Source organism: Paenibacillus sp. FSL R7-0198 (assembly GCF_038000415.1).
Taxonomy (GTDB): Bacteria; Bacillota; Bacilli; order Paenibacillales; family Paenibacillaceae; genus Paenibacillus.
This window is the reverse complement of the sequence record NZ_JBBOCB010000001.1, coordinates 5,882,490-5,940,160: the sequence shown is the minus strand read 5'-3', so window position 1 is coordinate 5,940,160 and position 57,671 is coordinate 5,882,490. Positions and strand designations below refer to the sequence as shown.

Sequence of the window (57,671 nt, the reverse complement as noted above, 5' to 3'; positions counted from 1 at the left end):
GAGCTGAACGTACCACCATTGGATTTAGAATCTACATTTTTCATTTGTTCAGGGTATCCGTAAGTACCATGCTCACTGATATCCAGACCCATTGTTTCTTCTTCTTCAGTAACACGGATGCCCATGATTGCTTTCATTCCGCCCAGAATAATGAAGGACATTACCAGTACGAAGGCAAAAGCACCTGCCAGACCGAGAAGCTGTACGCCCAATTGGTGGAATCCACCGCCATAGAACAGACCCGCTTGACCTACACCAGCATTCTCGGCAAGTTCAGGAGTAGCGAACAAGCCCGTGGAGATCGCACCCCACATACCCGCAATACCATGCACGGAGAAAGCGTAGATTGGATCGTCAATTCCTTTACGATCGAAGTACTGTGCTGTGAAGAATGTGATGATACCCGCCAGAGCACCGATAACCAGCGCTGCCCAAGGTTCAACGAATGCACATGCTCCTGTAATTGCAACGAGTGCCGCAAGCACACCGTTTAACATGCTAGGAATATCAGACTTACCAAGTACTGCCCATGAGATCAACAGCGCAGCAACACCACCGGCTGCAGCAGCTACGTTAGTAGTTAATGCAACATAACCGAAGAATCCATCCCCCATGGCAGATAATGTACTACCTGGGTTGAATCCGAACCAACCGATCCAGAGGATAATAACCCCGAGTACGGAATACACTTGGTTATGACCTGGAATGATGTTAGGTTTGCCGTCTTTGTTATATTTACCAATACGTGGTTTCAACAAGATGGTCGCTACCAATGCTGCAGTCGCACCAGTCAAGTGAACAACCGTCGATCCTGCAAAGTCTTGCATACCCAGCTCAGCCAACCAGCCGCCGCCCCATACCCAGTGAGCAACAACCGGATACATGATAATGGTATAAAGAGTACCGAAAACAATATATACGCTCATCTTTGCACGTTCAGCCATACCACCGCAGGCAATGGCCAGAGATACCGCCGCAAAGGCGAGGTGGAATACGAATTTAATAGTCAGTGGAACATCGGAGAAAGCCAGTGATTCGAAGGAAGCAGCCATCTTGTCACCACTCAGGAAGAATCCTGTTGTTCCAAAGAAGCTGTTACCATTACCGAAACCAAGACCGAAACCCAAAGCCCAGAAGGCAATTACTGAAATCCCCAATGTCAGGATGGTCTTACCCGCAATGTGTCCTGCATTCTTCATTCGTGTTGAACCCGCTTCAAGTAAAGCAAATCCCCCTTGCATCAAGAACACCAGTACAACAGCCAGAAACGTAAAGGCTGAGTTCAAACCACTTTGAAGTTCAATGTTAGTCGGACCCTCCGCAGCCGCAAATGCGCTGACCGGAAAAGCGAACAAAGTAAGCATTACTAACATGGAAACCAACCATTTCTTTCTCATATACCCCACTCCCTCTTATGTTAAGTTTCTTCACATAACGTGAAACTCTTAATGTCATTATAAGCAGAAGAGAGGAAAGTTGACAAGAGTAATTTCATCAAAACTGAAAATTATTTCTGGGAATAAAGTCATACGTCTTTTTCTTGCACTTAAGTACATAATCACATTCTATGAGTACATAGATATAGAAATGCAGTATGCTGATTGCCAAAGCATAACGTTTGACTGTACGGTTAAAGATCATGTATCATACTTATTAGTAAGAAAAATTGGGCGTAGTCTAGAAATTCACAAGTGGAAACTACAATTCCCTACATTTGAACTTGCAAGCGAGGTGAATATCATTGGGGATATGAAACTTTTTCGGATTGGCGAACTTGCCAAGACCGCTGGTGTTAGTGAACGGACGATTGATTATTACACAAAGCTTGGACTAATCGCTCCCGAAGAACGTACACAAAAAAATTATCGTCTCTATAGTAATGAAACTTTAACGAGGCTTGAACGTATTGTACAGATGAAACAAGAGAAGTATAGTCTCGACGAGATTAAGCAATCTCTTGAGAAGTGGCGTCTGGTTAGTACAGAAGAACAAGTTGCCAGCAAACTGACAACATTGGAGCTTCATGTACAACAACTTGAGCGAGAGGTTAACGAACTCAAACCGCTACTTGGAGAGATGAAACCTGTACAAGCACGTAAAATGATGGCAGGACTCCTCACCAAAAGTGCCGGTACAATGGAGGCACTAAAAATCTTGCTTGAGAACACCATGATGTAGCTTATTTTTAGAAAGCGGAGGAATGAATATGAGTTTTAATAACGGTATGTTCGTATTGATCATTATCGCCTTTTTGCTCTCTTTATGGGCGCAATTTCGCGTTAAAGGTACGTTTAGACGTTGGTCGGAGGTACCGAACCAGAACGGAATGACTGGTTACGATGCCGCTCGCCAGATGCTTGATGCTAACGGCCTGCACGATGTTCCAATTGAACCTGTACGCGGCACGCTCTCTGATCACTATGATCCGATCAATCGGGTTGTACGTTTATCAGAACCAGTATATTACGAAAACTCAATCTCAGCTGTTTCGGTAGCGTGTCACGAAGTTGGCCACGCCATTCAGCATAAAGAAAGTTACCCGATGCTGGCACTGCGTCACCGGATCTTCCCAATTGTGAACTTTGCATCCGGATTAGCTCCATTCCTGTTGATTGCAGGATTTCTCTTCAATGCCATGAACCTTGTAGGTATCGGTATCATCTTCTTCTCCGTAACTGTAGCATTCCAACTCATCACTTTACCGGTTGAGTTCAATGCAAGTAATCGTGCCAGAGAGATTATGGTATCCGAAGGGTACATCCGTAATGAAGAAGAAAAAGGTGTTGCAAAAGTTCTGAATGCCGCAGCCTTGACTTACGTTGCTGCAGCGTTGATTTCACTGCTTGAGTTGATTCGTTACATCGGAATCTTCAACAGCCGCGATTAATTGGATACTTAATACAACAAAAACAAAAAACAATACCCCACCGTTAATCGGATGGGGTATTGTTTTGTTGTAAACCGAAATAATCAAGCAAGAATGAACGAAAGGACTGAGCAACCAGCGGCAGTTTATCATGCGCACGATGAATTAACCCGATAGTTCGCGTTACTTTTGGATGGGAGATAGCCACATGTGCCGGTTGCAACGGATTCGTCTGGAATAACGCCATCTCAGGCAGCAGACTGACCCCCATGCCCGCAGCGACCAATCCGCGGATGGTGTCGGTCTCTTCCCCTTCAAAAGCGATCTTAGGTGTAAAACCAGCTTCCAGACAGGCATGCCACACAATAGGACGAAGAGAATAACCTTTGCTAAATAATACAAATTTATCATCCTTGAGCTGTTCAAGTGCAATTGTCTCTTCACCAGCTAACGGGTGATTAGGAGGAAGGATGGCATGTAATTCTTCCGTGAGTACAATATCACCATCTACTTGATCATGCTTCTCTGGAAAAGGAGAAATAAATGCCAAGTCTACCTCTCCGGATAACACATCACGAATCAGTGTAGGGAACATCCCCTGCTTGAATCTGAATTTCACGTTGGGGTAGCGCTGACGGAAAGCAGCCACCACGGAAGGAATGAGATGAATCCCCAGGCTATGTGGAAATCCAATTCGAATCTCTCCATGCTCCGGGTCCAGAAACTCATGAACCTCCCCAACTGCCTTGTCCAAATCTTTTAATATGCCTTCAATTCGTTTGCAAAAAAGCTGCCCCACTGCAGTCAACTGCAGATTTCGCCCCTTTTGCATAAAAAGATCCACGCCCAGTTCTTCTTCCAGCTGATGAATCTGACGACTCACCGCCGACTGTGCCACATGCAACTCTTCAGCAGCCTGTGTTACATGTTCCTTCTGTGCCACTTTCAAAAAGTAATGCAACTGTCTTAATTCCACTCGCCTGATCGCTCCAATCTGTTATACCCTACTTATCCTTGATTGCATTCCATCTTGAGAACGTTCTGACTACCGCTTTAAGCTGCGAGGTTTCCACAATCTGATCAACAGTCCGTATATAAAGAATCCACCCAACAATCCGCCGAGGTGTGCCATCCAATTGATGCCTGACATGGCGAAGGAGAATATGATTCCGAACAAAAGCAATGTGTACATCGTTTTGCGCGAAGCCTCGTCCATCATCGTTCGCTGGAACAGTGCTACATACAGGAATGCACCATATACGGCATAGATCGCTCCTGAAGCCCCTACCGAGATGGTAATACTCCCAACCGAGTTGTACCACGCAACAGCAAGAATATTACCCAATACACCGCCACCCAGGTACAATACACCATACCTTACCGACCCGAGCAACCGCTCCATCGGTGGTGCAAATACGATTAACGCAAAACTGTTAAACAATAAATGACTGAAGCCCGCATGCAGGAACATGGATGTAATGTAACGCCACCATTCATGTGCGAACAGTTCATGATTCGTGAGTGCCCCAAATTTCAGCAGCACCATATTGTTCGTTGATCCACCGTTCACCGTTAACACAATAAACATGACTACATTGGCAATTAAAAAAAGCGACGTCAAAGGGAAATACTTCAAATAACCTTTCCAGTTCTCATAGCGAATAAATATCATAAATTTCTTCTTTCACTCCACCCTGTTCAGATCGGACTTACATCTCTGATCCATCGTAATGGTACATGTCCGAATTGGACAATGCCTTTCATAAAAGATTATAATGGATTTTGGCACGGATCACCAATTTATAAGGAGGAACATTATTATGACACAAGAACGTACAGGCGCAGCCACATTTAAAGGCAACCCTATTACATTGATCGGACCCGAACTGAAAGTGGGCGATCAAGCACCTGATTTTACCCTGAGCAAAAACCTGGTTGAGGATGCTTCCCTGAAGGACTTCGCAGGCAAAATCAAATTAATCAGCGTTGTTCCTTCCCTGGATACTGGCGTATGCGATGCGCAAACTCGTCGTTTCAACGTGGAAGCTGGAGAACTCGGAGACAACGTTGTTGTCTTGACAGTAAGCGTTGACCTTCCGTTCGCTCAAGCACGTTGGTGTGGAGCAGCTGGTGTTGACCGCGTAGTTACATTGTCAGACTACAAAACACGTTCTTTCGGTGAAGACTACGGCGTTCTGATCAAAGAATTCCAACTCGACATGCGCTCCATTTTTGTTTTGGATGCCGAAGACCGGATTACATATGTGGAGTATTTGCCTGAAATGACAGACTCCCCTAACTTCGAACAAGCGATCGCTGCTGTAAAAGCTTTGCTGTAGAGGGTTACCATACGTTCAGAACAAAAGCGAGGAAGGTTAACCTTCACTCGCTTTTTGTTATTTATCATCTATTTCAATCATTTGCTTTATACTTGCTTAGCTTCTTATCCAGTACAGAGAATAAGTTCATAATCGTGCGATAATTGGAACCCAAGTCTCCAAGTGAACCACGTGAAGCTGAATACATATCCACCGCACTACGAACAGGACTTACCGAGATAATGGAAACTGTAATATCCATCGTCCGTCCAAAGGTAGTCCGCTTCTCCAGAATAACTTCTCCAACAGAAGGCACTTCATGCAGCACTTTATAACCCGGAATCTTTTTGAGTGTCGAAGAGACCTCTTCCCAGGCTCTGTCTTTGGATAAGTTATAATACCGTGTTTTTAATTTGGGATCCTTGGCTCGATCGCTGGTCCCCTCCATGCTGCGGATGATACCGACGAGCGTTCTCTTTAAGGTCAAGACCCTTCCTCCTTTGAATGTAACCGTTCCATTTATGTATCTTAGTGTAACATTGTTCAAGTAGTAACAAAAGGGCAAGCATCATATTTATCGTAAAACCAATCAAAAACATTCATTACAACTTAAAAACACCCTGAAATTCCTTCTGAAGAGGAAAAGTCAGGGTGCTGTACATAAGATTTAGGAACCCGCCTATGCCGTCCGGCTACATTGTCTTATGAACCTGCTTGGCAGGTGGGTGACCGCAAAAATGCTTTTTGAAGTCCCCATGTCGTATAGACAGGGCTTTTCAGCAACATTCTGTGTTGATCTCCCGAAGACATCATCATTGGTTCAAAACAACGAATAACCGAAACGTACATCGCAGGATGTACAATTATTATATCCCTAACTGTGTAAAAAGTAAATGGCGATCCATCATGTTTTATTTTTGCAATGTAATGTTTTTGTCGTCTGATGGCTCAGATGTTTCACCATTCTCTGCTGATTGTTCAGCCAGCGCAGCAGCTTCCTCTTCTTCCTTCTTGAGTTGCATCTTCTCCATCTGCTCCTGCATCTTGTTGAAGGTTGCGTAGAAGTTAAAGAAAGCGAACCAAGCAATGATGCTGATAATGAAGAAAACGAACAAGACCGGATAACGGAAACCGATGTAGAACAGCAATCCACTTCCCAGCAATGTGGAAAATACACGGAATGGTCTGATCAGCGTAAGCAATACCGCGTTTTTGATAATGAGTCCGATGGACATATGATAGTGTACAACCATCGAGAAAAAGTTAAAGAGTGATACAAATAACAAGAGAAGCAGTACTAGCATAATGATTCCCACGAGCTGCATGTTGCGGAACTGCGTCATGTAAACTGTATAATCCAGATACATAATCGCGAACAGCAGTGTGTAAAAAATGCCCCCAATTAAACTTTGCTTGTAGTTTTCCTTGTAACCTACAAAGAAAGTACGGAAGATCGGTACATCCGTATCGCCCATATTCCATTTACGAACAACCGTAAACAGCGCCGAAGTCGCCGGGAACAGTGTAAGCGGTGCCACAATAGCTATAGCCCAGTTCATTTGCAATGATTCGTTTGCGAGGTTCTGCTGCATCACGAGCAGTTTCATAATCAAGAAAAACAAGAACGGAGACGAACAAATAGCCCACAACAGATTGGTTGCGGCCAGTCTCGTAATCCACTCTGTAAGCCGGTAGATCCCACCCATAGCTCCTTTAAATTCCAAACATTTCTCCTCCTCTGCAGCCTTGCGTATTACCTGAAGTCTAATATTAATATACCTTATTATAGATAGGAAAAGCCAGTACTTCCCGAAAAGAGATCGTCATTGTCCTTAGCTAACGCTTCTGGCAGTGAAAAAAATGATGCAGTAATTTTGAAAATAAAAAAATGGAGCAGTTGCCCGCTCCATTTTTCAGATCATACGTTTATATTACTCGAAAGAAGAATCTTTCGCTGGACGACGTCCTTCGTTACTGCTTGGACGCGGTTTGCGGTCACGGTTGTAACCACCTTCTCTGCTTCCACCGCCAGTGCTGCTGCCGCTGTTACGATCACGGTTGTAACCGCCACGTCCGCCGCCACTGCTGTTGCGATCGCGGTTGTAACCACCACCACTGCCGCCGCTACCACTTGTGCGGTTACCGCTGTAACCTGATGGTTTACGTCCGCCAGAGCGAACATCCGGTTTACGACGTTTTGCACGAATTGGATCTTCAGGAGTCAGATCAACTTGAGCATCTTTCTTATCACCTGTCAGGAGCTTCAGTGCAGCCGACAACAGTTGAACAGAATCATATTGCTCAAGCATTTGAATCGCAATACCTTTGTATTCGTTCAGTTCGCCTGATTGTACGATTTCCAGCAAGCGCTCTGCTGTCAAACGTTGTTTACCTTCAACCGCTTCTGCCATTGTTGGCAGTGGTTTACGTGGAATACGGTGACGTGTTACACGCTCGATGAAGTGCAAGTGATCAATCTCACGTGGTGTAACGAAGGACCAAGCAGCACCCTCTTTACCCGCACGACCTGTACGACCGATACGGTGAACATAGCTCTCCGGATCTTGCGGAAGGTCAAAGTTAACAACGTGAGTTACGCCAGATACGTCGAGACCACGTGCAGCCACGTCTGTTGCAACGAGAACGTCAATGCTGCCGTCACGGAACTTACGCATTACCGCATCACGTTGATTCTGGGACAGGTCACCATGAAGACCGTCTGCAGAATATCCACGTTTTTGCAAAGCTTCAGCCAATTCGTCAACACGACGTTTTGTACGTCCGAATACGATCGCCAGTTCAGGAGATTCCATATCCAACAAACGGCTCAATGCTTCGAATTTTTGACGCTCAGGTACTTCGATATAGGATTGGTCAATCAATGGTGCACTAACATGTTTCGGAATCACAGAAATGTGTTCAGGATTGTTCAAGAATTGTTGTGCCAATTTTTGAATGTTAGGAGGCATTGTTGCTGAGAACAGCATGGTTTGGCGCTCGTCTGGAACTTGTTTCAGGATGGATTGGATATCCTCCATGAAACCCATGTCGAGCATTTCATCTGCTTCATCCAGTACAACAGTTTGTACATCATCTAGTTTGATTGTTTTGCGGTTGATGTGGTCAAGGAGACGTCCAGGTGTACCAATGATGATCTGTGGTTTTCTTTTCAGTGCACGGATTTGACGCACGATATCTTGTCCGCCGTAGATTGGCAGGGAGCGAAGACCTTTGAAGCGAGTGAGTTTTTCAATTTCTTCAGCAACTTGAATGGCAAGTTCACGTGTAGGTGCCATAATAAGGGCGCGGATTTTCTCATCACTTTTTGTGATTTTGCTGATCAACGGAATACCGAATGCAGCTGTTTTACCCGTACCTGTTTGAGCTTGACCAATCAAATCTCTGCCTTCGAGTGCCAAAGGAATCGCTTTGGATTGGATCGGTGTTGCTTCTTCAAACCCGAGCTCAGTGATGGCTTGCAGCACCAGTGGTTCAAGATTGAAATCTGTAAAGTTTAAATTTGTCAAAATTATTCATGCTCCTTTTATATGGTGGACATGGTGGACAATCCACTTTGTTGTCTGTATTCTTAAGTAGCGTTAATATTTATAGGGTATCCCAACGGGACGGATTATTTTCACTAACGAATATAATTCCATGAATGGGTCCCCAACATAAGACTAAAACTACATACATGTGTTTGAAACATTTCAAAATTTTATTGCTCCATTTAGGAAAAGTTTCCTACTCAAGAATATCCACAAATTATTATATCACAAAACAATTCAAGATTACCAGCAATCTGGTTTTAAATATAAATGAGGTGATTAAATTGCCCAAAATAATTTGGCACTCTTTAGTGATCATTTTGGGTGCTGCAGCTATTGCCTGCGGCTTCAACTGGTTTTTGGTCCCCCATCAGCTTTTAAGCGGCGGGGTGTCCGGTATTTCAATGCTTCTGGGTTATTTTACAACGTTGAATCTTAGTATAATGTATTTTGTTCTTAACATTCCCCTGCTCATTGCAGGTTGGTTTATTCTTGGACGACGCTTCATTACATTAAGTATTCTTTCGGTAGCAGCCACTTCTTGGTTCATTGCGCTTCTGCCTGTTTTTGCTGTGGCTACAGACCCTTTACTTAGTTCTGTATTTGGCGGTGTGCTTATTGGAATGGGTACTGGTGTTTCCTTCCGAGTTGGCGGCTCCACAGGAGGACTCGACATTGTTGGGTCCATTTTCACGCGTAAACGAGACTTTCCGATTGGTACAGTGATGGCCGGCATGAACGGTTCGATCATTATGCTTGCAGGATACCTGAGTGACAATTGGAATACAGCCTTGGCCTCCATGGTATCCATCTATATCACAGGCAAAGTGCTTGATCTGATCCATATCAGTCACGTCAAAGTAACACTGTACATCATTACAAACGAAACCGAAGCCATGTTAAAAAAATTACTTGTTCGGCCTCGTGGAGTTACCAAAATTAAGACTCAGGGAGCATACACGGATATTGAAAAGGACATGCTCATGACCGTAACTACCCGCTACGAGTTGGTTGAAATTAAACGTATTATCAAGGATACAGATCCAAACGCTTTTGTTAACATTGTGGAAACGGTTGGTGTTATGGGTTCATTTCGCAGAAGTTGAGACACCTGTACGGTTAACAATTCACAACATTGTGGTATAATAACGGTGTACGGCTCCTAAATATGTTGTATAGCAGGTTCAACCCTTCAATTTCACAGGCCATATGCTTTCCCGAATCGCGCCGAATGACTTACCATTTTGGAATTCGAGTAGGAAAGGGTGATTATTGTGGATATGGAAACGGTAAAACTGTTTGAGATTGTCAACAGATGGTGCCCGGAAATGCTCCCTTTCTTGAAACCGAATGAACTCGACTCACTGATTGTCCTCCGGGATGGGCTGGGCATCCTGGAACAGGGAGACGCAATGGAAATCATTCAGTACAGTATTTGTGAGCATCAAAATGAGATTTACATTCAATAATTTTTTTCAGATTGATCACGCCGCTTCTTGCAGGGGATTTCCTCAGCAGGAAGCGGTTTTCATTTTTTCCATGTGTTTCATTACTTGATTAATATGGTTAAAAGCCCAGAGGCTTTAATGTATAATTCATACATGGAATGCACACATAAGGGAGTGGAAATGAATGAACATGTTTTGGGCTTTACTGGCTATGGCCTTTGGAAGCTTTGGTGGTGCCCCCGCAGTGGCAGACCAGGGAAACCCTCAATTCCAATCGTTAACCAACAGTTTTAACACCGCAATTATTCAATCTCAAAAAGATCAGGTTGTTATCGATGCCGATAACCCACCTGCCAAAATTGATCCTCAACCTGATGCACCTGTGGTCAAAGGTATTTATGTAACGGCCTACAGCGCAGGCGGCGCACGTATGAAAGAATTGCTGGAACTGACAGACAGCACAGAACTGAATGCCATGGTCATTGATATCAAAGACGATCTCGGATACATAACTTACCCCACAGAAAACAAAGCGCTTCAGAAAATGGGTAAATCCCAACCTTTTATTCGGGATATCGATGCCTTGATGAAACGATTGCAAAAACATGAGGTCTACCCGATTGCACGTGTCGTTGTATTCAAAGATACGATTCTTGCCAAGAAAAATCCGGAGCTCTCCTTCCGTAACAAGGATGGATCTGTCTGGGCTAATGGCAAAGGCGACAGCTTTGTGAATCCGTACAGCAAGGAAGTATGGGACTATAACATTGAGATTGCCAAGGAAGCTGCCAAGCTTGGATTTAAAGAGATTCAATTTGACTATGTTCGTTTCCCGGAAGGTTTCGAAACTCGAGCCGATGTACTGAAATATACCAAATCCGACAAGTCACGAGTGGATGTTGTGGCTGAATTCGTGCAATATGCACGCAAGGAGTTGGCCCCGCTAGGGGTCCGTGTCTCAGTTGATATTTTCGGTTATGCCGCTTCTGTACCTGCGGCTGAAGGCATTGGACAAGATTTTGTTAAAATATCCGAAAACGTGGACGTGATCTCACCGATGGTATACCCTAGTCACTATTCAACTGGCTGGTATGGGGTCAAGGACCCTGACAAAGATCCTTACACAACCATCAAGGGCTCAATGGAAGATACACACAAGAAACTAGACCCTACCAAAGAACTCAAACCCGTCATTCGTCCGTGGATTCAGGACTTCACAGCAAGCTGGCTGGGCAGTGGGCATTATATCAAGTATGGCAAGAAACAAGTGGAAGACCAGATTAGAGCGATGAAGGACATGGATGTGCATGAATATCTGCTCTGGAATGCGTCCAACCGTTATACATCAGGTGTACAATATAAGTAATCCGCACTCTTTCATACTTTTCATTTCATCCAACCTCGTTCTGCTTGAAGCGGAGCGGGGTTTTTTGGTGTTCATTTTTCTCTGTACACCCCTACTCTGCTTCTGTCCCTATTCAAATTGAACAAAATCCTCTACAATAAATAGCTGTCCATATATGACACTTGGATGACATCTCTTTAGAATAGCGAGGCACTGCCAGTGAACATGAACACAACTAGTTTTTCCCAAAAAGTGAAGCAATTCCTGATTATATTTTTGCCCATCTTCACCACTCAAATCGCCCTCTCTGCCATGTCGTTCTTCGACACCAATATGTCAGGCAAGTTTTCTCCGGCCGACCTTGCAGGAGTTGCAATTGGTACAAGTCTATGGATGCCAGTTCAAACTGGACTAAGCGGGATTCTAATTGGCATAACGCCTGTTGTTTCCCATCTGCTGGGTTCCAAACGTAATGATCAGATCGGGTATAACGTCATACAGGCGTTGTATCTCGGGATTGCTGTCAGTCTCGTCGTGATCGGAGCCGGGGCGTTGTTACTTGGCCCTATACTGAACGGAATGCCTCTGGAACCCCGAGTTGCCCAAGTTGCCTTCTATTTTTTGTGCGCACTTGCTTTTGGCATTATCCCGCTCTTCGGATATACGGTGCTGCGCAGCTTCATGGATGCGCTGGGCCAGACAAGGACTACGATGTTCATTACGTTGGTTTCCCTGCCCGTTAACATCTTTCTAAATTATCTGCTGATATTCGGCCGCTGGGGCTTTCCACAATTGGGCGGTGTTGGTGCTGGTGTTGCTACAGCATGTACATACTGGCTGATCTTTCTTATTAGTCTCTGTTTTGTCCATCGGGTCGAACCTTTCGCTCAGTATGGCATTTTCCGTCAATGGACCCGTGTATCATTGTCCAAATGGAAAGAGTTACTTAAGATTGGAGTGCCCATCGGATTTGCGACTTTTTTCGAAACGTCCATCTTCGCTGCTGTGACTTTAATGATGAGCCGTTTCGATACCACAACAATTGCTGCCCACCAGGCGGCGCTGAATTTCGCTTCTACGCTCTACATGTTGCCTGTGAGCATATGTATGGCTCTTACGATCCTTGTGGGCTATGAGGCAGGTGCGGGACGTCTGAGAGATGCCAAACAATACAGTCTGCTTGGAATTGGTGGAGCCATCGGCCTCTCACTGCTGACAGCGATCGTGTTGATTGTGTTCGGCGAACAGATTGCAGGCGTGTATTCAAACGATCGAGAGGTCATTGCACTTACGCAGCATTTCCTCATCTACGCCATTTTCTTTCAGATCTCGGATGCGATTGCTACACCGACCCAAGGAGCATTGCGTGGCTACAAAGATGTTAATCCTGCACTGATCATCACGTTCGTAGCGTATTGGATCATTGGCTTGCCTGTAGGTTATCTAACTGCTACGTATACTTCACTCGGTGCCTTCGGATACTGGATCGGCCTCATTGCCGGCCTTGCTGTGGGAGCAACAGCGCTTCTCTGGAGACTCTTCCTGGTACAAAAACAAGCCGTACTCCGCAAGGCGTAGTATTAATATACTCACTCTGTGAAACAACAAAAAGAGCACAATCCACGTTAATGCGGGATTGTGCTCTTTGTTTTTGAATCGAATTATTGGGACAAACGTTGTGCGAGCTGGTACGTTTCCATATCGAAATCTTTTTTTGTGTTAACCACTTTATCAATATCTGTCAGGGTAAGTTCACCCTTAATAATGCCACAACCTTTGTCTGTCTCGCCTGCGATCAGACTACGAACAGCGAAGTCGCCAAGACGACTTGCCAGGTTACGGTCGAAAGGTGTTGGCGTACCCCCACGCTGAATGTGACCCAGAACGGTTACACGTGGCTCATACGTTGGGCAACGTTCCATCAGTTCTTTTGCTACATCCTCACCTTTGCCTACGCCTTCTGCAACGATGATAATACTGTGACGTTTGCCATGTGCAAAGTTAGCTTTCATCCGATCTGCTACTTCGTCCATGTCAAATGGAACTTCTGGGACAAGAATCGTTTCAGCACCGGAAGCAAGTCCGGCATGCAGAGCGATATCTCCACAGTGGCGACCCATAACTTCAACAATGGAAGAACGTTCGTGTGAAGACATCGTATCACGTAATTTGTTTACTGCATCAACTACTATGCTTACAGCTGTATCAAATCCGATGGTATAGTCGGTGAAAGAAACATCGTTATCAATCGTTCCTGGCAGACCCATGGTGTTAATGCCCAGCTTGCTCAGTTTATTCGCTCCGTTGTAGGAACCATCCCCACCGATAACAACCAGACCGTCAATGCCACGCGCACGCAGAATGTCCGCACCTTTTTGCTGACCTTCAGCGGTATAGAACTCCTTGCAACGTGCCGATTGAAGAACCGTTCCCCCACGTTGGATGATATCCCCTACACTCCGCAAATCCATTGGGAAAATGTCATTATTCAAAAGACCCTGGTATCCACGTTGAACTCCAAATACTTCGAGACCGTGAAACAGTCCGCTGCGAACAACCGCACGAACAGCCGCGTTCATCCCCTGTGAATCACCACCGCTCGTTAATACTGCGATTTTCTTTACTGCTGTCATGATGTTTCTTCCTCCTCTAGTTTCACTTCAGGCTCCGCAATATCACACCTGACTTACATATTTTTCCGTATCCAGCGACTGAAAATGAAGAAAAATATTCTTGTGATCGGACTATTTTTCAGCAGACGTTTGGATACAACGCGAACTTCCTGTTGTTCGCTGACTTTGGGATCAGACAGGTAAATGGCAATCAGTCCTTCGATGATCATCCGGTGAAAGGAGCTTCCCGGAATCTTCTGCACATCGCTGCGTGCCATCTCCACAATAAAAGCAATTCGGTCCAGCATTGTCTCTACATTCTCATAATAGTTGCAGAAGTTGAGATCTCCCCCGATGCGGTCCTCATCCTGATCAATTAAATAATCGAGCATAATGTGCAATGCGCATACATGTGGGAAATAGGCCGTGTGGATCGAGGCCGCTTGCTCTTCAGTCAACTGATCGTCACTCGCAGCCAGAAACAGCATGAAAACGCCCAGTGTAGAGCCAGTTGCAGCAGCAAATTCGTTCCAACGAAACTGAGGTGTGCGATGCCGATGCTCCGACCACCATTCGAGCAGTGCCGTTTCTCTCAGTTCCGGCTTGATATGCTTATATACCTGCAGGTCCGTGTATAGGCCTGCCAGATCCTGAATTTGGGGCTTGGCGGACGTATAGCCCGGTAACTGACGGGTCAGTTCCTGACATGTGGTCACCAGATTCCGCAGATATCCACCGTCATCCTGCTCCTCACGGAGGGCATAATAATTGACGGGAATTGCTTCGGGATCTACCGCATCAAGCATGGATTGATGGAGAAGACGAAAGTCATCCGGGTCCATCGACGTGCTGCGGTCGCACAGATTGTCCAAATAATCACTAATAGTTTGATATGAAACGATCAGCGGAATCAGAATGTGTCTGTTGGGCAAATCAGCTAATGCGTAGACGGTTCCGCCTTCACAGTGAAACTGTTTATCCTTCAGACTGGCAAGTGCCTGTGTACGCAATTCCTCATTCGGAATCGCCTCAGCTTGAGCACGCCATCCATTCAGTGCCTCCCGTGTTTCCGGAATGGTGTATTTGTACACCCCTCTCATCAATGCCAGCGGTCCACGCGGATATTGATGACGTTTTCGATTTGATTGGCTCAAAATAAATGTGCCTCCACTTGGTTGAATACGTATTAGAGCGATTTTTAACCATTCCTATTATAATATGATCCCCTTAATTGTACAAATGATCTGCCGCATATTCCGCATAAAAAATCGCATCGGCGTTCAATGCTTTGTGATATACTAGGCATATTTCATCCATCAAAGGAGTCGTTGACATGTCGTCAAGTGAATCACTTTCGTGGAGACGGTTATTTTCTTTTTTTGTGCCACTTGGCATTTCCGCCTCTCTCGTCACCATTTCTCACGTCATCATAAACAGCACATTAGCACGTTCCGCTCATCCCGAGACGGTTATTGCCAGCTATGCCATCGCCGGTAGCTTGTTAACCCTCACGGAACGCCCCTCCACCCTGCTGCGGCAAACCTGTTCCGCACTGGTTCGCGATCGCCTATCCTTTCAGGCCCTCACGTTTGTGACCAAAATATTTCTTGCCTGTGTGCTTCTCATTGGGTTTCTCATCGTATACTCTCCCGTTGGTACCGGGGTGTTCAAATACTTGTTTGGTGTAAGTCCGGATCTGCTGAACAAAGTCATCGACGTATATGAAATTCTCATGTATGTGAGTATCTTTTCAGTGATCCGCAACATCTATCAGGGGATCATCATTACGAATAACCGCACCAAGTGGTTAACAATCGGCATGGTATTCCGTTTAGCCGGCATGTACGGCCTATCCCTCTACTTCATATATACAGACAGCATTGACAGTGGACGTGTAGGCGCTATCATTTTTGCTGCTGGCATGATGATTGAAGCGCTGGTCAGCTTTCTGGAGGGAAACAGCATCAAACGCAAGATGCCAGCCAAGCTTGAGGATCATCCCGTCGAGAGCAAGGGAGACGTATTTCGCTTTTATAAGCCGCTGCTGTTATCCAGCTTTGTAGCACTGTTCATAGGACCGGTTATTAACATCGTACTTGGCAAAACGACCGGGATCGCACTGGCCATTTCTTCCTTTGCCATAGCAAGCAGTCTGATGCAGTTAATGCTAAGCTTCTTTACATACATCCATCAGATCGTGCTGAATTTCTACCTTGTGGACGCCAAACTGGTACGGAAATTCGCACTTGTGACCGGATTTATTCCGTTTGCGATGATGGTGTCGATTGCCTATACCCCCTTGGGACCATGGGTACTCGAAAATGTCATGAGCGTTCAGGGCGAACTGTTGGAACAAAGTCTGTGGACACTGCGTGCGTTCGTCTTATTTCCGCTGATCTTCCCTTTTCTGGATTTCAGCAATGGCCTTATTCTGCTTCGCGGTCAGACAAAAACGATGTTTCGTTCGCAAACGGCGAATGCAATCTGCACGGTAATTGTGCTGCTTATACTGGTTAGTATTTTCCCTGCGTGGAACGGTATGATTGGCGCTGTAGCCCAATCCCTTGGCCTGCTCGCCGAACTTATCATTGTCTGGCTTGTCATCCGGCGCACACAGAAAGAACCTACGATGTCCGTGCCGAAAGCCCGTAAATCAACATCCCTGAAGGGGTAATAAAATCATTGAATTGTTATCAGGATTGGAGTCTCCCATCATGAAATTAAGTCACAACGCCCGCCCGGATCAGAACTGGCTGCGGGCTCTCATGTTCACCATCTTTGGTTCCACCGTTCTGGTGGTATCCTACTTCCAGCTTTACTTCAGTCATCTGGGCTTCAGTCGGGCTGAGATTGGTTATCTCTACGGGATCGGCCCACTCATCTCCGTGTTCTCCAATATGTTCTGGAGTATGGCCAGCGACCGCTACCAAACGGTACGCAAAGTGATGATCATTCTGCTTGGAGGCCAATTGATCACAGGAGTCATGCTCGCCAATGCGACAACTTTCGGTCAGGTATTTGTACTCGTAACCCTGTTTTACTTTTTCTATTATCCGGTCTATCCACTCTCCGATACGATGGCTATTACAACCGCCAGCAAGTACGGCCGAAATTTCACTTCCATTCGAGTCTTCGGATCGATCGGTTATGCCTTCTTTGCATTAAGTATCGGGTATTTCCTTGGATCTTTTGGTCCAGCATGGACGATTTGGGTCTGTGTTGGTCTTGCTGCCACTACACTATTGATCAGTTTTCAATTGAAGGATCAACCTTCGGGAAGCAGTAGCAAAATGGATCTATCGGGGTTATGGGCTATTTTGAAACGCAGAGATGTGCTCACCTTTTTTGGCTGTGTGTTTTTGCTTGCCATGGGACATCGCATGAACGAAGCATTTCTTACCATCACGCTAAAAGATCTGGGTGCCAGCGAGGGGCTGATCGGCTGGTCTTTGCTGATCTCTTCCGTAAGTGAAATCCCCATATTTCTACTGCTCAGCAAGTATGGAAACCGTTATAAAGAGCTGCCGCTCATTGCTTTTGCTGCACTGATGTATACGGTTCGTTTGCTTCTCATGTCCATATCCGATACACCTGCAGCTGTCGTTGCGATTCAGACGATGCACAGTGTTACCTTTGGTATTTTCTACGTTACGGCGGTCCGCTATATCATTCGCCTAGTTCCAGACGGTTACAGAGCTACGGGTATGGCTTTGTTCACCATTGTCTGGTCCAGTGCTTCGGGACTTCTTAGTGGAACGTTGGGCGGGCTGCTGCTGGAACATGCAGGCAGACAAACCTTCTATCTCACCGCTATGGCTTTCTCCCTGGCTGCACTGATCGGTTTCGGATTGAAGTTATGGTCCAGCATGACCAATCGTGTCTCCTGAACACACAGGGAACATACATCGTATTCAACCGTTATTTACACTGAGAAATCTTAGAATCAAAAAAAGCACAGCCTCCCTTGGGGGACTGTGCTTAGGTTCTTAATATTCAGCTATAAATTTATCATATATAAGAAGTCCGTTGACCGGAAAAATTCTTACAGTTTGTTTACGTTAGCTGCTTGAGGACCACGGTTTCCATCAGTGATTTCGAATTCTACCGCTTGACCTTCTTCCAATGTTTTGAAGCCATCTCCTTGGATTGCGGAGAAATGTACGAATACGTCCTCGCCGCCTTCAACTGAAATAAAGCCATAGCCTTTTTCTGCGTTAAACCATTTAACTGTACCTTTCAAATGAAAAACCTCCTAAAAATATCGCCATCTATGGCGAATACCCTTATTATACTGTATGGGCTTCCATTTTGCAATTTATCTTTCCATAAATGTCGAAAAAATTTGCTTTGAATCGTAGGGTACGGTATCATTTTACCAAAACCGTTAGTTTGGAGACTACCTATGATAAAAAAACATGAAATATACAAAACAGACAAGTGGAATATGATGACCGTAGAAGTTCAAGGCAAATATCTCGTACTGCGAGAAATTTCGGAAGAATGGGGCGAAGAATGCCATACATTCCTTAGCCGTCCTGCATTAATGCACTGGGCTGAACGCCGTTTTCCAAAAGCAGATTTTGAGAACCGTGAGGATGAATGGCGTCAATTGATGGCTGCCTTCAAAGGGGTCTAACCCATGCAGCTTGACTCAAGCAATGTCGTCATCTTTATTATCCTTGCCTTCTCCCTTGGTATTGTGCTTATTCTGGGACGCAATTCCATCCCGGATCGATTAAGACGGGGAATGGCGCTTATTGCTACCCTGCTCATTTGTTTCGCCTTTTTCCTGATCGTTTATTTTCTGTATAACATGGGAACCTAATCACGGGGACCCAGATATTCAAATATTTCAACGTGCCTAAGGTCATACTATACGAGATTATTCGTATCGTAAGGAGGAAGGCCGTTGAAATACCAGAAATCGCTATCTGTTATACTGGTACTTAGTCTGATTCCTTCGTCTCTCTCCGCACAGGCAAGCGAGACGAAGGCAGCTTCGTCCATACATTCATCAGATCATCAAAGGAGGATTTCCATGAGTCAATTATTGAAACGTTCCGAGGTGCCGGCTGAACATAGCTGGAAACTGGAAGATTTATTTGCCGATCAGAAAGCCTGGGATCAGGAATATGAAGAAGTATCGTCTTTGACCAAGAAGGCCTCCGAATTCCAAGGCAAATTAAATCAACCTGATGTACTCAAATCTTGCTTCGAATTCGAAGATGAGATCAGCCTCAAAATAGAACGCCTCTTTGTGTACGCACGTATGCATCAAGATGAAGACACAGCGAATCCTACATATCAAAACCTGTCCCAAAAAGCCCAGAAATTAGGCGTACGGGTTGGTGAAGCACTTTCTTTTGTCACACCGGAGATTCTTTCCCTGCCGGATGATCAGTTGGACGCATTTATTGCGAACGAAAAACTTTCTGCTTATACATTTACGCTGGAAGAGATGAAACGCGAAAAAGCCCACGTTCTTAGCCAAGCAGAAGAGGCTTTGCTTGCACAAGTAGGCAACCTTTCACAAGCACCACAGACAATCTTCAGCATGCTGAATAACGCTGACCTCAAGTTCCCCCGAATCAAGGATGAACACGGTAACGAAGTTGAACTGACTCACGGCAGCTACATTCAGTTCCTGGAGAACCCTAATCGTGAAGTTCGCGAACGTGCCTTCAAAGCAGTATACGAAACCTATGCCAAACAGAAGAACACAATTGCGGCTGCCCTGAATGCAAATGTAACCAAAAATATGTTCTATGCTAATGTTCGGAAGTACCCTTCCGTGATGGAAATGTCCCTATATGGAGATAACATCCCAACGGATGTGTATACCAATCTGGTAGACACCATTCACGAGAGCCTTCCGTTATTGCATCGTTATATGGACCTGCGCAAAAAGTTGCTGGGTGTGGATCAATTGCACATGTACGATCTGTTCGCTCCACTCGTAGACGAATACAAAATGGATATTACCTATGAGGAAGCGAAACAAACGGTTAAAGACGGTCTGAAACCTCTCGGTAAGGACTATGCTGACGCATTGCAGACTGGATATGATAATCGCTGGATCGATATATATGAGAATGAAAATAAACGTTCAGGCGCATATGCCTGGGGCGCTTACGGCACTCACCCGTATGTCTTGTTGAATCACAAAGATAACCTGAACAGTATGTTCACACTTGCACATGAAATGGGTCACGCTCTGCATTCACATTACTCGGATACAACACTTCCGTATCGTGATGCCCAGTACACCATCTTCCTGGCTGAGGTTGCATCTACAACCAACGAAGCGTTGCTCATGGATTATCTGCTTAACAAATCAACAGATCCAAAGGAAAAATTGTATCTGTTAACCTACTATGCCGACCAATTCCGTACAACGGTATTCCGTCAGACCATGTTTGCTGAATTCGAGAAAATCATTCATGAACGTGCGGAACTAGGTGACGCATTAACACCACAATTGTTATCCGAGATCTATTATGATCTGAACGTTAAATATCACGGAGAAGGCATGGCTGTTGACAAAGAAATTGAAATGGAATGGGCTCGTATTCCCCACTTCTATAACAGCTTCTACGTTTACAAATATGCTACAGGCTTTTCCGCAGCAACAAGCTTTTCCAAGCAAATCCTGGAAGAGGGCCAACCGGCTGTTGACCGATATCTTGGCTTCCTGAAGAGCGGTGGCAGTGATTACTCCATCAACATTCTGAAAAAAGCAGGTGTGGATATGTCTACACCACAGCCAATTCGTGAAGCTATGAGTGTCTTCAAGGAACTGATTGAACAGATGGAGCAACTAACCAAATAAGGTTGTCTTTTCATGTGACCTGCATCCCTTGCCCGTTCGGGCAGGGGATTTTATCATCATTGCAAGATGCAACATACCCGAATATGGGTAATGCATATCTAGTTCTCAATTGTTCAACAAGGAGGCAACACCATGAAAATGCAATGGGCACTCATAGCAGGTCTTGTTTTTGCACTGCTCACGGGAATCTTTGCGGTCATTAATGTGGATTCCGTACAAGTCAACCTGTTATTTAACACGGTACAAATCCCGCTGATCTTGCTCATTCTCGGCTGTACCCTGATCGGTGGAATTATTGTAGGGTCATATGGAATTTATCGCCAATACAGACTGCAACGTGAAAATAAACAACTGAAATTGCGTGTATCTGAATTGGAAAGTTCCGCGACAAGCAACTCTTCGCTCGATTCTTTCAAAACGATGGATTCGCTTGACTCAAATGAATCCAACAGCCTATTGGAGAAAGATTCGATCCAGAGTCAGCGCAAAGGAAACCCTACGGGAACACTGTAACCAATCAGAGACAGCCTGCTGGCGAGTCAGGAATGGTAGTATCACATTCTCTCCCCCAGACAGGCTGTATTTTGTTTCACACCATACCCACGATCCGAGGAGGAAATTACACAATGAGTTTTACAATTGATGAATCATACGTTCTGTCTTTCCTGAAAAAATTGCTGGATACCCCAAGCCCAAGTGGTTACACACATCATATTATCGAGATGATCCGGAAGGAAGCAGCAGCACTGGGCATCGCCTGTGAGCTGAATAACAAGGGCGGTGCGGTACTTACATTGCCCGGACAGGACTCTTCCAAGACAATCGCTTTAAGCGCCCACGTGGATACGCTAGGAGCCATGGTACGCTCGGTTACATCCTATGGCACATTGAAGCTTACCTCTGTCGGTGGATTTTCGATGCAAAGTATTGAAAACGAATATTGCAGCATCCATACTCGGGATGGAAAAACATACACAGGCACCATTCTCTCCCTTCATCCATCTGTCCACGTTTATCCGGATGCACGTACCTTTGAACGGTCCGAGAGCCATATGGAAGTTCGAATCGATGAGGTCGTCTCCTCCAAGGAAGATGTGTTGAAACTCGGGATCTCTGTAGGCGACTTTATCTCCTTCGATGCTCGCGCAGTCATCACGCCGAGTGGTTATATCAAGTCACGTCATCTGGACGACAAAGCCAGCGTGGCTGCTCTCTTCGGCATCCTTGAGTCTGCACATCGTGAAGGCTGGAAACCATTACATAACGTCTCTCTGCTTATCTCGAACTATGAAGAAGTTGGACATGGCGCATCCTATATCCCTGCGGAAATCAGTGAAATGATCGCTGTAGACATGGGAGCCATGGGTGATGACCTGAGTTGTAAAGAAACCGACGTTTCCATATGTGCCAAAGATTCTTCTGGCCCGTATGACTACGATATGACCAGTCGTCTCATTGAACTGGCCAAACAGGATGGAATGGATTACGTCGTCGACATTTATCCCCACTATGGCTCAGATGGCAGTGCAGCATTACGCGGAGGAAACAATATCCGTGCAGCACTGATCGGTCCTGGAGTTCACGCATCTCATTCCATGGAGCGTACACATAAGGATGCTGTCCTGAATACGGCACGATTGCTCGCAGCTTACATTACAACCAAGTAAAACAGAATCATTGATCGACGAAATTATCATGGATAACATCCACATGTTCTTCTAAGCAAACGGCCCCTTCCAAGCACAGCAATTCGGTGTGCTTGGAAGGGGCCTTTGTTGTCATATCTCTTAATCTGCCTGTTCGACATATGCATGATATTTACGCTCCAATATCTCTAACTCTGCCTTATGGTCACGCATTTCATTTCTCAATACATGCATGGTTTTCCGAACCGCGCTCAGTCCATCCTTCACCTGACGTTCGGCTTTGCGAATTTTGTCCTGAACCATCCAGTCCACAAAGAGGTTATCGAAGAAATAGTCTGCGAATGAAAGCAGACCTCCCAGATGTAGATCGGCGTGTACAGCCATCTCTACATCCTCCAGTTCCTTCTGAAAACGTCGTAGACGCTTACCTGCATCCATGATGGCGACCTGAGCGTCATCCATTCTTCCTCGCTTGATATGCGTGGAGATGACCCCACCGCCCATCATGTCATATACACCCCAATTACCTGCCGAAGCCAAAGCCTTCTCGGCACGTTCAAGGGCATAGAGCAGATATTCTCCCTCCCGGAAAGCTTCATCCAGTTCCTGTAGCTCGCTCGCCAGATGTTCCCGATTCTCAGCCATCTGTTGCAATTCCGCATCCTGGTCCAGCAGACGACCTTCCTTCTTCCCCCACAGCGCGTTGTAATCGCTTTGCCAGTACTGATACTGCCGGCCGCCCTCCAACTCCTGCTCCACATGAATTCGTTGCTCCTGTACGTCTTGTAACATGCGACAAGCGGTGTCGTATGCAGCCTTGCTCTCCATCAGTTCCAGCTCTTCCTTCTCCAGACGTTCTGTCTTCTTGCCAATCAGTTGATAGAAAAAGGCCGACAATGTCATACTGTTCAGTCGATCAACATCCTTCTGCTCCTTCTGGAGATGCTCCAGACGACGCTTTACCTTTGCTTCCCATTCGCTTTCCTCCGTTTGAAGCTTCTCCAGACGTTTGGTCCATTTCTCGTAAATTCTCCCCTTTTCCTTGAGCACTGCCAACTGTTGATTAATTTCCTTATACATAAGTGTGGTGTTCTCTCCCTTCTATGGAATTCTTTACTTATACAACGTAATGAACATACAGAACGTTTCACATAAAAGCGCAAATTCGCAGACAAAAAATCGCCCTTTCCTCCAATGCGACATAAAGTCACTATGGAAAAAAGGGCGATGTTTAGTTATAAATCAAGACTTGCTCTGTTCAATCTGCTCTGCAAGTTCATTCAGAACGGTCCAGCGTTCCATCAATTCATCCAGATGACGTTCAGCCTCAACCTGCTCCGCCATTAACTCCTGTAGACGGGCAGAATCACTAAACGACTCTTCCATCTCTTTGTTAATCCGGACAAGATTGGCTTCAGCCTTCTCAATATTTTCATCAATCTGATCGTATTCACGTTGCTCTTTGAAGCTGAATTTCAACTTCGGTTTAGCCGCTGACACAGCAGGAGTCGTTTTCTCCGATGACTGCTTCACCTTCGCTGTTCCTGTGTCACTCTCTTGAGTAGCTCCAGGCGCATTTTTCAGCATCCATTCCGCGTACTCACTGTAGTCGCCGACGTGTACACGTACAGCACCGTTGCCCTCAAAAGACAACACTTTATCCACAGTACGATCAAGGAAATAGCGATCATGGGAGACCACAAAGACAACACCCGGGAAATCGTCCAGGTAGTCTTCCAGTACAGCGAGTGTCTGGATGTCCAGATCATTCGTCGGCTCATCCAGCAGCAATACATTCGGCGCAGCCATCAGCACACGCAACAGATATAGACGACGCTTCTCTCCACCAGACAGGCGGGAGATTGGCGTCCACTGGGATGCCGGGGTAAACAGGAATCGCTCCAGCATCTGGGATGCTGTAATCAGAGAGCCATCGGCTGTTTTCACATTCTCAGCCACTTCCTTGATGTACTCAATAACACGAAGAGATTCATCCATCTCCTGATGTTCCTGTGTGAAATAGCCCAGATTGACCGTAGGACCAACGTCAACCACGCCTGCATCGGGTTCCAACTTGCCAGATATCATCTGTAACAACGTGGACTTACCACTACCATTCGGTCCGACAATCCCTACCCGATCTCCAGGTACAGCAATATAACTCAGATCTTCGATCAGTTTGCGACCACCGACGGATTTGGAAAGATGCTCGATCTCCAGAATCTTTTTCCCCAGACGCGTGGAGCCAACCGATACTTCCAATGAACCCGAGCGCTGGATCCCTTGTTGGTCTTTAAGTTGTTCGAAGCGATCAATTCTCGCTTTTTGTTTTGTTGTCCGTGCCTTGGCACCGCGACGAATCCATGCAAGCTCTGTCCGAAGCAGGTTCTTACGTTTCTGTTCGGAAGAGGCTTCCCGTTCTTCCCGCTCCGCCTTCAGTTCCAGAAAGCGTGTATAGTTAGCTTCATATCGGAACAAACGACCATGGTCCAATTCCAGCATGACATTCGCTACACGATCCAAGAAATACCGATCATGTGTAATCATAAGCAGTGCGCCGCGGCGCTTCTGCAAGTACTGCTCGAGCCATACGACCGAATCATTATCAATATGGTTCGTCGGCTCATCCAGAATGAGCAGTTCGCAAGGGTGAATCAGCGCAGCTGCGAGTGCTACCCTTTTGCGTTGTCCACCAGACAATGTGCCCATAAGTGCATCGAATTGACGAATACCCAGTTTGGACAAAATACTCTTCGCTTCACTCTCCATCTGCCAGAGCTGAAGCTGCTCCATTTGCTGATTCAAACGTAATAACCGCTCTTGCAACGCTGGATCGGACGAATTCAGTTCCAATAATTCCATCGTTTCCGTATATTCACGCACGGTTTTCATTTCCATGCTGTCACCTTCGAATACTTGTTGCAGTACCGTATTATCCGGATTGAAATCCGGATTCTGTGCCAGGAACTGAATACGTACGTCATTACCGATCGAGATCTGTCCCGCGTCTGCAGGTTCCATACCGGATATCACACGCAAAAACGTGGATTTCCCGGTGCCATTTACCCCAACGACACCAATCTTGTCCTGATCAGCCATGCCAAATGAAGCATCCTTGAACAATATTTTTTCGCCATAACTTTTTGCAATTTGCTCTACCGTCATTATGTTCATTGCTCGTACCCACTTCTCTGTAAATTAAAATTCAATTATCACGTACATCCGTGCACTCACTTTACACTTGTAAAAAAGAACGGCATCCGTCCAGAAATAACGCTGCTGCAAAAGCAATTCGTTTGTTCAGATGTTCCTCATTGAACTCCGGATTCAACATGATATCCATCTTCAGCCGGTCCAGAATTCCGATATAGGCTTCAGCGAGCAATACAGGCTCAGGTACACTTGCACTCTCCAGTACCTCACACACCATACTCATGTATTGATTCATGAATGCCTTCATGAATTTCATCAGATCCGGATCATTATTGGGTGCCATAAAGAAGAGTTTAGTATGATTGCGACGCTCATAATAATACGTAAGGTGGGTCTTGGCTATTGCTCCAAGTTTATCACCTGTGTTCTCATGCGAGTTCAAAGCATATTCAAGACGGCTGATAAAGCTGTTACAGTCCCGCTTGGATACTGCGATAAATAATTGTTCCTTGCTTTTAAAATATAAATAAATGGTGCCTTTTGCGATGCCGGCTTCGTCTGCAATATCAGACATTTTGGTCTCATAAAAACCTTTCGAGCCAAAAATACCATAGGCCGCATCCAAAATAGCCTCCGATTTGTCTCCCTGTACAGTGCTCAAAATGTACTCCCCCCTACAACGCCAAAATGTTACCAAAACCAATCGCCACACATCCGCCGATCACCGAGCTAAGCACGTTCACCAGGTCGTTACTCATCCATGCCCAGCCACGAGCCCGAACCGTCGGATGCCCGCAATGTTCATGTACCTCAACTTCACGGCCACACACAGTACAACGATACATCATCTGCACCGTTGCGCCCAGATAGGAATCGGCAAAAGCCCCTGCTAACCCGCCTACAAGACCGACAAAAGTCCAACTAAACAGACTAAGCCCTTCTATCCCGGCGATCCAGGAAAACAAGAATGCTCCCGCACCAATCAGAGCCCCGCCTACGGCTGCAGCCACGGTGCCAAGAAGTGAGACCCCTCCTGAAGCACCAGGAGTAAGTACCTTCCACGTGAGAACAGAGCGCGGTGGCTTGCGACTGAGACTCCCAATTTCGGTTGCCCATGTATCCGATGTAACGGTAGCCATTACACCAATAAAAGCATACACCCATGCCGGATGTGGAAATATCCAGTATCCCAGGCATAGGAACATGCCCATTCCACCATTAGCCATCACTTGTCCCGCATCCCGATTTCCTGACTTGGCATAGGATTTCTCCAGCTCCTGCTTCCGATCTTTACGGAACCTGGAGAGCAACGTTGAAGTAATGAAAAACAACAATAACGTGCCAAACCAGAACAGGTTCCCCGCTCCGTAATATATCGTTCCCATCATGATTGCTGCCAGGCAGCCAGACAGGGTTAGCGACTTTTTCGCATAGGCAGCACCTGCCACCATAGAAGCGCATACGGCGCCAATAATCCAATCCATAATGTCTCCTGCATGCAGCGTATGTACAGCCCGCATGACGTTTATTGTATTTTTGAAATTCAATTATACCACGGTTTGATCTCAATGCCGAAACTCCTTACGCCAGCACACAAAAAACCTGTTTTGGCCTCGTGTAGAAGTGCCAAAACAGGTTATCGATCAAACGTCAAAACAAGATATCTTCCCTTTTCAAGTAACGTCTGTAATTCAATGTTCCTATGTCCTAATTTAGACCCGCTTCGCTCCGCCAATGACCCCATATCGGTAGAGTACTCTGCGACCAAACCAGTTGAACAATCGATCCGTCAGGAATCCCATAAAACCCAGGGAAATCAGCCCGACAAAGATCCAATCTGTTCGGAAAAAGAGTCTGGAATTCCAGATTAAGTAACCCACTCCCTCATTCGAAGCAATCATCTCAGCACCAATTATGGCCATATACGAGGTTCCCATCGCCAGTCGCACACCCGTGAAGATATACGGGGTTGTCGCCGGAACAATCACATGCAGCAGAATCTGCCGTTCATTGGCTCCCATACTGCGGGCCGACCGGATTTTGTCTTCTTCAACGGAGAGTACACCTGTCAGTGTATTCAATACAACAATGAAGAAGGTTGCGTACATAATGAGCGCGATCTTGGATTGCTCACCAATTCCGAACCACACCAGGAATAAGGTAATAAAGGCGATCGGCGGGATAAAACGTATAAAGTTAAGGAACGGTTCGGCGAACAGCCGGATGAGATGAACTTTGCCAATAATCAACCCTACCGGAATAGCAATGATGCTTCCGAGTACCCATCCCGCCAGTACACGAGTGAAGCTGATTCCGATATACTCCATCAGTGTACCGTCAGCAATCAATTCGCGTGCTCCCAGGATCGTGTGCCACGGACCAGGGATTACGTCAGGCCCATAGATAAGGGCACCAAGCTGCCAGATTAAGATGACTGTTACCCATAGAAGCGGGATAGACACCCATTTTTTCTCCAACCATTTCATCTTGTATATCACCTCAGTTATTCTTCAAAGTGGCCTTGAATTCGGTCATACAGGGTGTTGAACTCAGACGAGGCGATGTTCCTCGGGTAAGGTAAAGTGTTGTGGTAAATATCCGTTATATTCGAAGACGGACCTACAGACATAATGCCTATGCGCTCACCAAGCAATAACGCCTCCTGAATATCGTGTGTGACAAAGATAACGGTTTTATGTGTTTCTTTCCAAATATTCACCAGTTCCTTCTGCATGGTCCGTCTCGTCATCGCGTCCAGCGCACCGAATGGCTCATCCATCAGCAAGATCGCCGAGTCATTCGCAAGTACCCGGGCCAATTGAACACGCTGCTTCATACCACCTGATAGCTCTTTTGGAAATTTGCCCTCATGAGCGCTCAGTCCCACAAGCTGGATGTAACGATCGGAGATCTCACGCCGTTGCGTCTTAGGCACCTTGGACATTCGAAGTCCGAATTCAACATTCTCCCTCACGGTTAGCCATGGAAAGAGAGAAGAATCCGCCTGCTGGAATACCATTGCCCGATCCCTGCCTGGTCTGTCAATCTCCTTGTTATCCACCTTGAGCTGTCCACCCGACTTGGAGATAAACCCCGCGATCATGTTCAGCAGCGTTGACTTCCCACACCCACTGGGACCAAGCAGGACAAAGAACTCTCCTCCCTTGATAACCAGATCGACATCCTTAATGATATAATGCACATCCCCATTGGTCGGGGCATGATACGTTTTCCGCAGCTGTTCAATATGAATGGTATGCTGAGTTGCAGGTAAGGACATAACGGACACCTCCCATTTGAATAAGAATTATTTACTGTATGTCACTTTTTGCGGCAACGCCTGCTGGAGAGAAGTCAGATTGAGTTTGGTGTCGAGATCAAAATCCTGTTCAATGATTCCGGTGTCCACCATATATTGCTTCTGACCTGCCAAACTATCATAAGCAGCCTGCGTAAATCCAACTTCCCATGGATTGATCGGAAGGTCTTTCAACGTGGCATCTTTAGGCTGTTTGGTCTCTTGATACATCAGATCGGCAACCTCTTCAGGATGCGCTTGGGCATACGTGGATGCTTCATCCAGCGCCGCAAGAAAATCACTTACCGTTTCAGGGTTTGCCTGGATGAATTCATTACTTGATACCAGTCCCATACCAAGGCGTATAGGGGTCTGAGACATATCCGTCAGCTGATGTACTCCTTCAAGTGCATCGAATTTATCGGTTAACGCGGAACCTATAACCCAAGCGGCATCAAGGTCTCCCTGTTTCAGTGCGATGTAGGCTTCATCAAAAGCCCCCTGACCAATTTGCGTCACATCACTCAGCGCCACTCCCTGATCTTTCAAATATTCATCCCATAGATACGGAATAAATGTGCCTCGAATGAAACTCACTTTCTTGCCCTTCAAATCCGCTCCACTCTGAATATTCTCCCTAGCATACAGCTTCCAGGCGGCTGCCGCTTCATCCGTAGTCTGACCTGCAGAAGCGATGACTGAATATTCCCCTTTAGACAAAGCATTTAATACAGGGAAGTCCGCACCGTAAGCAATATCAACCTGTTTGATAAATAGTGCATTTACACCTTCAGCCGGTGAGCCAAACGTAATACTCTCTGCATCAATGCCCCTGTTTTCAAAAAAACCTTTGGCAATGGCTACCCTGAACGTTGGGTTGGTACTTGTATCTGCGATTCGAATTTTTACATTATCGGTATTCTTGCCGGTAGCGTCTTTTGCTCCAGATCCTGCTGCGTTTGAACTGCATCCGGATAATAGGAGTGTCGTAGCCAGAAATAATATCAATATGCCGGTTACTATGGATGGTTTTCTCACAATTTACACCCCATTCGATCTAGTCATGATTCTTGACGCTTAACCGCCTGACTTGCCTTCATCCGACGTTGCCACACAGGCTGCACCCTCCACAAATGGAAGAGTTGTCTCTACGCTCACGATGGATGCAGAACCTTTGGGTGCTGCTCCCGGGACCCTGTAGTTGGAGACATCAATGGCTTCGATCGCAACTTCCTGCGGTTTCTCCAACTGTGGAACCCACTGATAAGGAACTCGATACGAGCGATAGACCATATTGGTATTCCGCCGATCGGTGTAAGGAGAGACATACTCCCATACCAGCTCATGCTCCGCTGTGACTTCGAACAATCTGCCATTGGAACCTTCGGTTATCAGGGTGTTGCCGTTAGGTAAACGCTGGGCGGAACTGATGTATGGGCTATAAAATTTATAAGAATCCGTCGGAACCGAGAAACCTGCTTCTGCCGATGTATACTGCCAGACAATCTCCAAAGTGACCGGGTTAATCTCCAGTACACGGGAGTGATCCCGAATCGCATGTTTCAATCCAAATGGAGAAGCCGGATTTGGAAGGCCGTAACCTGCCCAGCCGCCATTGTCAAATACGAGCAAATTCCCTTCACCCGGTAGACCTTGGGGAATGATATGTGCATGATGCTGTCCGATAATTGTGCCAATGTGTTTCGCTTCAGTTGAAGTATAGTCTGGTCCTAATCTCCACACGATCTTTCCACTCTGTCTGTCTGTAATGGCAATAATATTGGCCTCTCTGGCATCCCAGATAATATTGTCTGGGTGGAACCGTTCGTCTCCTTCTTCATAGAAACGGTTGGGTCCAACATAAGAAGCAGAATTAATATGTAACCAGTCACCAACACCACCACCCAGATGACCGAAAGAGCGTGTATTCGGGTCACGGAACAGAACATTTCGAGCAGCTTCATCAAAACCTAATTCTTCAAAGTGTTCGTTAGGCAGCCACTCCCAGAGTACCTTCCCCTCCCAATCCACTTCGATAATGGCATCATCAAGCAATGGCTTATCTGAAATTTGCGGGTTACTCACATTTTTGTGTGCCAGAATAAGTGTTTTGCCACTCTTCGTCTTTGGCGCAAGGCCAGGGGCATAATAACCTACCGGATTTCCCTCACGCTGATAATCATGATGCTGGCGGGCATACCATAATGGCTCATACCCCGGATCTTCGATGTGTTCGTAGCTATTGTATTTCCATACAATGTTGCCGTTCCAATCCACCTGAACCAGATCGACATTATCCTGAATACCGAACTTCGGATCTCTGCGACCCGTGCTGCCCAGCACGTAGCCGCCAGGTAATATTTTGGCCGGAAACCCTAACAATCCTTTCCACAGGTGAACCTCCTTGCCATTCATATCGATCAATACTACGCCTTCTTCACCTGCCTGATAGACGGTATAACCGCCCCAAGCCTTATCCGGATTGAATAGCGTGGCTCCAGTTGGATATATTGTTGAGTGTCCCATTGATCATCTCTCCCCTAGAATGTTTGTGGTATATCAAATGTTGTTACCTTGACTCAACCTCAATAACTGAGATAGTTACTCTTCTTCCCGGTATTGTCCCGGTGCTTCTGCTCAAGGTCACTTGTGGAGGACCGATCCTGTTCTTGTATCCCGTTGTTCTCCGCCAATCCCAGCACCGTGTCCGAGAATCCCTCCAGATTCGCTACTACCCGCTCGTAGAATTGACTTTGCTGCTCCAGTTCCTCCGTCGTAAAACCCTCAAACAGAAGCGTGATACATCGGGCACCGATATTGCTGTTTCTCGCATACATCTCCCGCCCGCTGGATGTGATGTCCAGTAAAACCGTCCGGCGATCGTCTTCCTTTCGTCTGCGGATGGTGAGTCCCTTTTTCTCCAACTTATCGGTCAGAGCTGTAATGGCACCCGATGTAAAGTCCAATTGTTCTGCCAAATCCCCAAGTCGCTGTTCTCCCTCACGAATGATCTTGTGCAGGATAAGCATGCCTGGCAGGCTGATACCTTCTACAGAGATGCGATCCCGCTCTTTGACAAATCGTCTGACCATTTTGCGAAATAACCAATCCGTCCGCTCCAACGCTTCCCAGTCTCTATCGCTCATTTCATAACCTCCTTGATCGTTTGAAGCTTCAATAAAGATACGAAAAAAGGCCCCCGTGGACATTCCATAGTGGAGTAGTCCCGGGAGCCTTTGGTGGTCCAATCAGCTCGACTTAGTTTTCAGTTCAAATTAGTTCACTGTTCATTTAATGAGTATTAAAATAATTGAGATCATCATATAACCAACTAACCCAACCTGTCAAGTGTGAATTGTGTTAGTAGTCTTTTCTTTTTACAGTCATTCTCTGCCGGGTTGAAATTACTTATCCTGTTTTAAGTTTCACTTCAGGTTTCCCGTTTACACTATTCTCAGATCGAAACATCTACAAATACATCAACGACAAGTTACGATTCAGTTCGTACTCAACTACAGAAATGAGGATTATCCATATGAATATGAAAAGAGTCATTATTATAGGCACAATGATTGTCACCATGTCCTTCGCCGGAACAGCATGGGGCCAATCCGCCATCTCCCCCATACCTAGTGCTAAGTGGTCCATCGTTGACTTGGATACTCGTGAGGGAAGCAATGACGAGCTGCTCAGCGCTCTCAATCAGCCTTCAGAAGCGGATCTGTATCAGGAACTGTACAACGGGAAATCACTGAGGAGGATTACGGAAGAAAACAACGGGAATTTGGATGAAGTGATTGCTATACAAGTAAGACAGCTCAGAGAGCAGTTGGATGAACGGCTCGCAAGTGGAAGTATCAGTTTAGAGCAACATGCTGCACAACAAGCTGAACTGGAAGAGTTGGTCACACAGAGCGCAAATACAGCATACAGTTTGGCGTAAATTAGTAGCGTATCCGTTCGATGAAGATATAAATATATATCCACGATAACACAGCAAAAAGGAGCGTATGCACGCCCCTTTCTTGTACTCTATTCATCTCAAGCAGGTGTGATGTGTAATCCTTATTGCGCTGACCCAATCGTGCAGGCACCCAAGGATTCGCCGTCCCATGCCAGTTCGAGCACATCTCCTGCTTGTGTTGGTCCAACACCTTCCGGTGTTCCTGTAAAAATGACATCGCCCGGCCCTAGGCCGTAATGGTGACCTACATAATCCACAATATCCTGTAAACTGAAGATCATGTTACTAATGTTACCACGCTGGACTACCTCACCATTTTTGGTCAATGTAAAGTCTTTCTCCAGTAATGCTGCCGCACCCGGGAATGCCTGAAATGCAGTAACCGGAGCGGAATTTCTGAACCCTTTGGCCGCTGTCCACGGGTGGCCCTTTTTCTTAATCACGGTCTGTACGTCACGTAACGTAAAATCAATACCAAATGCATAAGCATCCACCAGCTCATCTACCGCCATACCTGGCTCATAACTCCGGCCGATTTGCACGACCAATTCAGCTTCATAGTGAACTTCACCCTTGGTAGCAGGCAATTCAAGCGTTTCACCATTTAGGGGCACGACTGCATGAGAAGGTTTCATAAAGATCATTGGTTCATCCGGAACCGCGTTACCCAATTCTTCCGCATGAAGTTTATAATTGCGTCCTACACAGTATACATTGCGAATGTTAGTTAACATGGGTATATTACCACCTTTATCGGATTGAATAGTGCATATAGGAAAGTTAGGGTCTGAAGAATCGGCTGCTCGTCTCCTGAAATGCCAGCTCCCATACGTCAGGACGGTTCGTACATAACATGAGTTCTGGATCAACTGCCGCCAGTTTCTTCATAATGGTCTTGTCATCCACTGTCCAAGCCATCACCCGAATACCTGAACTCCGCATCTCGTTCATTAATGATTTGTCTACATTGGTGTATCCAATCGAGAGGAATGTACAATTCATCTGCCGCAGCGCGGTTAACAAATCACCTGGTCGTGCATCGATAATCAGCCCCGTCTGGATCTCCGGTGCAAGTTTCTTCACTTCGATCAGAGCGGCTGGTTCAAATGAGGTAATCACAACATCATTTTGCATATGTCTTTTTCTCACTTCATATATAACAGCTGCAGGCAGACCCGGGTACATGTCTCCCTGCGTTTTCAGTTCAATATTCAAACGTACTCTGCCGCAAGAGCGATCTAACAATTCACTTAGCGCCGGAATCCGTTCGCCTTTGTAAGACTTATTTTTCCACGATCCGGCATCCAGACGTTGCAGATCAGCCCAATCGGTTTCCCGAACCAGGCCCTTGCCATTTGTCGTGCGATCCACTGTAAAATCATGAATGACCACGGGTACACCATCACGCGACAACTGCACATCCAGCTCCATCCACTGAACTTCAGGCCGCTCCATGGCCATCAGGAATGCAGCCATCGTATTCTCTGGTGCAATAGAAGAAAATCCACGGTGCGCTACACAAAGGTTGTTCATTCGATTCCCTCCTCAAAAAGGTTTTTAATTAGGCGAAGCGACTCCATTCCCATCATATCGAATACCAGGAGAGAGCTTTGCCATCTGTGCCAACAGCAGTTTGTTCGCCTCATCAATCATTGGAATGGCCTGACCTAGCCCGGCCTCATAAGGGATAACTTTCATGCTGCAAGCTGCATCTTGACTACAGCGAGCCTGAAATACCGCCGTTTTCCAAGTCTCTTCGGTGGTTGATCTGGAGAAAATGAAATTTCCCGTACTGTATGCAATCCACTTTCCCTTATAGTACTCCAACCCTTGCAACACATGAGGATGACCACCTATGACCAGATCTGCGCCAGCATCTACAAACTCATGAGCCAATCGGGTCTGGTCACTGTTTGGAGTACTTACACGTTCCTCTCCCCAGTGTGCAACCACGATCACCAGATCAGCCTTCTTACGGGCATCCTGGATCGCTTGCACTGCCCCTGTGGAATCATAGGCTTCAGCCACGCCAGCACGATTACCTTCCGCCTTCCAACTCGTTTCCGGTACAACGCGGGAGAACCCAAGCAATGCAATCTTCATACCTTTGCGTTCCAGATATGCTGGTGCATAGGCTTCATCCCTGTTCATACCTGCCCCGGTATGAGCTATACCATATTCCTTGAGATAGGTTAACGTATCTACCAGACCTTCTACGCCCTGATCCAGAATATGATTGTTTGCCAAATTGACAGCATCAAAACCCGCAGAGGCCATTGCCGCCAATGCTTTGGGCGAAGATTTGTATACATATGTTTTGTTAGCCGCACCAGTACCACCCAGGGTTATCGGTGTCTCCAGGTTGCCGATGGTAAGATCATCATCCTTGAATAATCTGCCTAGTTTGGCAAAGGGATAGTCATAACCGTTCTTATCCAGCAGTTCCGCAACTTTGCCTGAAAACTGGATATCGCCAACAAAGTTAATCGTGACATCCTTCGCTGAATTGGAAGGTTTCGACGTCCCTGATTCGGTATCTACACCTGCATTTCCCTTGGTGCCGGACGGTGTCGAATCCGCCGCTGGTTTTTTCGTTCCAGATTCGGCTTTCCCACTGTTGGTATTGCCTGAAGTATCAGGTGTCGCTACTCCGGATGTCTTATCCGCATCCGCTGTTGTCTCTTCATCCGTAACTTCGGGTTCTTCTTCCGGAATCTCATCGGACTCCGAGTCAGGAGCACTTACTTGATCCCCACCTTTGGCATCGTCTCCAATGGAAGGCTGATCCTGATCAACAATTTCTTGCTTCACCGGCTGGTCTGCCTGTTGCTGACGGTTATTCATGACATAAAAAATGCCCACCAGACCAATTGCCATGATCAACACAATATTAACGGTCCAGATGATTGTGATTGTATTGCGGGTGCGTTTACTAATTTTCTTCTTTACACTTCGCTCTGATCTTGGGGGATACATAAGCAACTCCTCTTCTTCTTCACAGCCATACATACCATTATATCAGGCATATTCTGGATTTCCATCATTCCTTGGAACTGTATCGATTGAAAGGATACGAACTCGGTTAGCTTCCTTATTTTCATATAAAAAAAGCCATCTCTCCAGTAGATAATTCTACGTTTGAGACAGCTCTCTTGCTGTACTTAATCTGCTGCAAGCTCTTGTGTAGCCTGGACAGACATCTCTTTTGCTTGTCTGATGCAATCAGGCAAGCCTACACCCTCATAACCTGCACCTGCAATGTACACACCCGGTAACTTGCTGCCAAGCTCCTCACGAAGGGCGGCAATATGTTGGAGGTGTCCCACCGGATACTGTGGCATGGATTTACGAAGCCTTGTAATCTCGGAGAAGATCGGCACTGCTTCAATACCCATCGTCTCTCTCAGATCCTTGAGAACCAGGTCCGTCAGCGCTTCATCCGGAAGCTCTACGTTCTGTTCGTCACCAGAGCGACCAACATAACAGCGAAGCAGTACTTTATCATCCGGACTCGTATGCAGCCATTTCGTCGATGTCCACGTGCAAGCGGTAATATTTCGACCCTCTTTTCGCGGAACAAGGAAACCCGATCCGTCGAATACATGCTCCACCTCTTTTTTCTCAAAAGCGAGCACTACATTGGCTACAGATACATAGTTAATCGCATCCAGTGCCGCTGTGTCCACGTGAGGTTTCAACAGCTCCGACGCGACATACGTCGGCACAGTAACCACTACATCATCAGCTTCAAGCATTTCGCCATTACCCAGTTCAACATGGTATCTGGTCTGCGCTCCATCAAGACGTTGCAGTGACTTCACCGCGGTGTTCAGACGTTGATCCACATCCTGCAACTCATGGACGAGCGCATGAACAAGGCTCTGCAATCCCTGGCGAAAGTTCAGAAAAGCGCTCCGTTTTGTACCGGTATGCGTCTCAGCCGGTTTACGACCTGTCATCATGCCCCGGATCAAGCTACCGTAATCACGTTCTACTTCTCCGAACTGCGGGAAGGTAGCCTGGAGGCTCAATCGCCGCATATCACCTGCATAGATTCCTGCGAGCAGTGGTTCCGTCAAGTTCTCCAACACTTCTGCTCCAAGACGACGTTCAATCATATAACCGAGCGATTCATCCTCTGTTGTACGACGCGGCGGGATGACAAAATCCATCAACGCCCGCAGTTTGCCTGCCGGAGAGACGAGACCACTTCTCAGGAACGGTCTTAGTTCTGTCGGAATACCGAGAACAAGTCCTGCTGGCATTGGATGAAGTTTGCCACGCTGCATGATATACGTTTTCTTCGACTCCGGATTCTGACTGACCAATTCATGATCAATCTCCAATTCTTTAGCCAGGTCAATCATTGCTGTTTTGCGAGCCAGGAAAGAATCCGGCCCTTTTTCAATCACAAATCCATCCCGGTGCAGTGTTTCAATCATGCCTCCCATGGACGAGCTTTTCTCGACCAAAGTAATCACAGGTTCAACTCCTGCTTCCCGGTAATGCTTGCGGATATAAAATGCCGCGCTGAGGCCGGTAAGGCCACCGCCGACAACAACAACACGGCGTTTCTTATCACCCATTACTCATCCGACCCTTGCTGCCATTGGCTTATAATAACGTCGCTTAACGTCTCCATGTATAGAGGATCGCTATTGAGAGAATCAATACGCATCAGGCGCATGTCGATCTCTTTGGCAATCGATTTGGCCTCAATATCAAGATCATAGAGCACTTCGAGATGATCCGAGACAAACCCGATTGGTGCCACAAGCACATCCTCTACCTGTTCACGCGAAAGCTCCTGTAACGTATCCAGAATATCCGGTCCAAGCCAAGGCTCAGCTGTTCGTCCGGCACTCTGCCACGTAAATTGCCAATTGGTTATGCCTACACGTGATGCAATCACTTCCGAAGTCTCCAGCAATTGTTGCGGGTATGGATCACCCATCTCCACAATACGTGCCGGCAGGCTGTGAGCACTGAACAACACCTTCACATCTCCGCGTTTTGCTCCAGCTTCCTCAAACGCATCCAACTTGGCACTAACACGTGTGGACAACGCCTGGATTAACTTCGGATGCAGATGATAACTCTCAATAAAGGACATATGAACGCCCAGCTCTTCTGCTTTTTCACGCGCACGTTTGATATAACTGCCTACACTCATCGTGGAGAAATGAGGAGCCAATACAATACCAATCGCTGTCTGAATTCCATCCTTCGCCATCTGTTCCACGCCGTCCTCAATAAACGGATAGGCATGCTTCAGTCCTTGATAACAACGGAATTCCACATCAGTGCCACGCTCATCGCGGTTCAACGTCTCCTGAAGGGCCTTGACCTGATTGTCTGTATTCTCCCGAAGTGGGAAAACACCGCCAACAATGGCTTCATAACGATCCTTCAGTTCCTTCAATTGTTCCGGTTCAGGCGGACGTCCTCTGCGGATATGTGTGTAATACGCTTCAACACTCTCCATATTTTCTGGTGTGCCATACGACATCACCAGTACACCTACAGTATTAGTCATTGGTTACCGTCACCCCAGTCTTCATTGCTTCGGCAGAATATTCATGAATATACGCCGTTAGTTCTCTGAGCTTCTCTAGCGATGCTTCAGGAAATAGTCCGTGTCCGAGGTTGAAAATATAACCCGGCTCCTTGATTCCTTCGTCAATAATCACTTTTGCTTGCTCCTTAATCAGTTCCATCGGGGCAGTCAGCAAATATGGGTCCAGGTTACCCTGTACTGCAAATTTGCCACCAAGACGTTTACGCCCTTCCGAAATGGATACTCTCCAGTCGAGTCCAATCACATCGGCTTGCAGATTATGCAGTGCTGGCAACAACTCACCGGATGCAACACCAGGGAAATAAATCTTCGGTACATTCAAATCCGATAATTCGGTAAAGATACGGGTAATCGTAGGCAACACATATGTTCTGAAGTCTTTGGGAGAAAGTGCTCCAACCCAGCTGTCAAACAACTGGAATGCCTTACCGCCATTCGCAATATGCGCACGGACATATGTAATAACCATATCACCAAGCTTCTGCATCAGCTTATGCCACACCTCAGGCTCGCTGTACATCATCGTTTTGGTGCGGATATAACCTTTCGAAGGTCGCCCTTCAATCAGATAACTCGCAATCGTGAATGGTGCGCCCGCAAACGTAATCAGAGGCACATCAAGCTCCTTATCCAGAATTCGGATGGTTTCCAGAATATGTGACAGATCTCCTTCTACGTCGATGGGACGCAGCCGATCCACATCTGCAGCCGAACGAATAGGATTATCGATTACCGGTCCAATATTTTTTACAATGTCAAAATCAATGCCCAGAGAGGCAACCGGATTCATAATATCGGAATACAAAATAGCCGCATCTACGCCAAGTTTGCGTACCGGCATGAGAGTAACTTCGGCCGCCAGCTCGGGTTGTTTGCAGATTTCTAGCAAGGAGTACTTTTCTTTAATTTTGCGATATTCAGGATCGTAACGCCCAGCTTGACGCATGTACCATACCGGGACACGGTCTACCTGTTGTTTGAAACTTGCCCGAATCAGTCGATCATTATAGCTCATGTAAGAAGCCTCCAATAGTTTTTGGACTCATAATTACCATTATGCCCTTTTTAAACAGCCGTAACAACCACATGCAGATGCGTTCTACGTGACAATACTATGACATTCCTTACACCCATCCCCCATATGCCAATTATGTTATAATGAAAGAATGGTGTTTTTTTGAGAATTACAGAAATATCTTTGAAAGGAAGTGAAAGCACTTTGAAAACGTGGAAAGTAAACCTCATTGTGCTTTGGTTCGGACAATTTTTGGTCAATTCGGGCATGACCATGATTACCCCATTTTTGTCTCTTTATCTCGCAAGAGATCTGGGCGTTGTTGGCGAACATGAAATTGGCATTTGGGCCGGATTTATTTTTGCAGCCAATTTCCTCACCTCATTTTTGTTCCAACCGCTGTGGGGCAAGTTATCAGATAAGTATGGTCGAAAAGTTATGCTGCTGCGTTCAGGATTCGGGATGGCCATCGTGATTGCCCTTATGGGTCTGGCACAGAATCCCTGGCAGCTTCTCTTATTGCGTTTGCTTAACGGTACAATCTCCGGTTTCAATCCTGCGGCTGTTGCGCTGATATCGGGTACCACTCCGAAAGACCGCATGGGTTTTGCCATGGGAATCAGTCAGTCCGGGCAGGTAGCCGGCACAATCCTGGGTCCGCTTATTGGTGGGTTGCTAGCGGATGCAGTAGGCTTCCGCCCCATTTTCTACATTACAGGTGGACTGATCTTTGTTGCTTCCATGCTCGCCATGTTCCTGGTGAGAGAGAAATTTGACCGTCAAGAAGCAGCTAAACTGCCGGCACAATCCGTATTGTCCGGTCTGAAGGAGCTGAACAAGTCACCTCAACTACCTGCACTGTTTGCTGTGACGTTTCTGTTGCAGTTTGCGATGATTAGCCCCATGTCACTCTTGCCGCTGTATGTGCAAAAATTGCATGGTTCGGATGTAAATGTGGCCTTCTGGGCAGGACTTGTCGGTGCAGTTACGGGATTATCCAATATGGCGATGTCTCCAATTCTCGGCAAGCTGAGTGACCGAATTGGTCCTCACAAGGTGCTGACGTTCTCCCTCATAGGAACAGGACTCATGCTTATTCCGCAGGCATTTGTTCAGACCGTGTGGCAGCTCATTCTTGTTCGTTTCATGATGGGTGTGTTCATGGGTGGCCTGCTTCCGAGCGTTAATGCCTTGATCCGTTCCTATACGTCCGATAGCATGATCAGCCGTGCATTCAGTTTTAATACGAGCACTCTGGCGCTGGGCAACATGCTTGGAGCGATCATTGGAGGTTTTATGGCAGGATTCATAGGGATCGAAGGTCTGTTTATCGTCTCTGGCGGACTGCTGCTGCTTAATATGGTTTGGGTCAGATTCAAATTGTATAACAAACCTGCTTCTATTCGGGAATCCTGATTCCCCATTCATCTCTATAACGAGTCCATCTTAATTTTTATTGAAAAAGCCGCTTCCAGCGCCTAATTGGCCTGAGAGCGGCTTTTGTCATTCATGTGCCATTCATTATTTATTTATTTATTTATTAGATTGAATTGTATCGGATAATGTTTCACACCAAATACAAAGGCACTTTGTATCGGTTGCAAGACTGTTTCCGGCACAAGCTGAATACGCTCCATGTGATGAAGCAATGTATGAAGAACTACCCGTGCCTCCAAACGAGCGAGTGGTGCCCCCAGACAAAAATGAATGCCAAACCCAAATCCCATATGCCTGTTGGGCTTGCGATCAGAGATGAAATCTTCCGGGTCTTCAAATTGGGCACTGTCCCGATTAGCTGCTCCAACCCAGGAAATCACCTGCTCTCCAGCTTGAATCGTCTGACCATTCAACTCTACAGTTTCCTTGGCGACCCGCCCAATCGCGACAATTGGCGGATAATATCTCAGCGTCTCTTCAATCGCAGAAGTAATCCGTTCAGGATGTTCGCGCAACTCCTGTTGTAGCTCGGGTTGTTCAGACAGTATACGAACCGCATTGGTGATCAGGTTGGTTGTTGTTTCATTACCGGCAGCAAGCAAGAGAATACAGAAGCCTACCACTTCATCTGCAGTCAACTTCTGATCATCAATCTCCGCAGCAAGCAGTAACGAGATCAGATCATCCTTTGGCTGCAACCGACGTTCTTCCATAATGCCAGTGAAATAGATATGCAACTCCTGCATATTTCTTTTTTTCTCCTCCAATAACTCCTGGAAGGCCTGCTCACTATCATCACGTGCGCCTTTCACCAACACATCAGACCAGTCTTTGAACTTTTGACGATCCGTCGCAGGGACTCCGATCAATTCCGCAATCACAATGACGGGCAATGGTGTTGCAAGGTCATCAATAAGTTCCATATGTCCTTCTGACAGGTGTGGAGCAATTAACTCATCTGTGATTTCCTGAATACGTGGAGCCAACGCTTCGATTGCCTTGGGTGTAAACGCCTGGTTCACCAGATCACGTAGCTGTTTGTGTTTGGGAGGATCTGTCGTCAACATGCTCGTATTGGCACGATCACGTGCAGAAGAGAACAGTTTCGGATTTTTCAATACGTACTTCACATCTTCATAACCGAAAACATCCCAACATTCTCGATGCTCATCATATCGGACTGGAGTGTTATCACGAAGTTCTGCATACACCTTGAAGGGAGATAACCTCTCTTCCAAAGTCTCCAGTTCCCGAATCGGAATGTAATTTGCATACTTTCTCGGTGCCTGTTTCATCGTTTCTCCTCCAATCAATATTATATATTTATTTACATATGTTGATCACCCCTATTATAAACATATCTCTATAACGAAACCAATCTTTAGACCATAATTGAGCCCCATTACCTAATTGCGCTACTACTATCCTCTCTTTCTGTTACCCACTTCTGATATGAGTCCCAATTCGACATTCTTTTATTGAAATACATCGTTTTATCAGGACAAAAGACTCATTATGTAATATTAACTAACATTAAAAGGGCTTATTTTCCTTCAAAACTACTAAAATCAGTTCCTTTCTATCTCTATATGAATGTATAATCTTTCATAATTCCTTATAAACAATCATTTTACTCTCATTATCTGCGAATGTAACCGATTACTCTATCATTATCTTTGTTTGTCATATTAATTAACATGAAATACAATCAATTTGAAATGGTATACATATTCTTCTTAACAAACTTAACATCACACTTACTTGAAGGAGAGTGCTATTCATGAGAAAAACATCCAATCTTCGTCCCTGGGCCGTATGGAGTACCGCAGCTTTAACAGCACTGACCATCTCATTGTCCCCCATTGGAACCTACGCTGCGCACGCGGCTACGGTAGAGGTGAAAGGCACAACAGGCGCTGTTCAGACAGCAACCACTACTCCAGCTCGCAATACTTCCATCCCTGCAATACCAGACTCTTCCAAGCAATCTGCACTCCCTAATGTATTGGTGATCGGAACTGGCGGAACGATTGCCGGTCAATCCGAGGATGCCACCAGCTTCCAGAATTACAAGGCAGGTACACTTCCCATTGGAGAGATGGTAGACGCATTACCGGATAAACAGAAGATTGCTGATGTTAGCACACTCCAATTCGGAAACTCAGGTTCAGGTTCCTATAGCATGACCGACCTCTATGACTTGTCGCAGACGGTAGACAAAGCTCTGGCAATGTATGACAGTGTTGTCGTTACCACGGGTACAGATACAATGGAAGAAATCGCGTATTTCCTCGATATGACGGTTCAGAGTGACAAACCTGTCGTGATCACAGGCTCCATGCGTCCATGGACTGTCATCGGTTCTGACGCTCAAGCCAATCTGTACAACGCAATCAAACTTGCAGGTAGTGGTCGTACCACTTCATTTGGCACAGTACTCATGTTGAATGACACAATCCAGCTTGCTCGTGGTGTAACCAAGACAAATGATTATCGAACAGATACGTTTGAAACGCCGATGCTTGGCGCTGTAGGATATATTGATGAAGAAAATATCAGAATCTACCGTGCTCCTGCACGTGCCTTGAAACCTGAGGGTACAGCAAAGCCCGTATTTGATCTAAGTAAAATCACAAAGGCAGATCTGGCCAAAGTAGAAATTGCGATCTCGTATCAGGAAGCTGGCGGTGGAGCCATTGAAGGATTCGTGAGCAGTGGTGCCAAAGGAATCGTGACTTCCGGCACCGGAGCTGGCGGCATCTCCAGAGCTATGGGACAAGCCCGTACCAAAGCCATTGAAGAAGGTGTTATCTTTGTGACCACCACTCGGACGGGTTCAGGAAGTGTATACGGCGGTGGCAAAGGTATCATTGCAGGCGACAACCTGAGTCCACAACAAGCTCGTGTATTATTGATGTTAGGCTTGTCCTTCAGTGATGATTTTGACACCATCAAAAAATGGTTTGAAACGTACGGGACACCTGAAGTATAAATAGAACGACTACAACGATATCTGTAAATACAAAGAAAGAGACGACACATTTTTGATCATTCAAAATGTTGTCATCTCTTTCTTTGTGTGTTTTTAGAAAACTCCGTACAAAATCACGATCACCATCACAAACATAAGAGCGTGAGCTCGTGTTTCATCGGAGTTTTATCTTTAGGAAATTTTCACTTTCACTTCACCCAGGCAAGTACCAGCCCATCGTAATCCGGCAACATCGTCGTCACCAGACGCGGGTCGCTTGCCATCTGTTCATTGAAACGGCGAACAGCTAGCACGGCCGGGCCCTGCTTGTCCGGATTCAGCGTACGACCACGCAGGAAACAATTATCACCTACAATGACAGCACCTGGCCGGGCCAGCTTAATGGCATAGTCAAGATATACCGGATAATTCTCCTTGTCTGCGTCAATAAAGAAAAAATCGAATGTGCGACCTTCCTGCTCCAATTGCTCCAGGCTGTCTGCCGCCGGGCCAATCCGATACTCGACCTTTTCGCCAAAACCGCCTTCTTCCAGATGACCACGCGCCATTGCCGCATATTCCTCTTTCAGTTCCAGCGAAGTCAGGGTTCCATTCTCACGCAAACCTCGCGCAATGCAGATCCCGCTGTAACCGCCCAGCACGCCGATTTCGAGCGCAGCTTCTGCTTGGGATGTCTTGGCTAGAAACGTGAGCAAACGTCCATACGCCGCCGCAACCGAAACCTCAGGCATGCCGTTCGAACGGATGGCCTCTTTCACTTTAAGCAAAAGGTCATCCTCTTGAAATAATTGATTTACATATTCATCAGGGGTCAGATTCACCACTAAAATCCTCCTTGGACACTTGGACTGCTTTCCATATGGATGCCAATGTTCTATAATAAATGTTTGTTATCAACACAGGCGGTTGACTGGTGCATCACCTCGAAGGAGGAATGCATACGTTCACCGCATTTCTCATTGTAAGTTTTTTCACGGAAAGCGGCAAGGCCGCACCGTTACTATACAGCAGAGAGAAGGATTTCCCTTCTCCAGCTTGAAATGGAGTTGAAATGAATCACATGGCTCAATTGCAATTGATTGCAACCTCGGCGATGGGACTCGAGGCTGTTGTTGCCCGGGAACTGAAACAACTGGGGTATGAAGATGTTACGATCGACAACGGCCGGGTTTTCTTTACAGGAGATTATATTGATATTTGCCGTTGTAATCTGTGGCTGAGAAGTTCGGATCGTGTATTGGTGAAAATGGGTGAATTCCCTGCTACAACATTCGACGAATTGTTTGAAGGCACCAAAGCACTGCCTTGGGAAGAGTGGATTCCAGCCGACGGCGAATTCCCTGTAGAGGGTCGCTCCCAAAAATCCCAGTTAAGCAGTGTACCTGCATCACAAGGGATCGTGAAAAAAGCAATCGTAGAGAAACTGAAGCTAACTTATGACACGGAGTGGTTCCCAGAGGATGGGTCTCGTTATGTGATTGAGGTCATTCTGCTGAACGATCGCGCCCTGCTTACTTTGGATACAACGGGACCAGGTCTGCATAAACGGGGTTATCGTAAACTCGTCACCGAAGCGCCACTCAAAGAAACACTTGCTGCCGCTCTTATTCAGCTCAGCCGCTGGAATGTATCCCGTCCATTCTATGATCCATGCTGTGGATCAGGCACAATGCTGATCGAAGCCGCTATGATCGGCTGGAACATTGCACCAGGACTTCGTCGGACCTTCAACTCTGAGGACTGGGCTGTCATTCCTGAAGAATTGTGGGAACAGGCGCGCGAAGAAGCATTCGATGCTGTGCGAGACGATGTCCCGTTACAGATTTCAGGTAGCGATATTGATCCGGAAGCAATTGAAGTTGCTATGGCAGCAATCAAGAGTGCTGGGTTCGCCAAAGATATTGAAGTCAGCGTCCTGCCCGCTCATCGGGCAAGACCACAGGGTGAATATGGTGTCATCATTACCAATCCCCCATATGGTGAACGTTTGAGTGAAGAAAAAGAAGTTCAGAAGTTGCTCCGCTCATTAGGGCGCAGTTACCTCGACATGCCAACATGGTCCTTTTTCGCAATCACGTCGACCAAAGCTTTCGAGGAGTATTTCGGTCATAAGGCAGACAAACGTCGCAAGTTGTTCAACGGACGAATTGAAACCCAGTACTATCAGTATTTGGGCCCATTGCCCCCACGAAATAAAGCACCACAATCTTCATAATCAATGCAAATACAAAGTGCTCCTGCCATCCATGGCTCGGGCACTTTTTTGTGCGCTAATCTGGTCATATGAATTCACCGACTTCGCTCTTCGATTCCGCAGAAATCAATTCTTCTGAGGCATAGTTGAAAACACATGAGGCCACGCTATAATGGATGGAGCCCTATTTTACATTCCGATAACAAAACAACAAAAGCAAGGAGGACATACATATGGTTGTCACTCGGCCTTCGCGCAGCTCTATGCCACGCGGGCTTCTAAACCATCCACTAACGTTATATCTTATTTTTCTTGTGCTCATGCTGCTCAAACTCATGTGGCTCCATCACAATCTTCACGCTTATAACATTACGATGGGACTGCTGGATAAAGTCATTGCCATTGGATCTTTACTACTCTTGTCCTTCTGGACCTGGTTGCTGCCACGTAGAGGCATGATCGTGTCTCTCGCCGCGCTTAACCTGCTGCTTACCGCACTAATCTACGCCGATATGGTGTATTATCGCTATTTCCAGGATTTTTTGACCATCCCGGTATTGTTGCAGGCGAGACAAGTTGACGCATTGGGTGACAGCATCGCTACACTGATCTACACAAGTGATCTCTGGTTCTTTGCCGACTGGCTTGTCGTCATTCCGTTCGCAGCTATCGTACTGTTCAGCAGAAGTTACCGTTCGAAGCACTCTAGTACATCTGTTACTGGTTACGGGAGTTATTCGTATAACGATGGCAAGGCACGGTTGCGCCGCCGTCTCACGGCTGGCAGTATTGCCCTTGTGCTGGGACTTGGCCTCGCCGTCGGCCCGATTTATTTTTATAGCAAAACATGGGCCAAAGGCCTGTTTGATAACAACTGGTGGAATGTATCCATGTATAATGTGACCGGACTGCTCGCTTTTCACGGTTATGATCTGTACAACTATGCCAAAGACCACATCGGCTCCGGGCCGCAGGCTGAACCCGCTGATGTTGAGCAAGCAAAGGCATTCTTCGCTGAAAGGCAAGGAACTGCCCCGCAGAATGATGCCTTGTTTGGCAAATATAAAGACAGCAATGTGATCATTGTCCAGGGTGAGGCTTTTATGAACTTCATGATTGGTCAGAGCATTGGCGGTCAGGAGATCACACCCCATTTTAATGAACTGATGAAGGAAAGTCAGTATTACAGTCACTTTTACCACCAGACCGGTCAGGGCAGAACGTCAGATGCCGATTTTGGCGCAAACATTTCCCTACATCCACTTCCGGTTGGATCAGCCTTTGTACGATATGCAGACCATACGTATGATTCCCTTCCTTCCATTCTGAAGGACAACGGGTACAGCACCAACGTATTTCACGCTTATGAGAGTGGCTTCTGGAATCGGTATACGATGTATCAGAACATGAAGTACGACAAGTTTTATAGTAAAAATGATTTTGCACAGGATGACCCGCTTGGCTGGTCCCTGTCTGATGAATCCTTTTTCCGGCAATCCGTTGAGCAAATGAGTAGTGAGGTGACCGAACCGTTCTATTCCTTCCTCATTACACTCAGCAGTCACCACCCATACGCCCTGCCAAAAGAGAAGCAGCAACTGGATGTAGGCGAGTTCCAGGGAACGATGTTCGGTGATTATCTGCAATCCGTTCATTACGTGGATTCAGCACTCGGTAAGATGGTGGAAGATCTGAAAAATCGGGGGTTATGGGAAAATACCATTTTTATGTTCTACGGAGACCACGACAACTCGATCAAGGAACAATCACAATACGAACAGTTCCTGGGACGTTCGCTGAACGAACTGGATATGGCACAGATCATGAACGAGGTTCCCCTGCTCGTGCATTTACCGGACGGAGCAGATGCCGGAACCATCGACGAACCTTCGGGACAACTGGACATCACGCCATCCGTATTGCATCTGCTCGGCGTGTCCGACCAGTCCTATTATCATATGGGCAACGACGTATATGACGGGTCTGCACGTACGGTTGTGCTGCGTAATGGCGCATTCTCGGATGGTTCTGTATTCTATATTCCATCGGATGATTATATCTATGAGAGCGGCGCTTGTTATGACCTGTCCACACGTGACAAAACAGATATCAATGCTTGCCGTCCAGGTCATGATGAAGCAGCCAAGCGATTACATGTCTCAGACACCGTAATTACCTATGATTTGATTCAGCGCTTTCGAGAGGAAGACAGTGGAGCAGCAACATCTCAATGATTAATATCGTAATGACAAACCAAACAATACACGAAATGAATTGAATTTGTATTTGCATTTAAAAAGGGGAACTTGTATTACATGACATTACACACTGAACCACTTAATATGGAACAGAAATTGTTCGATGCAGCCGCAGAATTTGTGAAGCAACGTTATCCTCAGGGATGGGGTGGCGCAGGTGCCGTCTATACTGAAGCCGGTTCCCTACTGATTAGCGTAGCGCCAGAGGTCATCAACGATGCCACACATCTATGTATGGAAACAGGGGCTTATCTGGAAGCCCACAAATTGAACGAACGCGTCACCCACTCCCTCTGTATCGCTCGTGATGACGAGCATTCAGAATTCAAGGTCCTTACACCTTGCGGTGTATGCCAGGAACGATTATTTTACTGGGGCGAAGACGTCAAAGCTGCCGTCTATGACCCTTCTGGTCAACTGGTCTTCAAGAGACTGGATGAGATTCAACCCTACCATTGGTCCAAAGCATATCGGAGTAAATAGTAATCTCCTTGCGAATTATAGAAAGTGGCTTTATAATTGTAACTATATCAGTTTCAACTATATGGATGATGGAGGTTTTCACATAATGAATATTGAGATATGGTCTGATTTTCTGTGCCCATTCTGTTATATCGGCAAACGCCGCCTGGAGAATGTACTACAACAGTTTCCACACCGCGATGAAGTGAAACTGCAATTCAAAAGCTTCGAGCTTGATCCAAACGCTGCATTGAACCCAGGCAAAACCAATTCGGAATATCTGGCTGCCAAATATAATATGAGCGTGGAACAGGCCAAAGGTATGAATGCCCAGATGAATGCCAATGCTCGTACGGCAGGACTGGAATACAATATTGATGCCATGATTCCTACGAACTCCTTCTCAGCTCACCGCTTGACACACTGGGCAGATACACAAGGCAAAGCGCTCGAACTGAGTGAACGGATATTCCAAGCTGTCTTTATCGAAGGTAAACATTCGGGAGACCCTGAAGTGTTGGCTCAGTTAGCAGAGGAAGTCGGCCTGGATCGAGAGGCAGCTACGGCAGTGCTGTCCAGTGACCAATTCACCGACAATGTCCGCGCTGACCAAGCAGAAGGCGAGCAACTCGGCATCCGCGGTGTACCGTTCTTCGTATTCGACCGCAAGTTCGCCGTATCAGGTGCTCAGCCTGACGAGGTATTCCTGGATGCCATTCAAAAAGCATGGGACGAGCGTTCCCCATTCACCATGGTTGAATCCAACACAACAGAAACAGACGGCAGCGGAGTCTGCACAGATGACGGATGCGAAGTCCCGAAAAAAAATTAAGCCACTTCACACACAAAAAGCAGCAGGATCAGGGGATATTTCCCGATCCTGCTGCTTTTTTATATACTACACACGACTCTAGCTCATTGTATATATTTGTGTTTGATGAACAGTTACTGTGGAGGGGACGGAATCGATTCTGAAGAAGCGAAGCGTGCGCCTTTGTATCCAAATTTTATCCTCTGAAAAGAGGAATCAAAAAAATTTGGAGACAACAGCGATCAAAAGAACGATTCCGTAACCGGAACAAACACAAGTAGTTCATCAAACACTATATTCAATTAGCGCCACCCACTTAATCCCAGAACAGTTGATCCGGATGTGGACCGGTCCGCTTATCTGAATCCAGCGCATCAATCTGTCTCAACTCATCCGGTGTCAATTCAAAGTCAAAGATGTCCGCATTCTCACGAATACGATCCGGGGTAACCGACTTCGGAATCGTTACAATCTGATTCTGAATGTCCCAGCGCAGAATAATCTGTGCCGGCGTTTTCCCATATTTCTGGGCCAGCGCTTTGAGGGTGGACTCTTGGTTCAGCTTGCCTTTCATAATAGGACTCCATGCCTCCAGTTGAATTCCCTGCGCCCCGCAGAAATCCTGAAGTTCCTGCTGGATCAGACCTGGATGCAGCTCTACCTGATTTACCGCAGGCACCGTTCCGCCCTCATCTATGATATCTTGCAAATGATGTACTTGAAAGTTACTCACACCAATCGCACGGATGCTTCCTTCGCTATATAGACGTTCGAATGCTCTCCACGTCTCCTTATACTGGTCTCTGCCAGGCCAGTGTATTAAGTAAAGATCAATCACATTCAGTCCAAGTGCCTTCTGACTGGCTTCAAATGCTCTCAACGTTGAATCAAATCCCTGATCCTCGTTCCAGAGCTTTGTCGTCACAAACAGTTCGTTACGGGCAACACCACTGCTTGCAATAGCTTGTCCCACTTCTTCTTCATTGCCATAGATAGACGCGGTATCAATACTGCGATATCCAACCTCCAAAGCGGTCTCAACCGCCTGTTGTACTTCCTTACCTTTTGCTTTATATGTTCCAAATCCTAGCCATGGCATCGTTACTCCGTTGTTCAGAATCGTACAATCTGTAATATGTTTTGTCATTCTGTACCTCCCGTATGGAATTTTGCCTGCTCTTGTTCTATTAACCTTCTCACAGAATTTTAAGCGACCATTCGACATACTGTCGGAGTAAACCCATGGACCCAGAGTCTTTGCAAAAGATATGAAAAACCCGCAAAGCATTGCTGCCCTGCGGGTTCTGATGTGACAGGAAAGTTATAAATCCCCTTGACCGTGCTGACTCTGGATTGAATTCAATCTTCTCTTCTCCTCGATGAACATTTCCTCTGCCAACTCAACACCTTGCCCTCCGAGTGAAAGCTCTGCTTGTCGCATCGCCTGCTCCGTGTGTGCCAGACGTCGTTCCGCCTGTACAATGGTCTGTGCCGTCGGATGAGACATGGCCTGAGATACAGCATAATGAAGCTTGTTCACCGCATTTTGCGCCTGAGATACGGTGGTATCGGCTTGCAAACTGGAATCATAACGCTTCGGCATGAGTATTCCTCCTTGGGATTATCATGTTCCTGTTACCCCTTTAGGATGGATAACACAAGCCTTCCTTATTCTTCTTTTGTGTTTTTATCGTAACTTTAGTTGATTTGGCTACGTTTATTAGATAATCATGCCGAATCAGGAGGAATTCATTTGAAGAAAATAATATTGACACTCTGCATGTTGCCCTTGCTCATTTGGGTACAAGGCTGCGCTCCTGCAACATACGAGATAGAAGGATATACAGCGTCATCCATGAACCCAGACATCCCGGTTCCAACCAATGCAAAGCTCATTGAAAACATAGCTTATTCCGATGATCCCAACCTTAAAAAAGGGGCTAAGTATGAACTGAAACATATTGGGGGTGAGCAAGGACTCTACCCGCCAATGGATTATTTTCAGAAGTTAGCGGATACAGGCTGGGTAGAATTGAAGGAAGAACGACTTGGACATGTACATTTCCTGAAAAAGGATATTACCGTCATTGCCATTGAAATTCAAGAAGATTCCTTCCAAATTACTGAAATGGTCAAAGGTGCTATGCAGTAACACATCCTTTCACTGTTACCCAAACGCAAAAAAAGGAGAGGCACGTAGCCCCTCCTTTGTGATGTGTGAACAGTTTTCGTCCACTCACCTTGTTATATCCTGTTACTTGACAAACTTTGCGACTTTGGCGAGCACTTCTTCTTCTGTCGGCGCACTGATATACCGACCATTAATAAAGACAAATGCACGTTTCGCGCAAGGACCGCAATAGGATTTGCACCCTATCTTGATCTCCGTGTCTGGAGCCATTTTTTGCAACTTGGGCACAATCGATTTCAGTCGAACATGATTACACTTTTCGCATACACGGATATCGTTAGCCATGAGTTCCCCTTCTTCGCGCCCTTAGTGGTCGCCGTGATTGCCTTGGGACGGATTCGTAATAACGAATCCCTCTTCCGGGAAGTAGAGATAGTCAATTTTAACACCGTTCAACAGAGGCTGGTCATTCGCAAGAATGACATCAATCTCTTTATCGGTAGATACAACCGTATCATTTTCTTTTGGTGTGTCGAGATCAAGCCCGTAGTGAGCATGGTCACCATGTGCATGTGTGATGACAACGCGCAGTTTTTTTCCTTCGTTCTCCGGCTTGTCCAATTCAAGCTTCAATACTTTAGCAGCATTACGCGTAATTTTGCAGTTCATTCTCTTCATCTCCTATATTGTAATTGCAGGTTTCAACAATTTCAGCATTCTTAAACTACAGCATCTATTGTAAAGAAAGTTACCGCTCTTCGCAATAACATTGATGCGAATTCAATGTTAAAATGATCCATTAGGTCGCAAATTAAGAAGGTGTCCCCTCCTGAAGCACAGGATATTTACGTTCAGCCCGGCTTACAAACCAGTTCATTAGAATCAAAGTGACCCCGATATCATCAATGGGCATAAACGGCATCACGTCAGGAAGTACCCAGTACAACAGCGCCGGAATAATAAACAACAGCTTTTCTCCCAAAGGAATCTGCGGAGCCCGGAGCAGCCGGGGGAGCCTTTTGAAAACTTGTGTCCATCGTTTGAACGACAGCAGTCTTCTCCACTTCATTTCGAATCCCTCCGTAACATTATATATGTCGCCGAAACGGCATATCCATCATTACCCGTTCGAAAACCATCCAGAACGAATGACTTAACATGCCATTATAAAAAATAATAAAAACGGAACGTCGCTCATAGCGTCCGTTCCTGTTATACGAATGATCTGCTGTTAAGTTTCACACCTTCATAATTCGGGGTCTTGCCTCATTGTCCATTGGATAACAGTTCAGCCAGCAACATTCCCACTTCTATACAGATATCATCAAACTGTTCTACAGGAAGCGGATTAACACCCAATCCAACTTCTACCGTGAAGCCCGGTCTACCGAAATCTTGGATAAACCAGTCCTTGTATCCGGCATCACTGCCACCGAGCTTCACCGCCTTGTACCCGGAAGCTTTGGCGAGTCTACGCGACAGCGGTCCACTCTCCCTGGGTTCCAGATCACGGTAGTTCCAATAGATCTCCTGGCCCTGACTATGCAGGGATACAACCGCATCAAATGTATGTTTCTGCGTCCACTGCGCAAGGGCCTGTGCCTCCGGTTCTGTCAATGGCGCTGTCCCTGCATAATCCCTGGGACCAGGTGAGGTCATACCTCTTCTCGCTGCCTCTTCATCCCAATGGGCGGGAAATTGATCATTCAGATCCACCCCTCTGATGTTGGCCTTCCAATGGGTGAAATGTGATCTGTCAGCATTCCAGGCTAACAACTGCTGTGCATGGGGGTGCTGATTGACCACACCTTCCTGAACCAGTTCGACCCCGTCCGGATTAACCATCGGAACTGCCCAGAGTGTCGTCTCTTGCATCCAGCGTTCTGTCTGGTATTGATGCCATGCCCCATGTGTACTATACGCCTCGGCATACTCTTCAATAAACTTCATCAGAACTGCTGTTGTCAACCACTCATTCGCATGAACGGAAGCATTAACATGGATATGTCTCGACCCTTGCCCAATACGCAAATAAGGAAGCGACTTTCCCATGACACTTGTTCCAATGGACCCCGTCTCAATAAACGGGTATCGATTCTCCAGCTTGTCTATATCCCTGATTAATTCTCGATAACCATACTCTCCCTGAATCTTTACAATAGTTTTTCCATTCGAAGCCGGAATATGAATACAGCGACCAACCCAGTCGGCTATGTTGGTAATTTCGGGATTGGCCTGGCGCAACACCTCTTCATCCAGACCAAATCTCCCTGCAATCTCCCCTACACTTTCTCCAGGCGGTACAGCGTATCTGCGACCTGTCCCGGGGACAATACGCAGCATCTGACCTGCCAGCAAGTATGGCTGGGAAGCCACTTCCGGGTTCAGTGCAGCAAGGAACTCTTTGCTCATATGGTGTGCTGACGCAATTCGCGGCAACGTATCTCCCCGCTGAACGATAATCCACTGCAGATCCATGTTGTTCTCCTTTCCACAGGAAAAGACAGGTCTCCTGTCCAGTTCTGACCAATCTCGTGTCTGTAACATATGTATGCAGATCGGGTTGTCCGTCATGTGACATGAATCATGTTTATCTTCGGTTAATGCACAATGACGACAAAAAATCCCGAAACTTCACAGTTCCGGGATAGTCCACAACCAAAATACATTAATTAAAAGTCTTATCCATGCATATTTTGAGTATAACTATGATAATTGCGTAACCTGCCAGACAACAGGGGTCTTGGAGATCTGCTCTCCCAACCATCGACGGGTGATATTCTGGAACATTCGCGGGTCACCCGTGCAGAAAAATTGATGTACCGGAGTCTCATCCCCACTGGCCAGCTTTCGTTTATCATATAAAATCGTACTGATTTCACGTGCCGTTTCATCTGCTGAACTGATTAACTTCACTTCCTGTCCCATAACTTCCTGAATCGTGTCCATGAGAAAGGGATAATGCGTACAACCCAGAATAAGACAATCTATTGGCTGTTGTTTGATCTCGCCCAATGATTGTTCCACCGTATGTGTCGTGTGCTCGGAACGAAATTCACCTTGTTCCACCAACGGCACCAGCGCCGGACAAGCCTGACTGACCACATCAATATAGGGGGACAACTGCTTGAGTGCCGATGTATACGCCCCACTACCTATGGTACCCGTGGTACCAATCACACCAATACGTCCTGTACGTGTCGCTGTGATTGCGGCCCGCGCACCCGGATGTATAACACCAATGACAGGCATATTCACCTTGGCACGGATATACTCCAACGCGGCTGCTGTTGCTGTGTTACAGGCGATAACGATAACCTTCGGATCGAATTGGATCAAGAAATCAACGATTTGTTCCGTAAATTGTTTTACTTGTTCGGACGAACGGGGTCCGTACGGTGTCCGGGCAGTATCCCCAAAATAAATGATCTTTTCCCGCGGGAGCTGACGCATCACTTCCTTGGCGACGGTCAATCCCCCCACACCGGAGTCTAATATAGCGATTGCTTGCTGCACGAACACACCGCTTCCTTCTTCATTGAATTGGTTCTCATAACGATTGTTTCTCAGAGCTTTCTTCCTACCGTATGAACATTCCGGCAAAAAGGTACCTACATCTTACCCGATTTCATCGCAGGGTTCAAATTAAATCCACGCGCTACGTCATCTATGTGTGGACACGCAACAAAGCAGGCTCTCCTCTAATTAGAGGAAAGCCTGCTTATCAAGCTTTTACTTAGTTGTCGTCCTTGGACTCATCCGCAGGAAGCTTCGCAACGATGTCAATTCCGGGTTCATCCACTGCTTTATCGATATCGTTATCAACAATGGCTGCCGATATGCGAATTTCTTTCCCTTCAGCGCAATTGCGCCAGGATTGAATATCCTGAATCACGACATCTGCGGTCTCTTTAACTTTGGATACGATCTGCGAACTTTGTTCTCCCACGATACCAGCCAGTTCCTGACCTTTCTCCGATACCTGACGAGCACCTTCTGAAATATCCTGACGAAGTTCACGTCCCGATTTCGGCGCCAGCAATAATGCCGTTACTGAACCAACCACGGAGCCAATAAGAGCTCCCCACAACAAACTTTTGTTAGAATCCTTCACGTCACATCTCTCCCTTTACTATTGTTTAAGTACCGGATCAGAAGCAACGGTCTGTCGCTCAGCCATCCGGGCGAATGCCTACTCTGTTGATGCATTATAAGCAGCACAGGCTTGACTTGACACTCCAGATGTTAAAAATAATCTGAACGCCCTTTTTGAATGGATGCAAATGACTTGGCTTAAACTCAGTTCTGACGAGCCGGCTCGAGATCAGCCACGGCATGCTCATCCCCCGGGTCCAAATCAATAACATATCGTCCAGGTGCAATCAATGCCGCCTGATGTTCACAACGCCAGCGACGTCCACCTGAAGAACCCAGCGTCTGTCCATCTTGCAGAACATCCCCCTGATCAAATATGTAATACGCTGCACCCAGTAAGGTCTGAGCCACCGTATCTGGATCAAGACCAACGAAGTGACACTGGACATCAGGTACACCCAGTGCAGACAATCCCACGGTATCCATGACCAACCCGCGCTGTTCCTCTGTACCTCCGGCTTGATACATTCGAACGTTCATGGCTGCATACAGATGTTCCTCACGTTCCTGAGCTTGTGTATATGCTTCCGGTTCAACCAGCTTATCACTGCCATACCAATACAGCGCATCACAGGTCAGACTCTCCATGATTGCCAGTACAGTCTTCTGAAACAGCTCCAGGCGCTGTTTACGAGGCATGGCAGCCGTGAACATATCATGTATCCGGATGGAGTACCGCGAAGCTTCTACAACTTGTCCCACTTCCGGCCAATGCCATGCTTGTTGCAGAGCCCCGCCAAAACGTGCACGATCTGCGATTTCATTCACAGGAAGCATGCAGGTCTGAGCAGGGATATCCCCTTCCTGAAAGGATACCTTATGGTCCAGATGATAGAAGACGAGCATCTCATGCTTTTGCCCTCCGCTCTCTTGTTTCACATCCAGTCGGACTTGTCCTGTATGACGAATCATCGCTTCCTGCAAACGCAGGCGATCTACCTCTGGACGTTCCCGGAACAAGAGTTCAACCATATACACCGGATGGAATCCGGAAGGTGTTTCATTCGTTTCGTTACTTTCAGTATTTACTTCATTGAATTCTTTTGATTCATTTTTCATGCGATTTCCCTCATTCCTTACGCTGTCCCTCAGTCTGTGCCGCATTGAAAGGACCAAGTTCTGTTTCCACGTAGGCGCTAACCTGAGTAGTAAAATGTTCAAGTATGCTTGGCAACTCTACGCTAAGCGGATGGAGCTCTGACCGCTCCCAACTGTAATAATCCTGCACCAGTGGCTTGCGTAACGTGACAAGCTGACGCAATATCTCATAGGTCGAATGATCAAAAACCTTTTCTTCATAATTAATCTGAATAATATCATCATAACTGCTCGCATCTCTCATGATGAAGCCGTCAATCAGATAACTTCCCACATCGGTAACAATCTCGATCGCCAGGTGAAGACAACGTTCCTGTACCATCCCCAGCATGAGACTGCCATCCCAAGCTTCTGCCGCCCCGCGAAGCCCTTCAGCTACTTCCGGTACAGCAGCAAGCCGGCGGGCAATCTGTTCTCTGTTCACATAATACATTCGTTCACTTCCCGTTCAGTGAGTTATCGGTTCCGTTTCCCTCTTCGCTTAAGCCAGAATATCATCACAGGACAAGCGAT

General features: G+C 46.4%; 58 protein-coding genes and 1 other RNA gene (1 of these 59 only partly in view). 22 read left to right on the top strand and 37 right to left on the bottom strand.

All coding sequences use genetic code 11. The features are described 5' to 3' along the window. Positions 1–1,397 carry the 5' portion of an ammonium transporter gene (locus tag MKY87_RS26105; RefSeq protein ID WP_036609643.1) on the bottom strand. The gene continues 4 nt to the left of window position 1, outside the view, so only the first 1,397 of its 1,401 coding nucleotides appear in the window; it begins with the start codon at positions 1,395–1,397; its stop codon lies off the left edge, out of view. A 352-nt stretch (positions 1,398–1,749) separates the two neighbouring features. On the opposite strand from MKY87_RS26105, the gene MKY87_RS26100 reads away from it, so the two are divergent. After that, on the top strand, positions 1,750–2,178 hold the full coding sequence (locus MKY87_RS26100; protein ID WP_017689377.1) for a MerR family transcriptional regulator: 429 nt from the start codon (positions 1,750–1,752) through the stop codon (positions 2,176–2,178). 28 nt (positions 2,179–2,206) lie between these two features. Beyond that, positions 2,207–2,887, top strand: coding sequence for a zinc metallopeptidase (locus MKY87_RS26095; protein ID WP_338593613.1), 681 nt, complete (start codon positions 2,207–2,209; stop codon positions 2,885–2,887). 43 nt (positions 2,888–2,930) lie between these two features. On the opposite strand, the gene MKY87_RS26090 is transcribed toward MKY87_RS26095, so the two are convergent. Both MKY87_RS26090 and MKY87_RS26085 read right to left on the bottom strand, forming a co-directional pair. Then, a complete protein-coding gene (locus MKY87_RS26090; RefSeq protein ID WP_036609648.1) occupies positions 2,931–3,842 on the bottom strand; it encodes a LysR family transcriptional regulator in 912 nt (303 codons plus the stop codon). Positions 3,843–3,911: 69 nt separating this feature from the next. After that, the gene (locus MKY87_RS26085) at positions 3,912–4,538 is read right to left on the bottom strand and encodes a rhomboid family intramembrane serine protease (protein WP_036609651.1); all 627 of its coding nucleotides are present in this window, start codon (positions 4,536–4,538) and stop codon (positions 3,912–3,914) included. Positions 4,539–4,686: 148 nt separating this feature from the next. Between MKY87_RS26085 and tpx the strand changes: the two genes are divergently transcribed. After that, positions 4,687–5,205: a thiol peroxidase gene (gene tpx, locus MKY87_RS26080; protein ID WP_036609653.1), complete on the top strand. Its 519-nt coding sequence runs from the start codon at positions 4,687–4,689 to the stop codon at positions 5,203–5,205. Positions 5,206–5,278: 73 nt separating this feature from the next. Here tpx and MKY87_RS26075 read toward each other — a convergent pair whose 3' ends face one another. From MKY87_RS26075 to MKY87_RS26060, 4 genes are all read right to left on the bottom strand, one after another. Continuing rightward, the gene (locus tag MKY87_RS26075; protein ID WP_017689382.1) at positions 5,279–5,671 is read right to left on the bottom strand and encodes a DUF1499 domain-containing protein; all 393 of its coding nucleotides are present in this window, start codon (positions 5,669–5,671) and stop codon (positions 5,279–5,281) included. Between the two features lie 181 nt (positions 5,672–5,852). Further along, positions 5,853–6,044: non-coding RNA, 6S RNA (ssrS, locus tag MKY87_RS26070), on the bottom strand. Positions 6,045–6,095: 51 nt separating this feature from the next. Further along, on the bottom strand, positions 6,096–6,908 hold the full coding sequence (locus tag MKY87_RS26065; RefSeq protein ID WP_017689383.1) for a YesL family protein: 813 nt from the start codon (positions 6,906–6,908) through the stop codon (positions 6,096–6,098). Between the two features lie 207 nt (positions 6,909–7,115). Beyond that, a complete protein-coding gene (locus MKY87_RS26060) occupies positions 7,116–8,711 on the bottom strand; it encodes a DEAD/DEAH box helicase (protein WP_091017518.1) in 1,596 nt (531 codons plus the stop codon). Positions 8,712–9,016: 305 nt separating this feature from the next. On the opposite strand from MKY87_RS26060, the gene MKY87_RS26055 reads away from it, so the two are divergent. The 4 genes from MKY87_RS26055 to MKY87_RS26040 all read left to right on the top strand — a co-directional run bounded on the left by MKY87_RS26055 (position 9,017) and on the right by MKY87_RS26040 (position 13,103). Continuing rightward, on the top strand, positions 9,017–9,838 hold the full coding sequence (locus tag MKY87_RS26055; protein ID WP_091017520.1) for a YitT family protein: 822 nt from the start codon (positions 9,017–9,019) through the stop codon (positions 9,836–9,838). Between the two features lie 174 nt (positions 9,839–10,012). Beyond that, positions 10,013–10,201, top strand: coding sequence for a hypothetical protein (locus MKY87_RS26050; protein WP_029880762.1), 189 nt, complete (start codon positions 10,013–10,015; stop codon positions 10,199–10,201). Between the two features lie 163 nt (positions 10,202–10,364). Beyond that, positions 10,365–11,546, top strand: a complete 1,182-nt coding sequence (locus MKY87_RS26045) for a putative glycoside hydrolase (protein ID WP_133384236.1) — start codon at positions 10,365–10,367, stop codon at positions 11,544–11,546. Between the two features lie 204 nt (positions 11,547–11,750). Continuing rightward, on the top strand, positions 11,751–13,103 hold the full coding sequence (locus tag MKY87_RS26040; RefSeq protein WP_091035014.1) for an MATE family efflux transporter: 1,353 nt from the start codon (positions 11,751–11,753) through the stop codon (positions 13,101–13,103). 83 nt (positions 13,104–13,186) lie between these two features. Here MKY87_RS26040 and pfkA read toward each other — a convergent pair whose 3' ends face one another. Together pfkA and MKY87_RS26030 are read right to left on the bottom strand one after the other, a co-directional pair. After that, positions 13,187–14,158: a 6-phosphofructokinase gene (gene pfkA / locus MKY87_RS26035; RefSeq protein ID WP_091032214.1), complete on the bottom strand. Its 972-nt coding sequence runs from the start codon at positions 14,156–14,158 to the stop codon at positions 13,187–13,189. A gap of 53 nt (positions 14,159–14,211) precedes the next feature. Continuing rightward, entirely contained in the window at positions 14,212–15,291 is a 1,080-nt protein-coding gene (locus MKY87_RS26030) for a tetraprenyl-beta-curcumene synthase family protein (RefSeq protein ID WP_176872705.1), read from the bottom strand. A 179-nt stretch (positions 15,292–15,470) separates the two neighbouring features. On the opposite strand from MKY87_RS26030, the gene MKY87_RS26025 reads away from it, so the two are divergent. Both MKY87_RS26025 and MKY87_RS26020 read left to right on the top strand, forming a co-directional pair. Next, complete coding sequence (locus MKY87_RS26025; RefSeq protein WP_338593585.1) at positions 15,471–16,811, top strand: multi antimicrobial extrusion protein MatE; 1,341 nt, start codon at positions 15,471–15,473, stop codon at positions 16,809–16,811. Positions 16,812–16,851: 40 nt separating this feature from the next. Next, positions 16,852–18,024: an MFS transporter gene (locus MKY87_RS26020; RefSeq protein WP_338593582.1), complete on the top strand. Its 1,173-nt coding sequence runs from the start codon at positions 16,852–16,854 to the stop codon at positions 18,022–18,024. Between the two features lie 155 nt (positions 18,025–18,179). Here the strand turns inward: MKY87_RS26020 and MKY87_RS26015 are convergent, their stop codons facing one another. Further along, positions 18,180–18,377: a cold shock domain-containing protein gene (locus tag MKY87_RS26015; protein ID WP_017689394.1), complete on the bottom strand. Its 198-nt coding sequence runs from the start codon at positions 18,375–18,377 to the stop codon at positions 18,180–18,182. A gap of 162 nt (positions 18,378–18,539) precedes the next feature. On the opposite strand from MKY87_RS26015, the gene MKY87_RS26010 reads away from it, so the two are divergent. From MKY87_RS26010 to MKY87_RS25990, 5 genes are all read left to right on the top strand, one after another. Further along, entirely contained in the window at positions 18,540–18,773 is a 234-nt protein-coding gene (locus tag MKY87_RS26010; RefSeq protein WP_017689395.1) for a hypothetical protein, read from the top strand. A 3-nt stretch (positions 18,774–18,776) separates the two neighbouring features. Further along, on the top strand, positions 18,777–18,962 hold the full coding sequence (locus MKY87_RS26005) for a hypothetical protein (protein WP_047842378.1): 186 nt from the start codon (positions 18,777–18,779) through the stop codon (positions 18,960–18,962). A gap of 213 nt (positions 18,963–19,175) precedes the next feature. After that, positions 19,176–20,966 (top strand): oligoendopeptidase F, encoded by a 1,791-nt coding sequence (gene pepF / locus MKY87_RS26000; protein WP_340966795.1) that lies wholly within the window; start codon positions 19,176–19,178, stop codon positions 20,964–20,966. A 132-nt stretch (positions 20,967–21,098) separates the two neighbouring features. Then, positions 21,099–21,479 carry a LapA family protein gene (locus MKY87_RS25995; RefSeq protein WP_133384233.1) on the top strand — a complete coding sequence of 127 codons (381 nt, stop codon included), beginning with the start codon at positions 21,099–21,101 and terminating at the stop codon, positions 21,477–21,479. A 113-nt stretch (positions 21,480–21,592) separates the two neighbouring features. After that, positions 21,593–22,633, top strand: a complete 1,041-nt coding sequence (locus MKY87_RS25990) for a M42 family metallopeptidase (RefSeq protein ID WP_133384232.1) — start codon at positions 21,593–21,595, stop codon at positions 22,631–22,633. Between the two features lie 120 nt (positions 22,634–22,753). On the opposite strand, the gene MKY87_RS25985 is transcribed toward MKY87_RS25990, so the two are convergent. From MKY87_RS25985 to MKY87_RS25945, 9 genes are all read right to left on the bottom strand, one after another. Continuing rightward, positions 22,754–23,692: a hypothetical protein gene (locus MKY87_RS25985; RefSeq protein ID WP_340966790.1), complete on the bottom strand. Its 939-nt coding sequence runs from the start codon at positions 23,690–23,692 to the stop codon at positions 22,754–22,756. A gap of 162 nt (positions 23,693–23,854) precedes the next feature. After that, the gene (locus MKY87_RS25980; protein ID WP_289391915.1) at positions 23,855–25,786 is read right to left on the bottom strand and encodes an ABC-F family ATP-binding cassette domain-containing protein; all 1,932 of its coding nucleotides are present in this window, start codon (positions 25,784–25,786) and stop codon (positions 23,855–23,857) included. 61 nt (positions 25,787–25,847) lie between these two features. After that, positions 25,848–26,426: a TetR/AcrR family transcriptional regulator gene (locus MKY87_RS25975; RefSeq protein ID WP_017689402.1), complete on the bottom strand. Its 579-nt coding sequence runs from the start codon at positions 26,424–26,426 to the stop codon at positions 25,848–25,850. A gap of 13 nt (positions 26,427–26,439) precedes the next feature. After that, entirely contained in the window at positions 26,440–27,249 is an 810-nt protein-coding gene (locus tag MKY87_RS25970) for a DUF92 domain-containing protein (protein WP_340967554.1), read from the bottom strand. Between the two features lie 228 nt (positions 27,250–27,477). Continuing rightward, a complete protein-coding gene (locus tag MKY87_RS25965; protein ID WP_074094444.1) occupies positions 27,478–28,251 on the bottom strand; it encodes an ABC transporter permease in 774 nt (257 codons plus the stop codon). A 17-nt stretch (positions 28,252–28,268) separates the two neighbouring features. Next, positions 28,269–29,045, bottom strand: coding sequence for an ABC transporter ATP-binding protein (locus MKY87_RS25960; RefSeq protein WP_074094443.1), 777 nt, complete (start codon positions 29,043–29,045; stop codon positions 28,269–28,271). Positions 29,046–29,072: 27 nt separating this feature from the next. Further along, entirely contained in the window at positions 29,073–30,101 is a 1,029-nt protein-coding gene (locus MKY87_RS25955) for an ABC transporter substrate-binding protein (RefSeq protein WP_340966788.1), read from the bottom strand. Between the two features lie 39 nt (positions 30,102–30,140). Beyond that, positions 30,141–31,589 (bottom strand): aryl-sulfate sulfotransferase, encoded by a 1,449-nt coding sequence (locus MKY87_RS25950; protein ID WP_340966787.1) that lies wholly within the window; start codon positions 31,587–31,589, stop codon positions 30,141–30,143. Between the two features lie 59 nt (positions 31,590–31,648). After that, entirely contained in the window at positions 31,649–32,209 is a 561-nt protein-coding gene (locus tag MKY87_RS25945) for a MarR family winged helix-turn-helix transcriptional regulator (RefSeq protein ID WP_340966786.1), read from the bottom strand. Positions 32,210–32,598: 389 nt separating this feature from the next. Here MKY87_RS25945 and MKY87_RS25940 point away from each other — a divergent pair, with 389 nt between their 5' ends. Then, positions 32,599–33,006: a hypothetical protein gene (locus tag MKY87_RS25940; protein ID WP_338593542.1), complete on the top strand. Its 408-nt coding sequence runs from the start codon at positions 32,599–32,601 to the stop codon at positions 33,004–33,006. A gap of 122 nt (positions 33,007–33,128) precedes the next feature. On the opposite strand, the gene MKY87_RS25935 is transcribed toward MKY87_RS25940, so the two are convergent. The 6 genes from MKY87_RS25935 to hemE form a co-directional block, all read right to left on the bottom strand. Continuing rightward, complete coding sequence (locus MKY87_RS25935; RefSeq protein ID WP_340966785.1) at positions 33,129–33,761, bottom strand: fumarylacetoacetate hydrolase family protein; 633 nt, start codon at positions 33,759–33,761, stop codon at positions 33,129–33,131. 46 nt (positions 33,762–33,807) lie between these two features. Continuing rightward, positions 33,808–34,560, bottom strand: a complete 753-nt coding sequence (locus tag MKY87_RS25930) for a glycerophosphodiester phosphodiesterase (protein WP_338593536.1) — start codon at positions 34,558–34,560, stop codon at positions 33,808–33,810. A gap of 24 nt (positions 34,561–34,584) precedes the next feature. After that, the gene (locus MKY87_RS25925) at positions 34,585–36,003 is read right to left on the bottom strand and encodes a CapA family protein (protein ID WP_339784759.1); all 1,419 of its coding nucleotides are present in this window, start codon (positions 36,001–36,003) and stop codon (positions 34,585–34,587) included. 185 nt (positions 36,004–36,188) lie between these two features. Next, positions 36,189–37,613 (bottom strand): protoporphyrinogen oxidase, encoded by a 1,425-nt coding sequence (gene hemY, locus MKY87_RS25920; protein WP_338593531.1) that lies wholly within the window; start codon positions 37,611–37,613, stop codon positions 36,189–36,191. Beyond that, positions 37,613–38,563: a ferrochelatase gene (gene hemH / locus MKY87_RS25915; RefSeq protein WP_338593529.1), complete on the bottom strand. Its 951-nt coding sequence runs from the start codon at positions 38,561–38,563 to the stop codon at positions 37,613–37,615. The genes hemY and hemH overlap by 1 nt, the downstream gene beginning before the upstream one ends. Further along, on the bottom strand, positions 38,556–39,620 hold the full coding sequence (gene hemE, locus MKY87_RS25910; RefSeq protein WP_338593526.1) for a uroporphyrinogen decarboxylase: 1,065 nt from the start codon (positions 39,618–39,620) through the stop codon (positions 38,556–38,558). Before hemE ends, hemH begins: the two co-directional genes overlap by 8 nt. Positions 39,621–39,824: 204 nt before the next feature. Here hemE and MKY87_RS25905 point away from each other — a divergent pair, with 204 nt between their 5' ends. Continuing rightward, positions 39,825–41,036, top strand: a complete 1,212-nt coding sequence (locus MKY87_RS25905) for an MFS transporter (RefSeq protein ID WP_017689411.1) — start codon at positions 39,825–39,827, stop codon at positions 41,034–41,036. A 113-nt stretch (positions 41,037–41,149) separates the two neighbouring features. Here MKY87_RS25905 and MKY87_RS25900 read toward each other — a convergent pair whose 3' ends face one another. Next, positions 41,150–42,352 (bottom strand): cytochrome P450, encoded by a 1,203-nt coding sequence (locus tag MKY87_RS25900; protein WP_338593522.1) that lies wholly within the window; start codon positions 42,350–42,352, stop codon positions 41,150–41,152. A 485-nt stretch (positions 42,353–42,837) separates the two neighbouring features. On the opposite strand from MKY87_RS25900, the gene MKY87_RS25895 reads away from it, so the two are divergent. Then, complete coding sequence (locus MKY87_RS25895) at positions 42,838–44,049, top strand: asparaginase (protein WP_338593520.1); 1,212 nt, start codon at positions 42,838–42,840, stop codon at positions 44,047–44,049. A 188-nt stretch (positions 44,050–44,237) separates the two neighbouring features. On the opposite strand, the gene MKY87_RS25890 is transcribed toward MKY87_RS25895, so the two are convergent. Next, positions 44,238–44,870 (bottom strand): O-methyltransferase, encoded by a 633-nt coding sequence (locus tag MKY87_RS25890; protein WP_340966783.1) that lies wholly within the window; start codon positions 44,868–44,870, stop codon positions 44,238–44,240. Positions 44,871–45,109: 239 nt separating this feature from the next. Here MKY87_RS25890 and MKY87_RS25885 point away from each other — a divergent pair, with 239 nt between their 5' ends. The 4 genes from MKY87_RS25885 (at position 45,110) to MKY87_RS25870 (ending at position 49,795) form a co-directional block, all read left to right on the top strand. After that, positions 45,110–46,264 (top strand): THUMP domain-containing class I SAM-dependent RNA methyltransferase, encoded by a 1,155-nt coding sequence (locus MKY87_RS25885; RefSeq protein WP_074094429.1) that lies wholly within the window; start codon positions 45,110–45,112, stop codon positions 46,262–46,264. A 212-nt stretch (positions 46,265–46,476) separates the two neighbouring features. Next, positions 46,477–48,477, top strand: coding sequence for an LTA synthase family protein (locus tag MKY87_RS25880; protein ID WP_340966781.1), 2,001 nt, complete (start codon positions 46,477–46,479; stop codon positions 48,475–48,477). An 81-nt stretch (positions 48,478–48,558) separates the two neighbouring features. After that, the gene (locus MKY87_RS25875; protein ID WP_338593515.1) at positions 48,559–48,984 is read left to right on the top strand and encodes a cytidine deaminase; all 426 of its coding nucleotides are present in this window, start codon (positions 48,559–48,561) and stop codon (positions 48,982–48,984) included. A gap of 85 nt (positions 48,985–49,069) precedes the next feature. Continuing rightward, entirely contained in the window at positions 49,070–49,795 is a 726-nt protein-coding gene (locus tag MKY87_RS25870) for a DsbA family oxidoreductase (RefSeq protein WP_338593513.1), read from the top strand. Positions 49,796–50,090: 295 nt separating this feature from the next. Here MKY87_RS25870 and MKY87_RS25865 read toward each other — a convergent pair whose 3' ends face one another. Together MKY87_RS25865 and MKY87_RS25860 are read right to left on the bottom strand one after the other, a co-directional pair. Further along, positions 50,091–50,921, bottom strand: a complete 831-nt coding sequence (locus MKY87_RS25865; protein ID WP_339784769.1) for an aldo/keto reductase — start codon at positions 50,919–50,921, stop codon at positions 50,091–50,093. A gap of 174 nt (positions 50,922–51,095) precedes the next feature. Then, positions 51,096–51,377: a hypothetical protein gene (locus MKY87_RS25860; protein WP_036609724.1), complete on the bottom strand. Its 282-nt coding sequence runs from the start codon at positions 51,375–51,377 to the stop codon at positions 51,096–51,098. Positions 51,378–51,527: 150 nt separating this feature from the next. Here MKY87_RS25860 and MKY87_RS25855 point away from each other — a divergent pair, with 150 nt between their 5' ends. After that, positions 51,528–51,926 carry a hypothetical protein gene (locus MKY87_RS25855; protein WP_340966780.1) on the top strand — a complete coding sequence of 133 codons (399 nt, stop codon included), beginning with the start codon at positions 51,528–51,530 and terminating at the stop codon, positions 51,924–51,926. A 102-nt stretch (positions 51,927–52,028) separates the two neighbouring features. On the opposite strand, the gene MKY87_RS25850 is transcribed toward MKY87_RS25855, so the two are convergent. The 8 genes from MKY87_RS25850 to MKY87_RS25815 form a co-directional block, all read right to left on the bottom strand. Then, entirely contained in the window at positions 52,029–52,250 is a 222-nt protein-coding gene (locus tag MKY87_RS25850) for a DUF1450 domain-containing protein (protein ID WP_017689421.1), read from the bottom strand. Between the two features lie 21 nt (positions 52,251–52,271). Next, positions 52,272–52,574: a heme biosynthesis protein HemY gene (locus MKY87_RS25845; protein ID WP_036670085.1), complete on the bottom strand. Its 303-nt coding sequence runs from the start codon at positions 52,572–52,574 to the stop codon at positions 52,272–52,274. 142 nt (positions 52,575–52,716) lie between these two features. Continuing rightward, positions 52,717–52,974: a hypothetical protein gene (locus tag MKY87_RS25840; RefSeq protein WP_036670081.1), complete on the bottom strand. Its 258-nt coding sequence runs from the start codon at positions 52,972–52,974 to the stop codon at positions 52,717–52,719. A gap of 197 nt (positions 52,975–53,171) precedes the next feature. After that, complete coding sequence (locus MKY87_RS25835) at positions 53,172–54,383, bottom strand: M14 family zinc carboxypeptidase (RefSeq protein WP_445669437.1); 1,212 nt, start codon at positions 54,381–54,383, stop codon at positions 53,172–53,174. Positions 54,384–54,611: 228 nt separating this feature from the next. Next, entirely contained in the window at positions 54,612–55,421 is an 810-nt protein-coding gene (gene racE, locus MKY87_RS25830) for a glutamate racemase (RefSeq protein WP_036610949.1), read from the bottom strand. A 220-nt stretch (positions 55,422–55,641) separates the two neighbouring features. Then, the gene (locus MKY87_RS25825) at positions 55,642–56,019 is read right to left on the bottom strand and encodes a YtxH domain-containing protein (RefSeq protein ID WP_338593502.1); all 378 of its coding nucleotides are present in this window, start codon (positions 56,017–56,019) and stop codon (positions 55,642–55,644) included. Between the two features lie 185 nt (positions 56,020–56,204). Then, complete coding sequence (locus MKY87_RS25820) at positions 56,205–57,119, bottom strand: DUF4261 domain-containing protein (protein ID WP_338593500.1); 915 nt, start codon at positions 57,117–57,119, stop codon at positions 56,205–56,207. 10 nt (positions 57,120–57,129) lie between these two features. Then, complete coding sequence (locus tag MKY87_RS25815) at positions 57,130–57,591, bottom strand: DUF86 domain-containing protein (protein ID WP_340908460.1); 462 nt, start codon at positions 57,589–57,591, stop codon at positions 57,130–57,132. Positions 57,592–57,671 lie beyond the last annotated feature (80 nt).

Bases quoted from the DNA above. Each gene is read 5' to 3' on its own strand.
- MKY87_RS25995 (WP_133384233.1), top strand. From the start codon at position 21,099: ATGAAAATGCAATGGGCACTCATAGCAGGTCTTGTTTTTGCACTGCTC.
- MKY87_RS25880 (WP_340966781.1), top strand. From the start codon at position 46,477: ATGGTTGTCACTCGGCCTTCGCGCAGCTCTATGCCACGCGGGCTTCTA.
- MKY87_RS25980 (WP_289391915.1), bottom strand. From the start codon at position 25,786: ATGAACATAATGACGGTAGAGCAAATTGCAAAAAGTTATGGCGAAAAA.
- MKY87_RS25865 (WP_339784769.1), bottom strand. From the start codon at position 50,921: ATGACAAAACATATTACAGATTGTACGATTCTGAACAACGGAGTAACG.
- MKY87_RS26100 (WP_017689377.1), top strand. From the start codon at position 1,750: ATGAAACTTTTTCGGATTGGCGAACTTGCCAAGACCGCTGGTGTTAGT.
- MKY87_RS26020 (WP_338593582.1), top strand. From the start codon at position 16,852: ATGAAATTAAGTCACAACGCCCGCCCGGATCAGAACTGGCTGCGGGCT.
- tpx (WP_036609653.1), top strand. From the start codon at position 4,687: ATGACACAAGAACGTACAGGCGCAGCCACATTTAAAGGCAACCCTATT.
- MKY87_RS25870 (WP_338593513.1), top strand. From the start codon at position 49,070: ATGAATATTGAGATATGGTCTGATTTTCTGTGCCCATTCTGTTATATC.
- pfkA (WP_091032214.1), bottom strand. From the start codon at position 14,158: ATGACAGCAGTAAAGAAAATCGCAGTATTAACGAGCGGTGGTGATTCA.
- MKY87_RS25935 (WP_340966785.1), bottom strand. From the start codon at position 33,761: ATGTTAACTAACATTCGCAATGTATACTGTGTAGGACGCAATTATAAA.
- MKY87_RS25945 (WP_340966786.1), bottom strand. From the start codon at position 32,209: ATGAGCGATAGAGACTGGGAAGCGTTGGAGCGGACGGATTGGTTATTT.
- MKY87_RS25885 (WP_074094429.1), top strand. From the start codon at position 45,110: ATGGCTCAATTGCAATTGATTGCAACCTCGGCGATGGGACTCGAGGCT.
- hemE (WP_338593526.1), bottom strand. From the start codon at position 39,620: ATGAGCTATAATGATCGACTGATTCGGGCAAGTTTCAAACAACAGGTA.
- MKY87_RS26040 (WP_091035014.1), top strand. From the start codon at position 11,751: ATGAACACAACTAGTTTTTCCCAAAAAGTGAAGCAATTCCTGATTATA.
- hemY (WP_338593531.1), bottom strand. From the start codon at position 37,613: ATGGGTGATAAGAAACGCCGTGTTGTTGTTGTCGGCGGTGGCCTTACC.
- MKY87_RS26085 (WP_036609651.1), bottom strand. From the start codon at position 4,538: ATGATATTTATTCGCTATGAGAACTGGAAAGGTTATTTGAAGTATTTC.
- MKY87_RS25895 (WP_338593520.1), top strand. From the start codon at position 42,838: ATGAGAAAAACATCCAATCTTCGTCCCTGGGCCGTATGGAGTACCGCA.
- MKY87_RS26010 (WP_017689395.1), top strand. From the start codon at position 18,540: ATGATAAAAAAACATGAAATATACAAAACAGACAAGTGGAATATGATG.
- MKY87_RS26045 (WP_133384236.1), top strand. From the start codon at position 10,365: ATGAACATGTTTTGGGCTTTACTGGCTATGGCCTTTGGAAGCTTTGGT.
- MKY87_RS26050 (WP_029880762.1), top strand. From the start codon at position 10,013: ATGGAAACGGTAAAACTGTTTGAGATTGTCAACAGATGGTGCCCGGAA.
- MKY87_RS25930 (WP_338593536.1), bottom strand. From the start codon at position 34,560: ATGAACAACCTTTGTGTAGCGCACCGTGGATTTTCTTCTATTGCACCA.
- MKY87_RS25860 (WP_036609724.1), bottom strand. From the start codon at position 51,377: ATGCCGAAGCGTTATGATTCCAGTTTGCAAGCCGATACCACCGTATCT.
- hemH (WP_338593529.1), bottom strand. From the start codon at position 38,563: ATGACTAATACTGTAGGTGTACTGGTGATGTCGTATGGCACACCAGAA.
- MKY87_RS25815 (WP_340908460.1), bottom strand. From the start codon at position 57,591: ATGTATTATGTGAACAGAGAACAGATTGCCCGCCGGCTTGCTGCTGTA.
- MKY87_RS25950 (WP_340966787.1), bottom strand. From the start codon at position 31,589: ATGGGACACTCAACAATATATCCAACTGGAGCCACGCTATTCAATCCG.
- MKY87_RS25985 (WP_340966790.1), bottom strand. From the start codon at position 23,692: ATGTATAAGGAAATTAATCAACAGTTGGCAGTGCTCAAGGAAAAGGGG.
- MKY87_RS25820 (WP_338593500.1), bottom strand. From the start codon at position 57,119: ATGAAAAATGAATCAAAAGAATTCAATGAAGTAAATACTGAAAGTAAC.
- MKY87_RS25850 (WP_017689421.1), bottom strand. From the start codon at position 52,250: ATGGCTAACGATATCCGTGTATGCGAAAAGTGTAATCATGTTCGACTG.
- MKY87_RS25940 (WP_338593542.1), top strand. From the start codon at position 32,599: ATGAATATGAAAAGAGTCATTATTATAGGCACAATGATTGTCACCATG.
- MKY87_RS25970 (WP_340967554.1), bottom strand. From the start codon at position 27,249: ATGGATTGGATTATTGGCGCCGTATGCGCTTCTATGGTGGCAGGTGCT.
- MKY87_RS25835 (WP_445669437.1), bottom strand. From the start codon at position 54,383: ATGGATCTGCAGTGGATTATCGTTCAGCGGGGAGATACGTTGCCGCGA.
- MKY87_RS25875 (WP_338593515.1), top strand. From the start codon at position 48,559: ATGACATTACACACTGAACCACTTAATATGGAACAGAAATTGTTCGAT.
- MKY87_RS26095 (WP_338593613.1), top strand. From the start codon at position 2,207: ATGAGTTTTAATAACGGTATGTTCGTATTGATCATTATCGCCTTTTTG.
- MKY87_RS25900 (WP_338593522.1), bottom strand. From the start codon at position 42,352: ATGAAACAGGCACCGAGAAAGTATGCAAATTACATTCCGATTCGGGAA.
- MKY87_RS25925 (WP_339784759.1), bottom strand. From the start codon at position 36,003: ATGTATCCCCCAAGATCAGAGCGAAGTGTAAAGAAGAAAATTAGTAAA.
- MKY87_RS25845 (WP_036670085.1), bottom strand. From the start codon at position 52,574: ATGAACTGCAAAATTACGCGTAATGCTGCTAAAGTATTGAAGCTTGAA.
- pepF (WP_340966795.1), top strand. From the start codon at position 19,176: ATGAGTCAATTATTGAAACGTTCCGAGGTGCCGGCTGAACATAGCTGG.
- MKY87_RS25990 (WP_133384232.1), top strand. From the start codon at position 21,593: ATGAGTTTTACAATTGATGAATCATACGTTCTGTCTTTCCTGAAAAAA.
- MKY87_RS25965 (WP_074094444.1), bottom strand. From the start codon at position 28,251: ATGAAATGGTTGGAGAAAAAATGGGTGTCTATCCCGCTTCTATGGGTA.
- MKY87_RS25960 (WP_074094443.1), bottom strand. From the start codon at position 29,045: ATGTCCTTACCTGCAACTCAGCATACCATTCATATTGAACAGCTGCGG.
- MKY87_RS25840 (WP_036670081.1), bottom strand. From the start codon at position 52,974: ATGAAGTGGAGAAGACTGCTGTCGTTCAAACGATGGACACAAGTTTTC.
- MKY87_RS26025 (WP_338593585.1), top strand. From the start codon at position 15,471: ATGTCGTCAAGTGAATCACTTTCGTGGAGACGGTTATTTTCTTTTTTT.
- MKY87_RS26005 (WP_047842378.1), top strand. From the start codon at position 18,777: ATGCAGCTTGACTCAAGCAATGTCGTCATCTTTATTATCCTTGCCTTC.